Raw genomic sequence first — 57,671 nt, 5'->3', positions numbered from 1 at the left:
GGCAAATAGATGATTTTTGGATTGGTATGATAAATGCCTGCCGCTTCACTTAGTTTAGGAACTGCCATAAAAGCGTAAGGATGCGACGCGGTATAAAAATCTTCAACAGCATCTTCTGCTAACGTATTTTCAAATTTTTGCTCAACCGATTCATCTTTAAATGCGACGGTTTGTAAAAACTGTACGGCACTTTTCTTTAATGCTCGAATATTATAATCTCGACCTTCTCTGTCTTCAACCCGAATAGATCTGGTTTGGTGTCCGCCACCTTCTCTAACTACTTTTAAACCACCATAAAGCGTATCGAGTAAAGCTACTTGCGCTTTTATTTTTTTACCGTATAAACTTCTGTAATGATCGCCCCAAAGACTTTCGTAAACTTCACTTTTATCGGTGGCTTCTTGATCGTAAATAGAAACTTCTACTTCGTTAGACAATTCAAAAGGATTAGGAATAGAATCGAAAGTAGGTTCTTGATCTTCTTTAAAAATTTGAGTTTGAAATAAAAGTTTAGGCTTGTTATTTTCTGAACCATAAAAACGAACCCAAGTCGACTTATCTTTAAAAACATCGTAAACCGCAAAACCTTGACCTGGATAAGCAAAAACACCATCGTTTCTTAAACTGGCAAAAGAACTTTTAGAACCTGAACCTGAAATAATTTGATGCAAGCCTTCGTGTAACACATATTGCATATTATGCTCGTGACCAGAAATATAAGTCACTCTTTTGTATCCTTTTGAAAGGGTTTCTAAACGATCTCTAAAAGATTTATAACGCTCATTTTGTGCATCTTGAATCGAAACTCCGCCCGTAGTTCTAATTAACATCGCTAACGATCCTAAAACCGGCATTGGTATTTTTTTCTGTGAAGGATATAAATGTCTATTAAAATGGTAATTACCACCGTGAACACCATTGGTATACATAGGATGGTGTAAAACCATTAGTACATTTTTATTCTGACTTTTCTTTAATTCGGTTTCAATTTCTAGAAATAAACCTGCTCTGGTTTTAATCTCAGGGCAATTATCATTAATTGTTGGGTTATCATCCCAATCTTCTAAATACCATTGCGAGTCGATAATGATCATCGTAAGATCATCACTTACATCTCTAATCTCTAAACCACAACCCGGGGTTGGCGCCCAAATATCTTCTTGCTTGGTACGTTCTTCAATATAATCTGCCTGTTCTTTTACTCCGCCAATACCTTGGTCGTACCAATCGTGATTACCGGGAATAAAAAGAATTTCACCATCATAATCTTCTAAAGCATCAATTTGAGCATCGATACGATATTCAGATTGTTTACGAAGCGGGTCGTCTTCACTTGGCATTCCTGCAGGATAAATATTGTCACCTAAGAATATGGTGTATGTATTTTTTGTTTCTGAAGAATCTAAAAAAGATTTAAAAGCTTGCAATCCTGCTGAAGAACCTCCCGGTTGCGAGTAACCCGCATCACCAATTAAAAAAAAACGTTTATCCAATTTTTTTTCTGAAGGATAAACGAGTGTATCTTGAGGATAATCTTTATTGATCTTAGGTTCGAAGGTAGCACAAGCTGATAATAGAAATAAACTACAAATTGTTAGAAGTATGTTATTTTTCTTCATATAATCTAAAAGCTGGTTGATTTTTTACTAATTTGGCGATGGTCATTAAACAGAAACTAACCAAAATTTATGGAGAACATTATTGAGAAGGCAGACAATTTTGTAATGAAACTATTTAAGGATAAGTTGCCTAATACATTCATTTACCATAACTATAACCATACACAACGTGTGGTTAAAAGTACTAAAGAATTAATTGAAAATTCTCAAATTAATGTTAAAGAAGAACAGGTATTGCTGCTCTCTGCCTGGCTTCACGATACCGGCTATACGAAAACTATAAAAGGTCACGAGGAAGAAAGCGTAAAAATTTCCAAAAAATTTCTTGAAGAAAATAAGGTAGATCAAGAAACGATCAAGGAGGTTGAAAAGTGTATTCTGGCAACTAAAAAAGAAGTTGTACCAGAAACAAAGCTTGAAGAAATTATTAAAGATGCCGACGCCTCGCACTTGGCAAAAGATTATTTTGAAGATACTACCGAGTTTTTAAGACAAGAACTTAAGTTACATAATATTAAGTATTTTACCCCAAATGAATGGGTTGAAGAAAATATTAGAATGTTCACTGAAGAACACAAATATTACAGTGACTACGCGGTAGAAAACTGGAAACCTAAAAAGGATGAAAATCTTCTAAGTCTTTTAGAAAGTCAGAAAAAACTTAAGAAAAAATACGAAAAAGAAGAAGCCAAGGCAAAACTAAAAGCGAGGTATAAAAACGATAATCCCGAGCGAAGTATTCAAACTTTATACAGAACTACGCTTAGAAACCATATTAAACTTAGTGATATTGCAGATACGAAAGCGAATATTCTGTTATCGGTGAATGCTATTATTATTTCGTTAGCACTTGCCGATATTATCCCGAAACTTGACGCGGCTTCTAATCGACATTTAATGATCCCAACACTTATTATGGTTTGTTTTTGTGTGGCTTCAATCGTGTTATCAATTATGTCTACCAAACCAAATGTAACCTCGGGTGAATTCACTAAAGAACAGGTTAAAAACCGTGAAGTGAATGTATTATTCTTCGGTAATTTTCATCAGATGCAATTTGATCAATACAACTGGGCGATCAATGAAATTCTAAAAGATAAAGATTACGTTTACGAAGCGCTTACCAAAGATTTATATTACTTAGGAATCGTATTGAATCGAAAATATAAGATCTTACGTTGGACGTACACCATTTTTATGACCGGAATTATCATCTCGGTGATAAGCTTCGTAATTGCATTTTGGTTAATGTAAAACTTCCATCAGGTCTTCGTAGGTTAAAGCTTTTTCTTCTGAAGCATCTTCATCTTTATGATAAAGTACTTCAACTCGAATCGCTTTTAAACCAACAACACCCTGAACATCTTCTAATTCTAAAAGTTCTACCTCATCACCGAGGTAGTTCTTTTTTTGTAGGTATTCTACATATTTTAGGTATTCTCGCTCATCTGCTTTTTGAGAATAAATAATCGCTATTTTTCCTTTTTGCGTCACGCGCTCTTCCGTATTTTTCACAAAAGCTTTATCGATACGCTTCTTTATAATTTCGTATCTCGCATTGTACGTACCATCAACATCAAATTTCTTCTCATCCATTCGATATCTAATAGATAAGGTTGAACTAAATACTAAAATAAGTGAAGCGGCATCTAACTTTAAAGGAAGATTTTCTTGAATATGGTAAAATTTATTTTCCATCTCGCAAACAATCTGTAGCTGCCATAACCTAATATTATGAAGGTAAACACGACTAAACTCTTTGTTTTTAGTCATCGATTCTCCAATGTAAATGTTGTGATCTACTCCATCGGTTTTGTATCGTTCAAAATAATGAGGAAATATTCGTTGTGCTTCTACTTGTTTTCTATCGATATAACGTGCTAAAGTACGATTTATACGTTGTACGGTATCGTCGTAATTTTTTCGCTGATCGTAAACTACACCGGCATCTTTATCGATGCAATTATTATAGTGATCGATCATTTGCGAAAGCACATCAGATTTTGATTGAAAATGCTCAATAAGCGGATTGATTTCTTTATGTATAAAATTTACGATCTTCTGTTCACTAGAAGCATTTAAATTCTCTTTTAAATCGTCAACATATTTATTAATTCTAAACTTGGTTTGCTCATAAATAGGCAAAGGCTCTTCTTCTAAAGCTTTATCTACGATCTGAACAATTAAGTTTAAATGTTTTAAAAGATCTTTTTGAATAGCAATATTTCTTTCATCGGAAGATCCTACAATATCAATTTGCCCGTATAACGGAAAAACATCTTTAAACGCAATATCTCTAAACGAAGAAACACCGTCTCTATCGAGATCTCTAATATAACGTCTGGCTTCTTCTTCAAAAACCCAAAGAACACTAGGATGAATCGATGTACATTCACTTTGAATTACCGCTTTTACCCTATTTTCAAAATCTGCTTTATTTCTTTCTAAAGCCGTTACGATATAAGGAACGATATCTTCCAGTTTAATAGCATTTATACTATTCAATTCATTTTTATGAAAAGAAACCAGCTCTAGAATTGCCAACAAATCATTTCCTTTAGCAATAGGCGCAAAAATACAGCTCTTAATTTTTTTATGCTGAAGGTTCTTACTTAGAACACTATCGGGATGTTTTTCTATATAAGCTTCAACATTAGAAATAGCAAAATACTGGTGTTTATCGATGATGGCATTATAGGCTTCATTACAAAAAGCATCGTGACAATTTAACTCTTCGATAGAGTTTAAAATATAACTTTTAATTTGATCGTTTTCCATTTTGGTAAGATCTAAACTCTTACCATCGTAAAGTGTTAAACCTACTTCTAGATCTGGACTACGATAAATAGACCTAAATATTTCTGTAATCCCTTTTAGATTATCTTCTTTAGGCAAGTTATTGTTCAGCAATTGGGTTTTAAGATCAGAAATACCATCATCGACAGTAACGTCGGTTAAATTGGTAATTATAAATCCTTTAAAAATCCAGCTTAACGGCGGAAATTTCTCTCGCCACAAATCTATATCGTCTGTATTCTGAAGAAGAAGATCTACATCGTCTTCAGTAATATCTATAGCCTTCTCTGTTTTTTCAAACTCTACAAAATCGGCATTGGCCGCAATACGGTAATGATGCATAATTCCGTTTTCATCAGGAATATCGTAATAAAACGGACGCGTAAAATCGATATTATAACCGTAATAACCATTCAAAATTAAAATACAGCCAAATACATAATCGGTTTCATCTGTAAAATTTCGAACTTTTAAATCAAAATCTTTTCCGGCGCGTTTTATAATCTCTTGAAAGCGCTTGGTTTTATTAAACAAGAAGTTCTGATGTGGTAGCGAAGCCGCTTTTATCTCATTATTGGTAAGTATATTAGGAAATAGATCGTCTAACAAAATATGAATAGGATCGATGTGTTCTTTAATCTCTGTTTTACTTTCTAAACCGGTCTCCAGTTTAGGAAACTCGTCGATGTAATCGAGAACACTTTTCAGGTAATTTTTTGCAATAGGATTTTTTTCAACCTTCGCTCGTTCACGATAAGTTGAAATCACCTTTCTAAAACTCACTTTTATGTTAAAAGGAAAATCCTTATTCTGACTTTTCATTGCAATAATTTTATAACTAACAAGATAACGTAATACGTCACAACAAAGATAGGAATAATAAATCTTAACAATACTTTAGAAATTTGTGCCTTTAATTTACGTTAGTTACTTTTGTAGCTAAACTAAATTTTAATTAATGAAAAAATTATTTGTAATTGCTCTGGCAGCCTTTGCCGTTGCTTGTCAAGACAACAATAAAGAAAGTAACGAACCTACTTTTAAAGGTTCTATTAGCAACGTAGAAGATAGCACCGCAATTTACTTATCTCAATTAGGTAATACCGGTCAACCTCAAGCTATCGATACGGTAATGGTAAAAGATGGTAAGTTTGAGATCGATTTACCTAAAGTAGATTTTGAAACGCTAAACATCTTAACGCTAGAAGGCGGAAGAGGTAATGTGGTTTTTATTAATGAAAATGAACCGATTACTGCAACCGTTTATAAAGATAGTTTAAGAAGCTCTAAAGTTGAAGGAGGTAAGTCTAACCAATTGTTTAACGATTATGTTTCTGAAATTATGTCTTTAAGAAAAGAAATGCAGAAAATGGTTGAGCAATACCAAGCAAACAACCCGAACCTTAGACAGAATCCTGCGTTAATGCAAGAAATTCAGCAGAAGCAAAAAGAGCTTCAAGAAAATAATACAGGGAAGTTCCAGAAAATGATTTCAGAAAATCCTCAGTCTTTAGTTTCTGCATTGATCTTATCTGATATGATGAACGGGAAGTCGTTAAGCAACAACGAATTTAAAGAGTTATTTGAAAATTTAGATGAAGAAGTTAAAAACTCTGAAATCGGAAAACAGTTAAATGAAACCATTCAAAAAGCTAGTGCAACCGCTGTAGGTAGCAAAGCTCCAGAATTTTCTGCTCCAACTCCAGAAGGTGAGCAACTTGCCTTAAAAGATGCTTTAGGGAAAATAACTATTGTAGATTTTTGGGCATCTTGGTGTAAACCTTGCCGAATCGAAAATCCAAACGTAGTTAAACTTTACAATGAATACCACGATAAAGGTTTAAATATTATCGGTGTTTCTTTAGATAAGAACGGACAAAAAGATAAGTGGTTAAAAGCAATCGAAGACGATGGTTTAACTTGGCAACACGTTTCTAACTTACAATACTGGCAAGGTCCTGTAGCTCAGCTTTACAATGTAAGATCTATTCCTGCTACATTTATTTTAGATGAAAACGGAGTGATTATCGCTAAAGATTTAAGAGGCGAAGCACTTAGAGCTAAAGTATCAGAAATGTTAGACTAAGACATTTCTTCTTATTAATAAAAAATCCCGTTCTAAATAGAACGGGATTTTTTTATGATTCTAAATTGACTACTAGTTAATAATCGAGAAAACCACGTGAATTTGCGATTTTATTTCCATCTCTCCTACTGCCAAAGTTTGTGTATTAGATGATGAAACGCTACTTTGCTTCATCTCCATTGTTCTAAAAACCTGCGGATTAGAATAAGAATTCGAGCTCTCACTAATTAAAGTTGGCGTTCCTACTTTTACCTCTAAAGCTTTAGCATATTCATTTGCTTTAGATTTTGCATCTGCAATGGCTTTTAAACGAGCCTGCGCTTCGTATTTTTCAATTTCTGAAGATTTAAATTGAACGCTATTAATACCGTTAATTCCTAATTCTAATAATCCACGAGTAATTTCATCATACTTAGAAACATCAGTTAATAGAATAGAAATGCTCTGATTAGCATAAAAGTTAACGGCATTAGGAACATTACCGTATTTACTGTTTTGTACGTTCTTCCCCAATCTCACATATTCAGTTTGAATATTTTTCTGCGGAATTTTTTCAGACTTTAAATACTTCAACACCTCATCAATCACCTTATCGGTATTTTCTTTTACTTTCTGTGCACTTGAAGCTTCTTCTTGAATATAAACCTGAATAAGAACTTCATCGGGAACCACAGTAATTGTTCCTTCACCATTTACTGAAATTCCGCTAGGTTGTTCTTGTGCTACCAGACCAATTGTAAAAAGTAAGGCAACAGCTAAAAATAATTTTTTCATAATATATATTGTTAAGTTTTTTATTGCTAAACCAAGAATGAGACCAAAAATTAAAGTTTACCGTTTTTCTGTAAAATAAATAACACTATAAGAGGTATAAATAATAATACGACCATTAATAAATGCTCACTAAACACCCAAGGTTCAAAAATTAAGGTAATAAAATAACCGCCCATTGCTCCGCCAAAATGTGCATCGTGACCAATATTACCAATTCTGTTTTTCATCCCGTAAATGGTATAAAGTAAATAACCAATACCAAACATATAAGCAGGAATAGGTAAAAGAAAAAATAAGCCCAAAGTCATTCCCGGTTCTAATAAAATGGCAGCATACAAAATACCCATTACCGCTCCACTGGCGCCAACGGCAGTATAATGATCTTCGTCTCTATGAAAATAGAGAGAAAATAAATTTCCTAAAATTAAACTCCCTAAATAGATCACAAAGAAATTTATGGTACCGGTATAATTAATGACAACTCCAGAGAAAAAATAGAGCGTAAGCATATTTACAAATAGATGAGTAACATCGACGTGTAAAAATCCAGAAGTAATCACTCGCAATTGCTCTCCCAGCTTTATAGCTCCTACATTAAACTTATATTTATCAAAGAAATATGTATCGTTAAAACCTTTTAGAGACACCACGGCATTCATTCCAATAACAATAAATGTAACTATTTCTAAATCTCCCATAACATGCGTTTGAATACCTTCAAATATACCATATCTTTGTAAAAATTTTCTGTTATTCATGCAAAGATTGGGATTTATCGCGGTCTACCCTATTTTGTGGTTTATATCTATTTTACCTTTTAAAATTTTCTATTTATTTTCAGATTTCGTCTACGTGATTGTGTATTATGTGGTTGGTTATCGTAAAAATGTAGTGAAATCGAATTTAGAATTAGCTTTTCCTGAAAAGTCTAAAAAAGAGATTCATCAAATTCAGAAGAAATTTTACCATCACTTTTGCGATATGTTTTTAGAAATGGTAAAAACCATGTCTATTTCTGGTGCAGCACTAAAAAAACGTTTTGTAGTAAAAAACCCAGAAGAACTTGAACGTTTACAAAGTCTCGATAAAAGTCATATCATTTTACTTGGGCATTACGCCAGTTACGAATGGGTAAATGCTTTACATTTTTACGGACTCACTTATGAAGCGTACGGTGTTTACAAAAAAATAAAAAATCGTTATTTTAATTGTTTAATTAAAAGAATTAGAAGTAAACACCATACCACGATGTTGGCCACCAAAGACGTGCCTAAACAGATTTTACGAAACAAAAAAGATCAACTTTTATCTAGCTACGGAATGATTGCCGATCAAGCTCCCAAAGGTGCTCACGCTAAACATTGGCTGAAGTTTATGGGAAGAGAAGTTCCTGCATTTACCGGAAGCGAGGTTTTAGCGAAACGATTAGATCTAGCGCTTACCTATTTACATATTGAAAAAGTAAAACGCGGTCATTACACTGCAGAATTTATACCATTAGCAGATCATCCTGAAAATTTTAAAGATTTTGAAATTACTGAAAAATATTTTCAACTTTTAGAAGAGCAAATTAAAGATAAACCCGAATATTATTTATGGTCACACAAGCGTTGGAAACACGCAAAAAATTAATAGATAATTTATAAAATTGCTAATTTTACTTTTATTTTTTTATAAAAAATTATATTTGACAGCTTATCATAGATTTTTATGAAAAAAGTTGTCTTCTATTTAGCTTATCCTCTATTATGGTTAGTTTCTAAACTACCATTTCCTATATTCTATTTGGTTTCAGATTTTTGCTATGTGATCGTTTTTTACCTGATCGGATACAGGAAAAAAGTAGTACGTGATAATTTAAAAAAATCTTTTCCTGAGAAGTCTATTTCAGAATTAAAAAAGATCGAAAAAAAGTTCTATAAACATATGTGCGATATGTTTTTAGAAATGATAAAAACACTTTCTATTTCTAACAAACAATTAAAAAAACGCTTCGTTTATGAAAATATTGAAGAATTAGTAAAGTTTGAAAAAGAATGTAACGGAGCCATTGTTATGTGTGGCCATTATGCGAGTTACGAATGGGCAACGGCTATTAATTTTTACGACACGCACAATAAAGCCTACGCGATTTATAAAAAGATAAGAAATAAACACTTCGATAAACTAATTAAAGATATTCGAGCCAATTTAGGAACCACGCTTATTACCAGTAAAGAAGTGATCCCAACAATGATGCGCAACAAGGTTAATAACCAGAAAGCGAGTTATTATATGATCTCAGACCAATCTCCTAAAAACACTAAAAATGCGTGTTGGGTAAATTTTATGGGAACAGAAACTACAGCGTTTACCGGTTCTGAATCGATGGCAAAAAAACTAGGCTTTGGTATTTTGTACCTTCAAATAAGAAAAGTGAAACGCGGGTATTATTCAGCAAAACTAATTCCGTTAACGGCAACTCCTAAGGATTATCAAGATTTTGAAATTACAGAGAAATTCTTTCAGCTTTTAGAAGAGCAAATTCGTGAGCAACCTGAATATTATTTGTGGACGCACAAACGCTGGAAACACACAAAAAAAGCTTGAGCCAACGCTCAAGCTTTTTAATTTCTACTTTATTCAATAGAAAATTAAATACCGGCAATGGCTTTAATTTCCATCATAATTTTATCGGCAAGATCGTCGACTTCTTGTTGCGATTTTGCTTCTGTGTAAATTCTAATAATTGGTTCTGTGTTCGATTTTCTTAAGTGAACCCAATTGTTCGGGAAATCTATTTTCACGCCATCTACGGTTGAAACTTCTTCGTTAGCATATTTCTTTTCCATTTCAACTAAAATCGCATCAACATCTAACTCTGGAGTTAACTGAATTTTATTTTTACTCATAAAGTACGCCGGATACTCTTCTCGTAGTTGAGAAACCGTGATTTTCTTTTCAGCTAAATGGGTTAAAAATAAAGCTGCGCCCACTAAGCTATCTCTTCCGTAGTGAAATTCAGGAAAAATAATTCCGCCATTTCCTTCACCACCAATAATCGCCTGAGTTTCTTTCATCAAGGTAACTACATTTACTTCTCCTACCGCGCTGGCTTGGTAAGTTCCGCCATGTTTTTCAGTTACATCACGTAAAGCGCGAGAAGAGGAAAGGTTGCTTACGGTGTTTCCTTTTTCTTTACCTAAAATATAATCGGCAACCGCCACCAAGGTGTATTCTTCACCAAACATATTTCCTTTCTCGTCGATAAATGCTAAACGATCTACATCGGGATCGACCACAATACCAAAATCGGCATTTTCTTCAACCACCAATTTGCAGATATCGCCTAAATGCTCTTTTAATGGCTCCGGATTGTGCGGAAATTGACCGTTAGGTTCGCAATACAATTTTACAACCTCAACACCCATTGCTTCTAATAAACGAGGAATGGCTATACCTCCGGTTGAATTTACCGCATCGACAACCACTTTAAAATTCGCTGCTTTTACCGCTTCAACATCGACCCATTTAGAATCTAAAATTTCGTCGATATGTAAATCGATATATGCATCGTTTACCGTAATTTCACCTAAATCGTCTACATCGGCAAACTCGATGGTGTTGCTTTCTGCAATTTCCAGAATTTTAGCGCCTTCTTCTCCATTTAAAAACTCACCTTTTTCATTCAGTAATTTTAAGGCATTCCATTGTTTAGGGTTATGGCTTGCGGTTAAGATTATTCCGCCATCGGCGTGTTCCATCGGCACGGCCATTTCTACGGTTGGTGTAGTTGAAAGTCCTAAGTCGATTACATGAATGCCTAAACCAACTAAAGTGTTCATCACTAATTGCTGCATCATTTCACCAGAAATTCGAGCATCACGACCAACGACCACACGGTATTCGTCTTTTTCTACCTGACTTTTAACCCAAAAACCGTAAGCTGAAGCAAATTTAACCGCATCGATCGGCGTTAAATTATCACCAACGTTGCCGCCAATGGTTCCACGAATTCCTGATATAGATTTTATAAGTGTCATAAATTAATTTCATTGATTAGTGTAACAAATATACACGTATTCATTTCTGAAGCAAAAAGCCAAGATTAAGTATTTATCATTTATAATAGGTTTAGATAAAAAGTGTGTAACGATTCCTCAACACAAGTGTAGAAACCTGTTTCTGTTGAATTTTTCAGCGCAGAACTTCAAACCAATAAAACACTGATAAACAAAACATTAAATACTATTCATTAACTATAAACGTGATGGCATAATCATTTCTAATAATTAATCACAACAATTGACTTAGAAACCACGGTTATGAAACTTACACACTTAATATTACTTTCTTTTATCTTTTTAGCAAGAGGTTTTGGTGAAGAAATACCTTTACTAACGTCATTAGATAGCAAAGTAAATGAGTCTTCAGGATTGTTACTTTTAGATGGTCGCCTTATTACCCATAATGATTCTGATGAGCCTAATGAGTTATATGAAATTGACGCTAAAAACGGAAATGTACTTCGAACCGTTGTGGTTACCAATGTAGAAAATAACGACTGGGAAGATCTAGCGGAAGACGAAGAATTTCTGTATATAGGAGATTTTGGTAATAACTTAGGAAGTCGAAAAGATTTAAAAGTTTATAAAATTGAAAAGGAAGCCTATAAAAACGCAGAGAATGATAGCATACAGGCAGAGATCATTAACTTTAGTTATGCCAATCAAGAAGAATATTTACCGGCAAGATATAATAGTAATTTTGATGCGGAAGCACTAATTAGTTATCAAGATAAACTTTATATTTTCACTAAAAACTGGGAAAACAAAAAAACCGATGTTTATGAACTAAGTAAAACCCCGGGAACTTACAAGCTTGAAAAAATTGACACGATCGAAACGGAAGGCTTAATTACCGGCGCTACTTATGATGAACTTAATGATAGAATTTTATTGTGTGGTAATAGTATGCCAACACCATTTATTATTGAATTGAAAGAATTTAGTCGTGGTAAATTTTCTAACGGAGAAATGAAAAAATATAATCTACAACCACAGCTTGGAGCATCTATACAAATTGAAGGAATTACCATGATCAATAAAAATGAATGCTATCTATCTGCAGAAAAGAGTATTACCGGTACTTCTGCACTTTACAAGTATACTTTTGATAAAAATTTAGACCAATAAAATGTATTATAATAGGCTGATTATTAATTTTTTAATACCTTTACGTTTCAGTAAAATTAAGTCCACCCAAAAACCCTATCGTTATGAAAAAAGTAAAAATTATATCACTAATTGCTATTGTTTTCTTAACGATAGGTATTACTTATTTAGACTTTCAAGATTTAGGTTTATACAAAAATTACAAAGCCTATATTCTTATTTTTTTAGGAATAAGTACGCTTATATTTTCTTTCTTTAAACCTATAAGCGTGAACTTAGGACGTAAAAATTAATTTACTCCTTATGCTCTAATTTCACCTTATGCCTTTTAAAAGGTCTAATAATTAATCTTGCCGCACGATCAAAATTAATGTAGCTGTACGTCCAATTAAAGAAAGTGACTACTCTATTTCTAAAACCTACTAAAAACCAAAGGTGAACGAACATCCAAATAAACCAAGCAAAAAAACCACCGAAGGTAGATTTATTTAAATCGACTACCGCTTTGTTACGGCCAATCGTTGCCATTGTCCCTTTATCGTAATAATCAAAAGGTTGAAGTTTTTCATTTTTTAAAATACGCTCTAAGTTCTTTGCTAAATGTTTACCTTGCTGTATTGCCGGTTGCGCCACCATTGGATGGCCTTTTGGATATTCTTCACTTTTCATTAAAGCAATATCTCCTATTGCAAATACATTTTCGTATCCTTCAACCTGATTAAAAACATTTACTTGGTAACGATTAGCCCGATCTACAATCGCTGAAGCATTTAAACCTTTAACGGGAGAACCGGTAACTCCTGCGCTCCAAATAAAAGTTTCGGTTTCAAAACTTTCATCGGTGTTGGTTTTTACAAGCTCGCCGTCATAATCTTCTACCATCGTATTTAAATGAATATAAACCCCAAGATCTTTCAAAAACTTTTCAGCTTTCATCGAAGCTTTTTCAGACATTGGTGGTAAAACGCGATCTAAACCTTCTAATAAATGAATTTTCATTTCAGAAATATCAATATCAGGATAATCTTTCGGGATAATATTATTTCTTACCTCTGCAATGGCTCCACTAAGTTCTACGCCTGTAGGTCCTGCACCGGCGATCACAAAATTTAATAGTCGTTTTCGAGTCTTTTCATCGGTAGTGATCGAAGCTTGCTCTAAATTTTCTAAAATTAAACTTCGAATGTTCAAAGCCTGCGGAATGGTTTTCATCCACATCGCATTTTCTTCAACAGTATCATTTCCGAAGAAATTTGTTTTAGAACCGGTGGCGATCACTAGGTAATCGTACACTAATTCTCCTATATCAGAAAAAATGGTATGATGCTCTGCATCAATCGAAGTTACTTCCGCTAGACGAAAGAAAGCATTTTTCTTTTCTGTAATTAATTTTCTTAAAGGGTATGCGATCGAATCTGCCTCTAAGCTAGAAGTAGATACTTGGTATAATAAAGGCTGAAATGTGTGGTAGTTTCTTTTATCTATAAGAACAACTTGAAATTTTTGCAGTTTAATTAGTTTTTTTGCCAAATTCATTCCGGCAAAGCCACCTCCTACGATGGCCACGGTAGGTAATTTAGAGGCTGGTATATTCATAAGGTCTTAAGTTTCTTCAAAATTAAAACCCGTAAAGCAATATTTATGTTAGCGTTGTTATAATTTCTAAAAAAATTGTAACATTTTAGCGATTAAATTTACTTATAGTAAAAATCCAATCATCTTGACCGAAAAAACTGAACATAATTTTGTGCAATTGCTGGAGCAAAACCAGAATATTGTTCATAAAATTTGTCGGCTTTATACCAACGATCAAGATGCGCATAACGACTTATTTCAAGAAATAACCATTCAATTATGGAAAGCTTACCCCAAATTTAGAGGCGACGCCAAGTTTAGTACCTGGATGTATCGTGTAGCGCTAAATACGGCGATCACCTTATATCGAAAGTCTAAACGAAAAGTAAAAACACAAGAATTTGAAAATGTTGCTTTTAAAATTAAGGCTGAAGAATACGACGACACGACAGAAAAACAACTTTCTGTGATGTATGCCGCCATTAAAGAATTGAATGATATAGATAAAGCTTTAGTGTTTCTATACCTGGAAGATAAAAATTACAGCGAAATTTCTGACACGCTAGGTATAAGTGAAGTAAATGCAAGAGTGAAGATGAACCGAATTAAAAAGAAGCTAAAAAGCATTTTAAATCCGTAAACCCGATGGATGAATTAGATTTATTAAAACAAGACTGGAAGAAACAAGATGCCAATCTTCCTAACATAAAGGCTAAAGAGATTTATCCACTTTTACTCAAGAGGTCATCCTCGATCGTAAAATGGATTTTCTTTATTAGTGTTGCAGAGTTAGCCCTAGGTGTCGTTTTAAACATTTTATTAGCCGATCATGAATTTTGGCAACAAGTAGAGAACATTCACCTAAAAAACACTACCATCGTAATGTATGGTTTAGGCTATGCCATATCGATTTTCTTCATTATACTTTTTTACAAACGCTATAAAGCGATTAATGTAACCGATAGCGCTTCAACTTTAATGAAGAATATTTTAAAAACCAGAAAGGTGGTAAAGTATTACATTATTTATGTATTAGCATCTTCAGGAATTGTAAGTTTTGTGGTTTTTATTTTCTCTTTACTTTATGCGGAAGAATTTTCTGGGATAAGAAGTAATATCGACTGGGCAAAAGCAATCGCTATAGGTTTAGTCACTACAATTGTTTTCTTATTGGTCCTTTGGGGAATTTACACCTTGATCTACGGTTTACTGCTTCGTAAATTAAGAGCGAATTACAAAGAAATTAAACGCCTAGAAATCTAAACTTTATAAGTACTCAAACATTTATTTAAGAGTGTTTTAACAAGGTCTATCGTTAGATTTGTGTTTTAGGATTTTCAATATTTCTATAACCAAATCTAACTTATGAAAATTAAACTTTTACTCTTTTTCACATTTCTTAGTTACACATCGATCTTCGCTCAAGAAGTTTCTAACCAAGAGATTAAAGAAATTATAAAAGAATACCGAAGCCTTCATCGTGGACCTTACCTAAAAATCGAATGGTTTTGCGACGATGGTACCAAAAGAGATTCTAAAGATCCTTGTCCCGATAAAATTGGCGGTATTCAGCACGCGAGCTATAAACCGCTAACCATTAGACTACAAGAAAAAAATCACCTGTTTTTTGGTGATATCTTAGCCTATACCGATAAAGGTGATTTTTGGGATTACCCCAACCAACATTCTAGATTGAAGCAATACCAACTCAACAACTACCTGGAAAGTGTAGATAATGGTTGGATTATGGAAAAAGCCCAATATTATCGTGGTTCTGTACAATCTGAAGACGAACAAGAATGGGGTATCGATTTTTACAACTGGTTGCTCTTAAGCAATACGAGAATTGAAGAAGACTATTATTTAATTCGACAAAGTTTAAAAGATATTCCGCATAGTGGCGACAATCAAGACGCGCAGCAAATAAGAAGTCTTTCTAAAGTGATTGCTGAAGAGAATTCAAAATTTATGGATGCGCGTACCAAAATACACGGGCAACCCGATAAAAGCGATATTCAATTAGTTGAAAATTTTATGGAAGAACACAAAAGTGATCTTTCAGAAAAACAACAAAAAGATCTGGATTCGCTTACAAAAGCCATGAAAAATTTTTATGCGCCTACCGATTTAAGTTATTTTGCTGAAAAAGCAAAGAATTTTCCGCAAGGCAGTTTTTTAAGAGATCAGTTAGCGCATTTAGGAAAACAAGACAAAGACTCGATTACTCAGCAAGCTTTAATTGAAGAAGCTGCAAGTTTAATGTGTGAAATTAGAACCGAGCTTCCCGAGGTGCAAAGCACTTCAGACCAATTAACCGCTTTAGATGTTTCATTAAAACTTGAAGAAATTATCTTTAAAACCGCACCAGAATGGCAACCTAAAACATTACTTGAGCAACTCGATAAAATTTATGCGCTTAGTTTAGCATCTGCCAGCGCCGGAAATGTAGAATGGTGGGAATGGAACCAGATCGATCATTTACTTCAGCCTCAAAATTTAAATGAAATTACGATTGAAGAACTCAATAAAAAATTATCGCTCGCTCGCAGCCAAGTAGAATGGAGTACTTCAATGGTAAAAGCCATTTATGGTGATGTGGTTGAAAAATATCAAGGTTTTGAGCCTAAAGCAACCGGTTTTATCGACGATCGCGTTCGCTCTTCGTTAGCTTTGCGTTTAGGAGAAACGGTAAGCGAATTAGGAAAATTTATTCGAGAGCAATCGAAACTTTCTAATCAAGTATTAGATTTAGATAGCCAAAGTTCTTTTCGTGGTTTAAATCCCGGTTATGCCTTCGGAAAATTAATTGTGGTTGAAAACAACAGTGAAGATCTAGAAGTTTCGCCAGAAAATATTTATGTATTTCAAAAACCACCATCAGATTTAAAACCTGTTGCCGGTATTGCTACGGTTTCTGAAGGTAACTTGGTTTCTCACGTACAATTATTGGCGAGAAATTTAGGGATCCCGAATGCAGTATTGAGTCCGCAAAACTTAGAAGATCTAAAAGCTTACGATGGGCAGAAAATTTTCTACGCTGTTTCCGATCAAGGAACCATCATTATGAAAGAAGAAGATGATATGTCTTCCGAAGAAAAAGAATTATTCAGCAAAGACAAAGAACGGGATCAAGATAAAATTAGCGTTCCGGTAGAAAAAATAAACCTCGACCAAAAAACGGTACTTAACCTAACCGAAGTTGATGCCAAAAGCTCTGGTAAGATCTGCGGACCAAAAGCCGCAAACCTCGGACAATTAAAAAGTATGTTCCCAGAGAATGTAGTAAACGGCGTGGTGGTTCCCTTCGGAATTTTTAGAGCACATATGAATTTACCAATGCCTAAACAACAAGCAACGTATTGGGAATATTTAAAAGAAACTTTTGCACAAGCAGAAGAAATGCGTGAAAGCAACATCCCGGAAAGTGAAGTGCAAAATTGCCAATTAGATCGTCTAAGTTTACTTCGTGAAGCGATCAAGAATATGGAACTAAAACCTGAGTTTGTAAGCAATTTGGAACGTGGTTTTCAAAATAATTTTGGCACCAACATCGGCGGAACTCCGGTTTTCTTAAGAAGTGATACCAATATGGAAGATTTAGGAAGCTTCACCGGCGCCGGACTTAACCTTACGGTTTTTAACGTTCGCGAACGCGAGAAAATTTTAAACGGAATTAAAGATGTTTGGGCTTCTCCTTACACCGAGCGTAGTTTTAAATGGCGCCAGCAGTATTTAAACAATCCTGAAAATGTTTTTCCTTCTATTTTAATTATTCCGTCGGTAGATGTTGAATATAGTGGCGTAATGATCACTAAAGGAATTAACAATAACAATCCAGACGATTTAACTGTCGCATTTAGTCGTGGCGCAGGTGGCGCGGTAGATGGGCAATCTGCCGAAGCCTGGTTGCTCGATCTCGATGGTGAAGACTTATTACTTTCGCCTGCGAGGGAAACTTTTTACAATCGTTTACCGGCAAACGGAGGTTTAGATAAAAAATCGACTGCCTTTAATACTTCAATTTTAAATAAAACTAATAAAGAAAAAATTAAAGCTTTAGCAAAAAACATAAGGAAAACTATTCCTGAAAAAACAGAAGCCTCTAACACCGGACCTTATGATGTAGAACTTGGTTTTCTAAACAATAAATTATGGTTGTTCCAGATTAGACCTTTTGTTGAAAATAAAAACGCGAAAAGTTCAACCTACTTACAATCTATTTCTCCGGAAGTAGACACCAAAAAATCAATTAATTTACAAAGCACGATATAATTTATCTATGAAAATTTTCAGCAAAAAATATACTATTCTTGGGATTACGCTTATTGTTTCATCGTTTGTTTTAATGAGCTTCTACCCTATCGATGGTTACGAATCTACAGGAATCACTCGATTATTAAGGTTACAACGTATTCAGCAAGATTCTACGCAAAAATTAGATTTACCGATCGGCGCTCAGCTTCCGTTAAACTGTATTAATTTACAATTGACTTCCGTAGAAGATTCTATCACGACTATTTTAAAAGAAGATGAAGAGTTTTCAGCAAAAATAAAACAAGTGGTTCCTTCAGGAAATTATTCGGTGACGGTATTAGATATGAGCGACCCGAATAACCTAAAATATGCCGCACACAAAGAGAGTTTAGGTTACCAACCAGGAAGCGTTGGGAAACTTACTGTAATCACCGCTTTATTTATGCAGCTGCATAATATTTGTCCGCAGTCTTGGGAAGCCCGCAAAGCTTTACTAAAAAACAAAAAAGTGAGAGCCGGCGATTGGGCGTTATACGACCATCACACCATTCCCGATTACGATATCGAAAATGATCGTCAAGTAAAAAGAAAAGTAAAAGCAGACGATGTATTTACGCTTTACGAATGGGCAGACCATATGATGTCGGTAAGTAATAACGGTGCGGCAAGTGTAGTTTGGCGAGAAGCTTTATTAATGGCTGCTTTTGGTGATGAATATGAATATATTACCGAAGAAGATGCCGATGAATATTTTAAAAACACGCCTCGAAAAGAATTAACGCTTTTAGCTAATAGTATCGTAAACGATCCTTTACGTAAATTAGGAATTACCAAAGATGAATGGCGTTTAGGAAGCTTTTTTACCTCTGGAGCTAATAAATACGTGGGCGATATTGGCGGAAGTATTGGTACTCCGGTTGGATTAATGAAATATTTAGTTCAGTTAGAACAAGGTAAAGTCGTTGATAGTTCTTCAAGCTTAGAAATTAAACGTTTAATGTATATGACCGACAGACGTATTCGTTATGCTTACGCGCAAGAAATTAGAGATGCAGCGGTTTATTTTAAATCGGGTTCTTTATATTCTTGTGACCGCTCTAACGGAAAGTCTTGTGGTGAATATGCCGGTAACGTGTATAATTATATGAATTCTGTTGCGATTATCGAACACCCTAACGGAAAGAAATATATGGTTTGTTTAATGACCAACGTTCTTAGAAAGAATTCTGCTTGGGATCATATGGTATTGGCTTCTAAAATCGACCAAGTGATTAACCCGAAGAAAAAAGAAACATCTTCTTAAGCAGAAGTTTAGTCTTCTAATAAATTATTAAGCGCGTTTATAGCAAACGTGCTTATTTTTTTGTTCTGATGTCTGGTAAGTGGTTTAACTAACGGAATATAGGTTTTGTTTTCGCCATCTAATTGTGCGATCAAATACAAAACAGCCAATTTTATTTTCTGGTCTTTCCCTTTTAGTAGCATTTCAAAGCACATTTTTTCGGTTGGCGCAACTAAATCGTCTGCTTCTTGGTTTTCATTAAAAACCGTAGAACTTTCAACTAAAGGTAACAGCGTGTGTTTTAAATTAGGCTGAAGTAAATTATCTAAAAACTCAATGGCGTTGGCTCTAACTTCTTGCTTTTCGCTAATAATCCCTTGGTAAGCGATCTCGATATCTTTTTGTTGATATCGAAGTCCTAAAAGGGTAAAAATCTGCTCTAAACCGTGGTCTAATCGTCGTTCTAAAAGATCGATCAAACTATTTCTAGCTGAAAATTCTTCCACATCTTTATCGCTGGTAAGCATCTCTTCATATTTTAAAAAGATCTGTTTTTGTATTTGCATGGCCGATAACGTACGATGGTACAATTTACACTCTTGCAAAATTAATCGCACCACATCACGCTTGCTAAATTTTAAAGAAGGATGTTTCGATTTTAATTTATTTAAAACTCTTGCCGATTCTAAACGCACAATGAGGTCTTTATTCCTCAGCAATTTAAACAAAGCATTAACTGCTTTTTGACCACCAAAAGCGCCGATAATTTCAGGAATAAATTGTTTTGAATTTGGATCGATTTGATCGTAATTCAATTTAAATATCAATTCTTTAATGATTGCGTGACCGTAGTTTTTTAAAGCTGAAATAGCTTCATTCCTAAATTTTTTATGCTGAAGAAAGTCTAATAAATTATCTAAGAACAACGGACTAGAACTTATTCCTGCTGCCTTGATCGCGGCTTTAATAACTTCATCATTTTTGTTGTTGAAATGAGCTGTGATGTAAGAATAAAACCTTGAGTTTTCTGCATATCCGATGGTCTGGATCAACTCGATGGTTTCTTCGATTCGATGCGTATCACTAGGAAGGTTTACGTGTTCAATTTGTTTTGCTATTCTTAAACCTAATTTATAACGCTGTGCCAAACGTTTATTATCTCTAGATTCGATTGCTAAACAAAGTAAGGCTGCAGAAGAAATATATGGATCTTTATGATTTAAGTAAGCGTCGAATAATTCTAATCCATTAATATCGGTATGTATAAGCAAATAACGCATGGCTGCAAGGACCACCTCATCATCACGTTGATAAATTAACTCCTGAACTTTATCGATCGCCGTTCCTTTATCTAATAGATATAAATTAGATATCGCTGCGGCTTTCACTTCATTTGAAGGATGATCTAGGAGTTGAATGATTAAATTTTTCAGGCGCTTATCGCTTACATCATTTACTTTATTCAGCATATATAAAATCTCACTTTCCTCTCCATTTTCTAAAACGTTTATAATCGTTAATTTGGTTGAAACGCTTTTCGATTTTCTTTTTTTTCGTTTCGTCTGCTTTGCGGTAAAGCTGATTAAATTTTCTCGGAAAGATTCAAAATACGTAGTTCTCACTTTAAAGATGAAAAATAACCAAACGCTGAGTAAAATGAGAATTAAGATTGAAACCTGATAGGCTTCAAAATCTAATCCTTTCACCACAAAAATTAAAAGACAACCGGCTATTCCTGTCGCCACGCTATCGACCACCACATCGATAAACGACTTGGTTTTATTTTTCACTTCTGTTGGTACAGGAAGTACTAATAATTCTGAAGCAGCTTTATTGATTGATTGTTTAAAACTCCCATCGATCGCTTTTATTAAGATCACTGCCCAAAGCTCCGGAAAGACAATAAATAGAATCGCTGCCAAACCAATCCCTAACGGAAGTATCAATAAGGTGGAAGCTACGCCCCAAACCCCAACAATTCTTCTTGTTAAAAATAATTGAATTGCTAATGAAGTTAAGTTGAAGGTAGAAAACCAAAATCCAAAAAAAGAGGCTAAATCATCTGAATTCCCGATTGCTTTTGAAGCCATGTCACTAAATTGATAATCGACCAGTTTAGCTACGATCACACCTACTCCAATAATTCCTGCGATATAGGTGAGATGTTTGGATTTTAAAATAAGTTTAAATGAAGGCTCATCGGAAGCATACGTACGTTGTTGTTGCCTAAAAACTCCTAGGTTTTTCACTCGCTTTCGCCAAATAATATGTAATAACGGAATACAGGCAAACATTATAAGTGCAGCAATGATCATTAAATCGTCATTACCAATTACCGGCGCTAAAAGATTAGTTAGATAACCTCCTAAAATACCACCACTAATGGCTCCCGCACCAATAAAACCAAATAATCGTTTGGCTTCTCGAATGTTATACACCAAATTGGCTAACACCCAAAATTGAGAAGTTGCCAAAACTGCATAAATAGCTACCCAAACATAGTAGAAATATAACAGCCAAGTTGAAAAATATTGTAGGCTTAGCAAGAACTTTAACGATATAAAAACCACTCCGGAAACGATTAAAGTCGCCGTAACAATTTTTAGTAATGAAAATCGTTTTAATGCCTTGTTATAAAAAAAAGAACTTCCGACAGCTACCAATGCCACTAAAAGAAAAGCATAAGGTAAACTCTCGGAAGTTAATTTAGATAAAAACAACGCATTAACCGTAGGTTTTACAATTAATAGCGTTGTAATTATTAAGAAGATGTACAGTTGCATTAACAAAGAAACGCCTAGTTCTCCGCTTCTAATGTCGAATGTTTTCTGTATAAATTTTCTTAGCATTTTTTTTGGACAAACTACAACTATTATGTAGTTTCCAAAGAACGTGATTTTTTAATTATATTTTCTAAAGGAACTACTAAATCTCTAATAATTTGTTCTCCATTAGGATCTTCTACTAAAGCTACAAGAATATATTTTCTTCCGTCTTTACCCCAAACTAAAGCAGAATCTGCGTGATAGTTTCTCCAAGACCCAGATTTTCTAAAAACTCTAGCGTTTGGAGCAATACGATCTAAAGTATTTACAAATTTATGGTGAAGATGAGAATCTTCCATAATATCTAACATCTTCTTAGATTTTTCCGGTGAAACTAAACTACCAGTGATCATTTTATAGTAAAATCTACAAACTTGTTGCACGGTAGCTGCGTGACTTAATCCTTTAATAGGATCAGGATTTCTTGGTCCGCCGGCAGCATAACGTTTACCTACCCAAAGGCCACCGCCATTTAATTCATCGTATAATTTATATTCAGGACTTTGTAAAACGGCAGCGATTTTATCGTAACCTAAACGGTCGATCATTCTAGTAGAAGCGTGGTTATCTGATCTGTTAATCATTAAATTAAGATCTCTGGTTACTTCTACAGTTTCTGCTAATTCACAATTCTCAATAGCGTCCATCGAAGCTAAAAGAATAGCGATCTTAGGCAAACTTGCCGCATACATCATTTCGTTACTGTTGATCCCGGCGTAGTGAGCGTTATTTATATTATTTAAGTCTACTACACCTATCGACATTTTTTTGTTATTAACCAATCGCCTCCACGTAGGATTCTTCATTACCTCATCTTCTAGTAAAACTTGAAGAGGATCATTAGCTACTTCGGTAAGAGGTGTGATTTCCGCTAAATCTGCAACAGGTAAGCTTTGCTGAGCACTTACATGAATTGCAGTAAACATAAAAAGACTTAATAAACTGAGACTGATGTGTTTTAACATAAAAAGTTTTAAATTTTAATTTGGGTTGATTCAAAAATAGTGAAAAACTAATCATAAATAACTTAAAATCAGTTTTTAACATTCGCTTATATGAAATACAAGTCTCGTGCCAATTAATATTTATTATGTTAAATCTTACAAACTTTAACAATTAATCTTCAAAATGAGGACCATTCTCTTCTTTATAACTCCATCTTCTCATTTGATTGAGTTCTTCTTGGATCTTCAATTCTTTTTCAGAAATAACTTTTAAGAAAGAAGGATGTTGCTCGATCGCATATTCTATTTTAGAAACGATCTCATCGTAGCTTTCATTTTCATAATCGATTTCTAAAGGTTCTTTAATCACCATCGATTGTAAAATACCGCGTTTTTTTATACGAATACCTTTTTTGTCGAAAGAACGTCGAAAACCATCGATCACGATCGGTACAACGATAGGTTTGTATTGCTTAATAATATGCGCGGTACCTTTTCTAATTGGTTTCCAAGGTTTTGTAGTACCTTGTGGGAAAGTAATTACCCAACCGTCGTCTAGAGCTTTACCAATATTGGTAATATCGCTCATTTTTACTTGTCTGTTTACTTCTTGACCTTTAGAACGCCAAGTTCTTTCAATAGAAATACTTCCGGCATAAGCCAGTATTCTTGCCAATAAACCTGCTTTCATGGTTTCTTTAGCAGCGATATAATAAATATTGAGTTTAGGATTCCACAAGTAACCTACGTTCTTAATGGTATCGACACGACCACTTAAACTGGCATTAAATACGTGAAACATCGCCACAACGTCGGCAAAATAGGTTTGGTGGTTAGAAACAAAAAGAACATTATTATCGGGAAGATCTTTAATAATATCTGATCCTTCAATATTTAAATTATTAAAACCACGGTAACGACGATGCGTCATAGCGCCCATAATTCTAATTAACCACTTTTTTAAAAAAAGTATATGCCCGAATGGATTTTTTTTAAATATCCCCATTTATTTTCTATTAGAACCTCCAAATATACAAAATTAGCTCGGGTTATAACATCTCATTAAGTAAGGCTTTTACCTCATTTAACATCATTCCTGTAGCTCCCCAAACAATTTGTTGATTTAAATAAAAGGCAGGAACGCTAACATTTTTAGCGTAAGAGGTTGAAAGTGTTTCTTCTACTAAATTATCATTATTTAAAAAGTCGCTTAACTTTACTTCTAAAATTTCTTCTACTTCGCTCTCTTGCTTTTTAAAATTTGGAGTTTTTTCTGCAATTCCTAAAAAGGGTTGAACCCAAAAATTTGAAGGTGGAATATAAATTTTAGTCAGTTTTTTTAATACTTCGATCTCTTTTGGATGCACTCCAACTTCTTCGTACGTTTCTCGTAAGGCGGTTTCCCGTAAGTCTTTATCTTGTTTTTCTTTTCTTCCTCCGGGAAAACCGATTTGAGCAGAATGCACGCCTTTATAGGTTTTTCTCAAAATTAAAGTTAGACAAGTTTCCTCTTCAGAATTAGGATAAAACAAGGCCATCACTCCTGCTTCTTTAGGTTTTTTAGCTTCAATATTTACTTGTTCTAGTTCGGTTTTTCTAAAATTCGGAGCCATTTGCAGGTGTGCTTCTTCTCCTAAAACTTCAAAATTTTCTATTTTTGAAATCGATTTTTTAAATTCTGAAAATGTCATACTTTCAAAAATTAGTAAGCTTTACATTTGTAATTACAATTCTTTTTGCGAGTTGTGAAGATACTAAAACCAATAGTAGTTCTAAACAAACTCAAAAAGAACTTCAGCAAAAAAAACAAAAAGTTAAGCAAGATAGTATTATAAATTCGATCAACATTCCTGATGGTGGTAGCAAAACAGATATCGACCTAAGATCTATTACAACGGTAGAGCAAGAACAGCTTATTCCTTTTCTAACAAAATATGGCAAAGAAAATCCTGAAGATCAAGTAACGATATACACTAATTTTGGTGAGATCGATGTTAAACTCTATAAAGATACTCCGCTACATCGTGCAAATTTTATTCGATTGGCTAAAATAGGATATTTTGAAACTACATTTTTTCATCGTGTGCTCGATAACTTTGTGGTACAAGGTGGTAATAGTGATAATCTTTCAACTCAAAAAGTGAGAGCTGCTGTTGGCGATTACCTTATACCGAGTGAATTTTCTTCGAAACATCAACATTATCGCGGAGCTTTTTCTGCTGCGAAATATGCTGAACAAAATGTAAGTAAAGCTTCTTCTCCTTTTGAATTTTTTATCGTTCAAGGTAAACGTGGCGCGCATCACCTAGACAACGATCATACTGTTTTTGGTGAAGTGACTCGCGGAATGGACGTGGTCGATAAAATTGCTAAAGTAAAAACCGATGCCAGCGAATGGCCTATTCGTAATATATTAATTGATAGCGTAGTGGTTAACTAAATTTATTTTTCTTCAGAATGAAAATATACCGAAGGTAAGCGTAAATCAAAATACACTGCTAAGGATCTTACGATAATTACAACCGCACCAGAAAGGGTAAATACTACTTCTGAACTAAGTTGAAGTTTTAATAAGATAAAGTAAGTGATACCTCCCAAAATACAGGCTGTGGCGTAAATTTCTTTGGTTCTAAATAATAGCGGGATTTCATTACAAAGAATATCTCTAATTACCCCACCAAAACAAGCCGTCATCGTACCGATAGCGATACAAATTATGGGAGGGAAATCTGCCGCAAGCCCCTTCTCTACTCCAATTATGGTGTACAATCCAATCCCCACCGTATCGAAAAGAAACAACGATCGTCTAAAAAAAATTAGCTTTTTTCGGAAGATAATCGCAAAAACGGTGGTTGCTAAAATTACGTGAACATAGGTAAGGTTACGCATCCAAGCCACAGGAAATCCAATTAAGATATCTCGTAAAGTCCCGCCACCAACAGAGGTAACAAAAGCGATAATTAGTATCCCAAACGGATCCATTTTCTTTTTCATCGAAGACAGCACTCCAGAAATAGAAAAGGCGATCACCCCAAGAATATCGATAATTAAATAATAATCCATTTATTGTTGTGTGTAGTAATTATAGTCTGCAATTACTTTTTCGATAAACTTTATCGGTTTCTCGTTAGGCGTAATTTGCATCATTTCACTGGTTTTATTAGATAAAGAAACAATAATCGCGTGATTGCTTTCTCGCTTTGCTTTTTGAAAGAGATTTTTAATCGTTTGTATTTCGTTATCGTTAAAAATAGTTACCTGTGGATATTGTGGCTGATAATCTTCTTCAACATCAACATTTAACGTATGATGTAAAAAAACACGCTGCTTTTCTGAAATTACAGCGGTTTTTGCAGCAATGTCTCCCAAACGTTGACCTTTACCATTAAACAAATAGACCACCAAAGCTAAAGATCCAGAAGTCATTCCTAATTCGATCATCCCTAGCAACCAACGTATCGCAAAATTAGAAAATCCGGCACGAGAACCGTCTAATTTTACAACTCTAATTCGTAATAATGCTTTACCAACAGTTTGACCATTCCAGAAAGTTTCAGAAAGCATCGGGTATAAAAATGGCGGTAAACCTACAATTAGCATATAGACCCATTGTTCTCGCATTCCTAAAGAAAGAAAGCCCAAAAGCACAGAGGTTAAGATCATGTAAGCGATCATCACTAACACATCGACAATATAAGCTAATACTCGATCGCCTAAATTGGCAATATTTTGATTGATGGAAACATTTTGAGCTGTTTCTATTTGAAAATTATCCATTTAATACGTTTCTTTGAAATCCAATCTTCAGAAATTATGCGTGAAGCTGCATTTGTAAAGCAAAATAAGGATAAATGGAATAAATTTGAAAGGGTTATTCAAAATAATATGAATATTCCTCCGGAAGAATTATCGGCACTTTACCTTGAAGTGACTGACCATTTAAGTTATGCGCAGACGTTTTACCCAAATAGCAATACGCTACAATACTTAAATAGCTTATCGTCGCGAGCACATCAAAAAATTTATAAAAGCAAGCGCGAATCTAGAAACCGATTCATTACTTTTTTCACGAAAGAGTTTCCGTTAGAGTTTTATCATTACCAAAAGCAGTTATTAATCGCCTTTTTATGTTTTATGCTTTTTGCCGTCGTAGGCTGGTATTCTGCCGGAAGCGATCAAAGTTTTGTTCGTGCGATTATGGGAGATGCTTATGTGAATATGACTTTGGAGAATATCGAAAATAATGACCCGATGGCGGTTTATAAAGAGATGAGCGAGATGAATATGTTTTTAGGGATTACCGTCAATAATATAAAAGTAGGTTTATTTGCCTTTGTTTTAGGCTTGTTTTTTGGGATTGGCACTATTTACATTATTATGCAAAACGCAATTATGCTGGGTAGTTTTCAATATTTCTTTTACGAAAAAGGTTTACTTTGGGAATCGGTGAGAACCATTTGGATTCACGGTACTATCGAGATCTCTGTAATTATTGTTGCTGCTTGTGCCGGTTTAATTGTTGGGAAAGGTATTTTATTTCCCGGTACCTTTAGCCGAATGGCATCTTTTATAAATGGTGTGAAAGTCGGCCTAAAAGTGGTATTAAGTACCGTCCCCTTTTTTGTGATTGCCGGTTTTCTAGAAAGTTTTGTAACCAGACATACAGAAATGCCCGATTGGTTAGCTATTTTAATTATAAGCTTATCTTTGGCACTCATTTTATTTTATTACGTTTATTACCCAATACATTTAAATAAATTACAATCGAAAGATGCAGAAATACATTCAGTTTAAAAGAGAACGAGATCTTGGTGAGATTTTAAGCGATACCTTTAAGTTTATAAGAGAAAATTATAAACCGCTTTTAAAAGCTTTACTAAAATATACCGGTCCGGTATTTTTATTACAACTTTTTGCGTTGGGTTATTACAGTTATGTAAGCGTTGGCCAAGGAAACAATCTTTTTACCTCCGGAGTTATTGGTCAAGGTTGGGGTTTTAATATGGTCACCGGCTTTTTCTTTTTGTCTTTAGCATCGATGGCTTACCAAGCTTTTATGAATGGGACCATTATGCAAAGCATTAAATCTTACATAAAAAATAATGGTGAAATTAATGTAGATGAAGTTGGCGAAGGCATGAGCCAAAATTGGTCTTCATATCTTGGTTTAGGTATTGCGGTGAGTATTATGATTTTTGCCGGAACTATCTTTTGTGTCCTTCCGGGTATTTACCTAGCGGTACCACTTTGCTTGGTTTATGCCATAAGAACGTTTGACCGCTTAGGTTTTTCTGAAACTATTTCTTACGCTTTCAGCTTAATTAAAGAAAATTGGTGGATTAGCTTTTTCACGCTTTTACTGATGGGGATTATCGTTTATGTAATTGCGCTTATTTTTCAACTTCCTGCAATTATTTATACACTTACAAAAACCATTACTTACGTTAATGAAGGTACGTTTTCAGACCCGTCGTCTATGTTCGATTGGGTTTATTTAACGCTAAACATTGTGGGAAGCGCACTTTCGTACATTATTTACGGTATGCTTTCAGTATGTATAGGTTTTATTTACTTCAACTTAAATGAACAAAAAAATCATACCGGAGCTTATGAAAGTATCGAAAACCTAGGGAAAGACGAGTAAATGAGCTATTTTCAATACGCTATTTTTTCTATTTTACTTTTTACCGCTAATCTAAGTATAGCGCAAGAAGACACGTTAGTATCACAAAATTTTGAGTACGATAAAACTCAAAACCTTACTCCCTTATCTTTTGATGAAGTACAATTAGAAGACTATAAAAATGATAGCGATTTTGATTATACCGAAGTTAGTGCAGAAAAATCTTGGTGGTACCAATTTAAAAGATGGATAGCCAATATTTGGAGTGACTTTTGGCATTGGCTATTGGGCGATTATAAAGCCGATGGTTTAGTGGCTTTTCTTATTGAGAGTTTACCTTATATTATTCTTTTTCTTATCATCTGTTTTGCCGTTTATCTTTTTATAAAACTCAATCCTGTCGGTGAATATCTTGGTGATAAAGAAACCGGAGAGGTATTTTTATCTGAAGAAGAAAAAATTATTTATACCGAAGATATTAATCAGCTTATTACAGATGCTTTAGAAAACCAACAATACCGTCTGGCGATTCGCTATTCTTATTTACTGGTATTGCGTGAATTAAAAAATAAAGAAATTATCGATTATCAATTTCAAAAAACCAATCACGATTATTTAGCTGAAATTGAATCAGAACAACTCAAACTTCAGTTTAAAAAAATCACCAAATGGTACGATTTTGTTTGGTACGGTGATTTTACAATTTCTGAAGAAGAATATCAACACGCTTCAAAAGACTTTGCAGCCATTAAAACGCAATTACAATAATGGGCAGAAGTTATAAAATCATATTAGGCGCTTTACTTGCTTTACTGGCAATGCTTATCTTTTTAGAAGCCAATCAAAAAGATCCGGTAAACTGGTATCCCAGCTATTCGATCACCGATAAAATTCCGCAGGGTACTTTTGTATTTTATGAAAGTTTAGAAAAAGTCGCTAAAGTGGAACAAGTTAATATTCCGCCATTCGAATTTTTAGAAGATACCTCCACTACCGGTACTTATTTCTTTTTAAACGCTTCTGTAGGGATCGATGCTGCTGAATTAAACAAACTTTTAAAATGGGTAGAAAAAGGAAATACCGCAGTAATTTCTGCCAGTTACATTAGCTATCCGTTACTCGATACGCTAAAAATCACTAACGATCAAAAAATTAGAAAAAACGGACTTGAAAACATACCGCAATACAATTTTGCCAATAAAGATTTAAGAAGCGAAAAATATTACGAATTCAACAGAGATCATACGCTAGAATATTTTGATTCACTAAACGGTAAGCAACAAAAAGTTTTAGGCATTGCTAAAGTAAAAGACGATAATTCTCTACAAAATGATAGTCTAGCCAATTTTGTTGAAAGCAAATTTGGTGAAGGCCGATTTTTGCTGCATAGCTCTCCGCAAGCCTTTACTAATTATTTTTTATTGGACGGAGAAAACTTTGAATATGCAGAAAAATTCTTAGCCTATTTAGACTTACAAGAAACGATCTATTGGGATAATCATTATAAAAACGGCAAGATTATTCATACCTCGCCGCTTTACATTCTACTAAGTAATCGCTATTTTAAATGGGCCTATTATTTTGTAATTATCGCGACAATTTTGTTTATCTTTTTTGAAGGAAAAAGAAAGCAGAAAAGCATACCGGTGGTCGATCCGTTAAGAAACCAAACTTACGATTATACGCGAACCATCGCCGGGATGTATTTAGACCAAAAAGATTATCGCACAATAGCTCAAAAAATTAGAGATCATTTTTTTATCTTCCTTCAAAAAGAATTTAAAATAAACGTAAAAGAACAGAAAAATTACCGTCAATTAATCGAGCAACAAACCAAAATTTCTTCAGAAGAAATCGATCTATTATTTGACCAAATAAAAGCGCTAGAGGTAAAACCTAGCGTAACTAAAAAAGATATCGAAGCACTTAACCGCTTAATTATTCAATTTAAAAAGAATATGTAATGGAAAATGAACAGGAAAAAGAGTTCTCACAAGAACCAATGCAACCCATAGAAAATACTTCTTCAACAGAAGAAAATCAAGATATAAGTTTTAATAGTCGCATTCCTTTAGATGAATTAAAAGCTGCCGTAACCCAACTAAAAGACAATCTATCGAAAGTAATTGTTGGGCAAAAAGATTTTGTTGAATTGCTTATCGTTGGACTTTTAGCCGATGGTCACGTTCTTATTGAAGGAGTTCCCGGGATTGCCAAAACGGTTACTGCCAAATTATTCGCTAAGTCGATTAAAACTGAATTTAGCCGAATTCAATTTACACCAGATCTTATGCCGAGCGACGTGTTAGGAACTTCGATCTTAAACGCAAATTCTTCTGAGTTTGAATTTAAACCCGGACCTATTTTCTCAAACATTGTTTTGATCGATGAGATTAACCGAGCGCCGGCAAAAACGCAAGCCGCACTTTTTGAAGTGATGGAAGAACGCCAAGTTACCATCGACGGTAAAGAACATAAAATGCAACCGCCATTTATGGTCTTGGCCACGCAAAACCCGGTAGAACAAGAAGGAACTTATGCTTTACCAGAAGCACAATTAGACCGTTTTATTTTCAAAATAAAAGTAGATTATCCTTCGATTGAAGAAGAAGTGATGATCTTACAATCGCATCACGAGCGCAAACAGAAAAATCCGACCGATTTAATTGAAGCCGTGATCACGCCGGCATTGCTGAACAAATACAGAACGCAAATTCACGAGATCGTAATTGAAGAAAAGATCATTAATTACATCGCGCAAATCGTTACCAAAACAAGAAATCATCCGCATTTATTTTTAGGAGGTTCACCAAGAGCATCGATCGCCATTATGAATGCTGCAAAGGCTTTTGCGGCAATTAACGGTAGAGATTTTGTAACTCCGGAAGATGTTCAAAAATCATTAAATCCGGTACTTGGGCATCGTATCATTTTAACACCAGACAAAGAAATGGAAGGAATGAGTACCGAAAATGTGATTGAAATGATTGTAAAATCTATCGAAATCCCAAGGTAATTTGATCAAGCTCATTAAATCACTATACTTTAGCGAGCGCTTTTTTTATGCGCTTTTTGGCTTCGCAGCCCTATTTTTGCTTTCCTATTGGGCAAAACCCATTTATCCGTACATCTGGTTATTGGTGATTGCTTTTGTGGTAATTGTATTTGCAGAAATTGTTGCCCTTTTTAAAACCAATGGTTTATCGGGCGATCGCGTGCTGGCTGAAAAATTTTCGAATAGTGATGAAAATGAAGTGATCATTAATTTAGCGAGCAAATATAGCTTCAACACCGAGATTGAAGTGATCGATGAGATTCCTATTCAGTTTCAAAAAAGAGATTTTTTAAAGAAAATTTCAATTTCAGCAAAAGAAGAAACTTTATTTACCTATTTATTGCGACCGGTAGAACGTGGTGTTTATACCTTCGGAAGTTTAAATTGCTATGTAAAATTTGGGTTGAAGCTAACAAAGAGAAGATTCAAATTCAACAAAGATCAATCGGTAAAAGTGTATCCTTCTTTTATTCAGATGAAGAAATACGACTTTCTAGCAATGGATCGTCGCGTAACAATGACCGGCTTAAAAAAAGTGAGACGTATTGGTCATACGATGGAGTTTGAACAAATTAAAGAATATGTTTTAGGCGACGATATTAGAACCATTAACTGGAAGGCGACGGCAAAACATCGCGATTTAATGGTAAACCAATACCAAGATGAAAAATCGCAACCTATTTACTCGATTATCGACACCAGCCGAGTAATGAAGATGCCTTTTGAAGGTCTAAAACTATTAGATTATGCAATTAATAGTAGTCTGGCATTTTCTAATATTGCGCTGAAAAAAAATGACAAAGTCGGGTTGCTTACTTTCTCTAATACAATTCAGAAATTTTTAGCTTCCTCTAGTAAAAAAACGCATTTACAAACCATTTTAGAGTCGCTATACAGTATCGATACGAAGTTTTTAGACAGTGATTTTGGTACGTTATATGCATATACCAAAAGAAAAATTACGCATAGAAGTATGTTAATGCTTTACACCAATTTTGAGCATATTTCGTCATTAAGAAGACAGCTTCCTTATTTAAAAGCTTTAAATCGTAAACATTTATTGGTGGTCGTATTCTTTAAAAACACCGAATTAGAAGATTTGATCGAAAAAGAAACAGAAAATGTTTTTGAGATTACCGAACAAACGGTGGCGCGACAGTTTAAGAACGATAAGCAAATTATGGTAAATGAGCTTCAGCGACACGGTATTCAAACGGTTCTTACCACTCCTAAAAATCTTACGATCAATACGATCAACAAGTATTTAGAAGTAAAATCGAGAGGTTTACTTTAAAAATTACAATTCAGCAGTATTAAATTACAGTTGAGAAACTCTTATTCTTTATTTAAATGAAGTTGAAGTTTCTTTACATCGTTATTAACCACTAAATATTTTAAACGATGAAAACTGTTCTAATTTGTGTGATGCTTGCCTTAGGTAAATTTGTTTTAGCACAAGAAACTACTACCATTACCATTGAAGTAGAAAATATTGCTAACGATGAAGGTCAGCTAATTTTAGGAATGTACACCGAAGATGATTTCTTAAAAACAAAACCCTATTACTCGCAACAAGTAAAAATTAACGACGGCAAGGCAACGGTTGTTTTTAAAGATGTTCCTGTTGGCGAATATGGTATTTCTTGCTTTCACGATGCTAACGGAAATCAAAAAATGGATTTTGAACCTAGCGGAATGCCTGCTGAAGATTACGGCGTTTCTAACAACCCAATGCTTTACGGACCGCCAAGATGGGACGACGCAAAGTTTCAGCTTACCGAAGAAAACAATACCATCTCGATACGATTTTAAACTGAATTTCAAACAATTATATAAGTCAGGATCTAAAAATTCTGACTTTTATATTTCACAAATTTTTAATAGATTTATTTGATAGTTATAGTATATTTGCATTTAAAAAACAAATAGTTATGACTATAACTCAGTTACATTACGTATTAGCCGTCGCTGAGCATCAAAACTTTACGAAAGCTGCGCAAAAAGTATTTGTTACTCAACCTACGTTAAGTATGCAAATACAAAAGCTGGAAGAAGAATTAGAAGTACAAATTTTCGATCGTAGCAAAAAACCTATTGAACTTACTGAAGTTGGGAAGAAAATTGTATTTCAGGCAAGAAATATTGTTAATGAAAGTGATCGTATTCAAGATATTGTAGATCAACAAAAAGGTTTTATTGGTGGTGAATTTAGGTTAGGGATTATCCCGACCATTATGCCAACATTATTACCAATGTTCTTGACCAATTTCATTAAAAAATATCCGAAAGTAAAGCTTAAAATTGAAGAATTACATACCGAAGCGATCATTGAAAAATTGCAAGACGGTCATTTAGATGCTGCCATTGCCGCTACGCCTTTAGAACACGAAACCATTAAAGAACGTGTTTTATATTACGAACCTTTTGTAGCTTACACTCCACCGGGACATCGTTTGTCGAAAGAGCAAAAAATTAAGCCCGAAGAATTAGATGTAGATGATATTTTATTATTAGAAGACGGTCATTGTTTTAAAGAAGGAATTCTAAACATCTGTAAAACCAATAAAGATACCGACAATGCAAGTTTTCAGTTAGAAAGTGGAAGTTTTGAAACACTCATCAAGTTGGCTAATGAAGGTTTAGGAATGACGCTTCTGCCCTATTTACATACCTTAGAATTACCTGAAAAAGAAAGTAACAACCTTAGAATGTTTGAAGAACCTTCTCCTGCTCGAGAAGTAAGCTTGATCTATAACAAAAGTGAATTAAAAATGCAGATTATAGAAGCGCTACAACAAATTATTTCTGGCGTAGTACGCGGAGCGGTAGCTTTTAATAATGTAAAAATTGTTAGCCCGCTGCAGCAGAAAAACTAATTGAATATCATTATAAAAAACAAAAGCCGCTTTGAGAAAAGCGGCTTTTTTAAGTTATTTTAAATAAGTTAGACTTGCGATAAGGTGAGGGTTTTGCTTCGATAAAAATACAATAAAGAGTTTTAATTCCTCAAGTTCATAAGGTAGTAAGCGATTGATGGCCTTTTGTACTTCTTTACAGAATAAAGAAACATCGAAACTTACTTTGGTTAAAATTTCTTTAGTGTATTCAAACATCGCTCTTGCCATAAATTTGAATAGTTTAAAGTTAGTTTAAGTAGAGTTGGTTATAGGCGCTATTTTTTAATTCCTGCCTAATTTACAAATTATTTGAATATTCAGCAATAAAATAAGTTAAATTTATCAAGTTCACATTTTATTAAACTAATCGTTACTTAATATTAAAATATCTTCAAATTTAAGACTTCAATTTTACAGTCCACATAAAATTAAACTCAGAGACTACTACTCCATCTTCATTTTTCCCTATCGATTTCATCCAACAGGTTTGTCCTTCTTTAGTTTGAATAGATTTTTTTATCGCTTCAGCAATTAAGTTCCCATCAAGACATTCAAAAGTAATTTTTCCTTTGGCTTTTTTAGAAAAACTGGCATTGTTTTCTGCTACGAGCATCGATATTTTATGATCTGTTTCTTGTATAGCTTGCATCACTAACGCACCGGTCGATAATTCTGCTGCCATCGCTTGTACGGCAAAATACATCGAGTTAAATGGGTTTTGATTGATCCACCGATGTTTTACATTTACCGTCGCTTTTTCAGCAGAAATACTTTTTAATCGAACTCCACAAAACCATGCTGATGGCAACTTCATCATGGTAAACAGGTTTATCTTTTTTGGTGTTAATTCCATTTATCAAAAAAATTTTACGCATTTCTAAAGTTAGTAAATTAATTAAGATCATCACGTAATTGCCTATAAATACTGTATTTAATTTACTAGCTAATTGAAAATCATGAATAATTCAGCATTACGCAAATGTTAAATTTTAGTACTTTGTATTGCATAATACCTTTTTTTAGATATATATTTGCATAAGAAATTAGTTTACTATGCAATCTATCAATCAAAAAACAATCAGTTCAGTTGCTCACTTAGGAGCATTTAGTAAGTATTTTATTCCGCTAGGTAATTTTCTTGTACCAATTTTTATATGGGTTTTACACAAAGAGAAGCCATTTGTGAGTGCACACGCCAAAAGAAGTTTAAACTTTCAGATTAGTTTATTTCTTTATGCCAGCGTTCTAGCGAGTATTGCCATTTTTGGCTTATTAACTTTAGGAGTTAATTTAGGTAACCTTGATCAATTTTATTTTTCTGCCGGTAACGATTTGGTGATAAGTAATCACTCTCCGCTTTTTACTATGCCTTTTATGATTTTTGCAGGCGTGGTAATTATTTTAACCATCGGTTTATTTTTCTTAGAAATTCTATGTGTGATCAATGCTGCAGTAAGAGCATGTGAAGGAAAAGCTTATCGTTACCCACTAACCATCAATTTTATTCAGCTTACTTCAGAAGAACAGCAAGATCTTCAAGAAGAAAACTTTCAAACCAGTCTTTAAACCATCAATCTTATGAATATTTTACTTTCATTCTTAGCCGCACTTGTTTTGTCGCACACGCTACCAAAAGTGAAAAAAACAAAACTACCATCGAACCACACAAAATTAATAGAATCGCCTCATCAGCAACTAGATTCTATTACCACAAAAACTTCTATTTGCCAACTTCATCAACTGGAAAATAGTTGTATCAATTAATATTTCATTCATCAAAAATTCAATCAAAAAATGAACAGTTTAACGCATATAAAACAAATGCCTTATGAAAATTGAAAACACCAAAGCGCAAATGCGTAAAGGCGTTTTAGAGTATTGCATTCTATCTATTTTAGATGAAAACGATGCCTACGTAGCAGAAATCTTAGATACGCTAAAAGACGCAAAACTATTGGTCGTAGAAGGTACAATTTACCCACTACTTACCCGACTAAAAAATGCAGGATTACTAAGTTACCGTTGGGAAGAATCTACCAGCGGACCGCCACGAAAATATTACGGACTTACCGATACCGGCAAACATTTTCTAGCAGAACTTACCGATACCTGGAATAATTTACAAAATGCAGTTTCTATTGTAACCAAGACAAAAACTAATCAAGATGAACAAGACAGTTAATATAAATCTAGCAGGCATATTTTTTCATATCGATGAAGATGCTTTTTTAAAGCTGAAAAACTATCTCGATGCCATCAAACATTCGTTTACCGATTCTCAAGGTCGTGAAGAAATTATACAAGATATAGAAGCGCGTATTGCTGAACTTTTTGCTGAAAAACGCGAAACAGATAAGCAAGTGATCGGGATGAGAGAAGTTGATGCCGTGATCGAAATTATGGGGCAACCCGAAGACTACAAAGTCGATGACGATATTTTTGAAGATGAAGAAACATCACATTCTTCTTACTCTAATACTAAACATACCGAAGCAAAAACCGAGAAGCGAAATAAAAAATTATACCGCGATCCCGATAATTCTTATATCTCTGGGGTAAGTTCTGGTTTAGGGCATTACTTTAGTATCGATCCAGTTTGGGTGAGAATAATTTTTATTATCACCACTATTATCACCAGCGGAACGTTCTTACTCGTTTACCTAATTTTCTGGATCGTTATGCCAGAAGCGTTAACCACTGCAGAAAAATTAGAAATGCGTGGCGAGCCCATTAATATTAGTAACATCGAACGTAAAGTAAAAGAAGGTTTTGATTCTGTTGCCGATAAAATGAAAGATGTAGACTACCAAAAATATGGTAAAAAAGTAAATAGCGGCGCTACCAATTTCTTCAAAAGTTTAGGAAATGCTGTTGTTACTTTACTAAAAGTCTTTGTAAAGTTTATTGGTATTTTAATCATACTTTTTGCAGGATCTGGCTTGATCGGACTTTTATTTACCTTATTAAGCGTAGGAACTTTCGGACTTTTTGATGCGCCGTGGATCGATTATGTTGAAATGGCCAACATCGGGATTCCTATCTGGCTGGGAAGTTTACTTATTTTCTTTGCTGCCGGTATTCCTATCTTTTTCTTATTCATCTTAGGCTTAAAAATCTTGGTGACCAATTTAAGATCTATTGGTACGCCGGTAAAACTAGGACTTTTAGGTTTATGGCTAATTTCGATATTTGTAATTGCTTTTCTTGGCGTAAGACAAGCTACCGAACGTGCTTTTGAAGGTGAAGTGATCGAAACCAAAACTTTACCAATTTCTGCCAACGATACTTTGTTTTTAGCAATGCAAGGAGACAATTTCTACGGAAATACTTTAAGAAGAGACAGCGATATGGAAATTAAATTCGATAAAAATTCAGAAAAAATTCTGTATTCAAGAGATATTAGACTTATCGTAAAATCTACCAGAGATACCGTCGCTAAGCTAGAAATTACCAAAGGTGCAGAAGGTAAAAGTTATCAAGTAGCTAAAGAACGTGCTGCAGCCATCAACTATTCAACTAACTTTAGTAACAACACCCTTACGTTAGATGGTTTTTTTACTACACCTGCAGAAACTATGTTTAGCGATCAAGAAATAATGATTGTACTTTATTTACCAGAAGGCACCACACTTTTAGCGGAAGAAAATACAGCTTCGTATCATTTAAATTATAGTTATAATGGCGATATTCTTTTACAAGGTCAAGAAGGTCACTTTTTAACCATTGGTCATAAAGAAACGATTTGTAAAACTTGTCCGGTAGAAGATAAAGATGACGATGATCATTTCTTTGAAGAGAAATCTGGCGATCATTATAAAGATGATGAAGAGCCTACTTCTTATGAAACCGATGATGAATGGTACCAAGAAGAAGAGAATACTGGTACCAATCAGCAAGAAATAAATCAACCGGAAGTCGATTCAACAACTACAAATTAATTCCAACTAAAACTGAAAAAAAAAATGAAAACTAAAATCACCAAATTATTACTACTAACGATGGTCACCACGTTAGTAGTAGCTTGTAAATTCGATATTTCTGGTATTAGAGGTAAAGGCGAAGTAATTACCAAAGAAATTACATTAGACGAGAACTTTTCTGAAATTAAAACAGAAAGTGGTTGGAAGGTAAACCTTATTAAAAGTGATAAAAATAAAATTGTTGTTCGTGCAAACGAAAATTTAATCGAACAATTAGATTATTACATCAATAACGAGCGTCTTACCTTAGGTAGTAAAAATAATATTCAATCGGGTACGCGAGAATTAACGCTTTATTACACAGAGAATTTAACCACTATAAAATCTAGTAGTGGTTCTTCTATAGATTCTGACGATATTTTTGAACAAGAAGAAATTACGATCGATGCTAGTAGTGGCTCTTCAATCGAGTTAGAATTAAAAGTGAAGAAAACAATTGTCGATGTTTCCAGCGGAGCCAGAGTAGAATTAGAAGGAACTTCAATTTATTTTGATGGAGAATCTAGCAGCGGTTCTAGAATCGATGGCAAAGATTTAAAAACAAAAGAATGTGTTGTAGCAGCAAGTTCTGGCGGTAATATTGATATTTACAATGAAGGTTCTTTAAAAGCAAGTGCATCATCTGGCGGAAATATTGACTACTATGGGAATCCTGAAAAAATTTCTACCAACGAAAGTATTTCGGGCGGTAATATTGATCACGAAGAAGATTAGCAAATCTTTAAGATATAATTGATTACTTTTATTGTCTTAACCAAAATAGATTTTAAAATGAAAAAATTTAAATTTATAATGCTTGCTTTTACATTTAGCTTAGCATTAGTTTCTTGTCGTGATACAAAAGAAAAAGAAACCAAAGAGGTTGAAGGTGTTGAAGTTGAACAAAATGCTAAAATTGAAACAAGCAGCGACGGACAAAAAATCGAGATCGAAGACAGCGAAAAAGAAGTAAAAATCAAAAAAGACGAAAACGGAAATATCGAGAAGAAAAAAATCGAATATAAAGACGAGTAATTTTTCTCCACAAACTTAAAACAAAAATCCCCTGCAAATGCAGGGGATTTTCTTTTAAACACAAATTGAAAACTAGTCTTCTTTCACAAAAAAACTTTCTTCTAGATCTTTGATCATTATTTTAAACTCACCGGCTTCAAGAATACTTTTACCATTTTGATCGGCATATTTTAGATCGTCTGTTGAAATTGTAAAGTCAAGCGTTTTAGAAGCACCAGGCGCTAATTCAATCTTCGTAAATCTTCTAAGTCGCTTAACATCCGGAGTTATTTTACTCGCATACAAATCTGAAGTATACAATTCAACAACTTCTTTTCCTTTTCTATCTCCTGTATTCGTCACTTTTACTGAAACTTGTAGCTTCTCTCCTGCTCCAATCTCAGTTGTATTAATTTTTAAATCTGAATATTTAAAAGTGGTATAACTTAAACCATCACCAAATCTGTATTGCGGATTATAATCGGCTTCATAATTATAAACGCCTTCCGCTTTCTTTTGCTCTTCAGAAGGTTTATGAATGTAACCGATCGTCGCATTTGGATATCTTGGATATGTGTAAGGTAACTTCCCAGAAGGATTTACTTCTCCAAATAAGATATCTGCCAAGGCATCACCTCCAAAATTTCCTGGTAAGTAAGTCTGTACAACCGCTTTCATTTTTGGTTCGATCTTACTAATAATTCTTGGTCGACCTTCATTTAAAACTAAAATTACCGGAGTTCCCGTGGCAGCAACTTTTTGAGCTAATTCAACCTGATGTCCATTTAAATACAAATCGTTTAAATCTCCCGGTTTTTCGGTATAGGTATTTTCGCCTAAACATAAAATCACCACATCTGCTTTTTTAGCTTCTAAAACTGCTTTCTCTAGCTGATCCGGAGCTTGCTCATAATATTTCCCATCCATTTTATAGCTCACTCCGGGAACGTAAGTCACGTTCTTTTTCTTTCCTTTTTGCTGAAGTGCTTCCAGAATCGTGTTATAATCTTGTGCGTATTCTGGAGTTTTTTCACCTTGCCAAGAATACGTCCACGCCCCATTTAAAGTTCGCATATTATTAGCGTTAGGACCGGTCACTAAAATCTTCGCATTCTTTTTAAGCGGAAGTATATTTTCTTCATTTTTTAGTAAAGTAATCGATTCTGCTGCGGTGTTGTAAGCTGCATTTTCAAAATCTTTACTTCCAAAATCAGGATAATCTTTTGGATTGGTCGTAGGATGTTCAAATAAATTCAACGCAAATTTCACCCGTAAAATTCGTCTTACGGCATCATCGATTCGTTCTTCTTTTACCTTTCCTTCTTTTACCAATTCAACCAAACTATTGTAAAAAACTTCGTATTTATAAGGAACCATCGACATATCTATACCGGCATTAATGGCCATCATCACTGCTTCTTTATTATCTTTAGCAATACGATCACGGCGATGAAGATTTTCAATATCTGCCCAATCGGTCACGACTAAACCTTTAAAGTTTAATTCTTCTTTAAGTAAACCCGTCAATAAATTTTTATTGGCGTGAACAGGAATTCCATTAATGATTCCGCTATTGATCATAATCGTATGCGCTCCGGCTTCGACAGCAGCTTTAAAAGACGGCAAATGATATTCGCGTAATGCTGAAGTAGGAATGTAAGAAGGTGTTCTATCTTTCCCTGAAGTAGCCGCGTGATAACCTAAAAAGTGCTTTAAAGAACTCGCTACGTGTTCCGGATTCGAAAGGTCATTGTTTTCACCTTCATAACCATCGATCATTTCTACGCCTAATTCTGAAATTAAATAAGGATCTTCACCAAAAGATTCCCAAATTCTAGGAAATCGAGGATCCATTCCTAAGTCTAATACCGGAGAAAAATTCCAAGAAATACTGCTCGCTCTGGTTTCGTAAGCTGTGATTTCTGCTCCTTTTTTTACTAAGTCACGATTTCTGGTTGCCGCCTGACCAATTTGCTGCGGAAACATTGTAGCTCCCACCGTATAAGTCGCTCCGTGAATCATATCTACTCCATAAATTACAGGAATCTCTAATCGATCTTTTAATGCAGTTTCTTGAATTTGACTAATTAAAGAATACCATTTTTGTGGCGTTAATGCACGGTTATTCGCCGTATTCAACACCGAACCAATATGATGATCTATCAAAGCTTTGTTTAACGAATCTTGATCTAACTCAAAAGGTTCGTAACTAGAATAAATATCGTCTCCTTTTGTGATCACATCGAGCGTGATCTGCGTCATTTGCCCGACTTTTTCTTCAATCGTCATTTTATTGATTAACGACTCGATCTCTTGATCGTGGGCTGTACTGTTTAATTGCGCCTGAGCAAAATTTCCGAAGAGCAAAAACACTCCTAGAAATAGTGAATATAATTTCATAAAGTTTATAGTTTTTGGGGATTTTTTAAATAACGAACGTACCAACCGATTCTGCAGGTAATTTCACTTTAAGCGTTTCATTTTCTAATTGAAGTTGAAATGATTGCGCTTTTTTATTTTTATTCTGAACGATCACTACAATTTTACCTTCAGGAGTTTTAAAAGCAACATTAGGTAATTCTTCCAGTAAATTAGATTCGATTCTAACAGAACCAGGCGTTACAAATTTTGAAGCTTGCGCAATAATATAATACGCAGGTTCACGGGTAACCTCATCTCCTTTAATGGTTATTGCGCCCAAGCAACGATCACAACCACCACGATCGGTATGCGGTTGTTGATTTTCGTCTGCAGCAACATTCCACTCTAAAACAGTTTTACACCAATTTCTAGTCGCACCGATTATTAGATTTTCAGTATGCCAATTCATTTCTTTAGCAAAATCGCCAGGAGCTCCTACCCATTGTTCTGTAAAATATAGGTTTTTATCGGGATGCGCTTCGTGTACTTTCGAAATCGCATCAACCTCACCACCGTATAAATGAAATGCAGAACCATCTATATATTTTGCCGCTACAGAATCGTTTAAGATCGTGATGGGATAATCGGGACGATCGGCATTGTGATCATAAACAATGATCTTGGTTTCTATATTATTTTCTTCGAAAATTGGCCCTAAATGATTTTTTACAAATTCCTTTTGCTGTTCAGCTTCCATCAATAAACTTGGATTGTTGCCGGGATGCAAAGGTTCATTTTGTACAGTAATAGCATCGATCGTAATTCCTTCAGCCTTCATCTCTTCAATATATTTTACGAAATAATTGGCATAACTATCGTAAAATTCTTCTTTTAAACTTCCGCCGCGAGTATCGTTATTGGTTTTCATCCATTTTGGCGGTGACCAAGGAGAACCTAAAATTTTAATTTCAGGTTGAATTTTAATGATTTCTTTTAGTACCGGAATTAAATGTAGTGTATCATTAGCTAAAGAAAAATGCTCCAGATTTTTATCGGTTTCGCCTTCCGGTAGATCGTTATAAGAAAATGGTGCTGCATCTAGATCTGAAGCGCCAATACTTATTCTTAAATAACTTACGCCAATGCTATTGGTATCTCGTGCAAAGAGTTCTTGTAATAAATCTTGACGAACTTTATCTGACATTTGGTGAATATGCATCGCGCTACCACCGGTTAAAGTATAACCAAAACCATCCATCGTTTGGTAGGTTTTGTCAGCATCAATTTTAATAACCGATAATTGTTCAGCATTCTGAGTTTCAGAATTTGTGATCTCACTTTCAGCTAAAAGTTTTTCTTGATCGAAGGTTGTAATATAAACATTGCCTAAGCTTTTATTTTTTTCTTCGGAAGAATTTGCTTTAGAATCGCCGATGCAAGAACTAAACGTTGATAACATTGCAATACCTAAAGAAACTCCGATGCATTTATGAAGTATTTTTTTCATATTTATTTAAAATATCTAGGCAGATGATTGGCTAAGATCATCTGCTTAGAAAGGTTTAGCGAAATTTATTTTTATTCAGCAGTAATTTCGAAAGTTGCGTTAGAATAAGTTGAATCAAAATTTAAAGTGGCTTGATAACTTCCGGATTGTGTGATTGGATTTAAATCTCCGCCTCCGTTTACTAAGTTTCCGCTCATCACAGAATTATCACCGCCTTCCGGTGTGCCAAACTGTACATCCCAAGGTGAATTGAATTTTAGGTTATAACCAGCTTCTAAATTTTGAGTTGTGGTGAATTGCATCGGGTGAACGTAGGTCATCGCAAATTCGTTACGCCCATCCCAATCATTAGGATCCCAATGGAATAATTTAATATTGTAATATTGCCAACTTCCACTACCACTAGCAAAATTAAAGCTAAGCTTATAAGCTTGATCATGATCTACATTAAACTCTCCTTCACCTTCTACAAAAGAAATTCCGGCAGCTACACTGTCGCCATCAGGACTATCGGTAGCGCCAATAATATTTGAGGTAAAATAAGAAGTACCAGAACCATCTTGAGCACTATTTAAACTGTAACTTACTCCAGCTTGTAATGGTAAATATTCTGAAGTGAATGTATCTTGATCTAAAGAAAATTCAGCAATAGAAGTTCCGTTTTCTAACAAGAATAAACTTGAAGGCGTTTCTGAAGGAGCGCTTAAATTACTCTCTAAATTATACGTATAAGTATCTCCCGATAAATCTAAAGTTACGGTAAATTCACCTGAATTGTTTAATGGGATATCTTCAATATTAATACCAGCATCACCGGCTTGTGACTCCATATAAACTTCGTTCGAAGTACCTTGAATTCTTTTTAGCAAATAACCCCAATCTTGGTTAGCTCTAAATACAAAACCGCCAGCTGTTTCTCCGTTAGGAACTGTTAAAAACATAGTGGTTTCCCAAACTCCACCACCAATATATTCTAAAGGTTCATCTCCGTCCCAAGCATTTGGAATAACACTTCCTACAATACTCCAATGTTCAATTTTCCAGAGTGAATAAGTATGATCGTTTAAATTTACGGTAATACGATACTGACCGCTTTCTTCAACTGTAATGGGAGTTCCATTTTTTTCGATAGTTCCTTCGCCGCCACCATATTGATGAGCCGGTAATTCTTGGTTGCTATATAAATTGAAAGAGCCTCCGGCTTCTAACGATGTATAAGCTTCAAAAATATATGTAGATTCGCCTGAAGAATTTTCTAAATGGCGCATAGGGATTGCTGCTGAAATATTAGATCCTACTTCGGTAGCACTTCCTGCTATAAACAATTGATTGGGAACATATTCATTCTCAAATCGAGTTACATTAATTGATCTTGTCGCGTAAGTTTTTGTATCCTGACAAATTGCGACTACCGTCCATTCTACTTCTGAAGTTGTATTGGCAGAATAACCAGCATAGGACAAAGCCAAATCTAAAGCTGAAGCTTGGATACTTGCTGAAGTTGATTTTCCGTTATTATCTGAGGTAATACTTAAAATAGGAGATTCGTGATCGGTACTTCCCAAAGTATCTATTTGAAGCTCATAACGAACTTGGAAGCCTGCCGTTGAAACCGCTTCTTCCCATTGAAAATAAAAAGTTTCGTTAGCTCGATCTTCCTGAAGTAAAAGTTCTTCTGCATCTTCCGGCGAAATTAACTCGGGAGTAGATAACTCCCAATTTCCTACCGGATCTAAGTTGTCGTCGTTTTCACAGCTCATGAAACCAAACATCGACAAACAAACGACTAGGTATATATAATATTTTTTCATCTTTCTAAATTTTTAAATTTTATTCCCAAATAATTGTGGCCACACTTTCTGAAGCAAGTGCATAATCAAATCTATTTTCTCCCATAATTGCAGAAAACGTTTTGGAAGTTGGGGTTTCATTAAGTACAATTAATACTTTACTGCCATCTGGGTTTTGAAAAGCAACTCCTGTTAAGCCTGAATTATTCTCAAAGTCTGAAGAACCAATTCGATGTGCACCCGGTCTCACAAATTTTGAAAAGTGTGCAATGGCATAGTATTCTTCGTTCATTTCTATTTCTCCTGAAGAATTTATCGTAACCACTCCTCTACAATCTTGACAACCGTTATTGGTTGGTCCGTGATTTTCATTAAGAGCTAAATTCCAAAACAAAGCGTTCTTAGACCAATTTTTAGTAGACCCCATTAATATATTCTGAATATACCATCTTAAATTACTAGAGAAATCTGTGCTCCACTCTCCTCCTGAAATTTCTGTAAAATAGAGACCTTTATCTGGGTAAGCATTATGTACTTGCGACATTGCACTTACCTCACCGGCATAAGCGTGAAATGCACTACCAGATACATAAGAGTTAGCATCTGCATCATCTAACACTGTCATAGGATAATTTGCTTCATCGAAATTGTGATCGTACGCAATGATCTTTGTTGAAATATTTTCTTCAGCAAAAGCAGGTCCTAAAGCATTTTTAATGAAGTTTGCTTGTTCATTCGCCTCCATACGCATTGTTGGGTAACCTGCAGTATGTAAAGGTTCATTTTGTGGAGTTATAGCATCTATTGAAATTCCGTGATTTTCAAAAGCCTGAATATATTTTACAAAATAGTTAGCGTAAGTAGCATACCATTGTTCTTCTAATTTTCCTCCATATAAGCTTTCATTATCTTTCATCCAAGCCGGAGCACTCCAAGGGCTTCCCATAAACTTGACTTCTGGGTTAATTGCTAAAATATCACTAGCTACGGGAATAATATGAACTTCATCTGGAGCAATAGAAAAATTATCTAAATTAGGATCTTCTTGCCCTTGTGGCATATCGTTGTAAGTGAAATCTTCCAGTGAAAAATCTGAAGCGCCAATGGTTAATCTTAAGTAACTCATTCCCGCTCCATTTTCAGGATCAAACAAATTAGATAATAAACTGTTTTTCTGAGAAGTACTTAAATTGTTAATCAAATAAGCTGAAGAACCTGTTAAAGCTGCTCCAAAACCTTCGATTTCTTGCATTTGCTCATCTTCATTGATTGTAATTGAAGGATAAGAAGTTTCATTATTATCAATAATACTTAGGTTATCTTGAGCAGAAAGTAATCTACTTTCGTCACCACTCGTCACCCAAATTTGTGCTGTACCAACTTCACTACCGCTTCCTCCTGTTGAAGGAGGCGGATAACGTTTAATATCTTCATCTGAACAAGCAACTATGGTTGTTGCTATTGCTATAAGTATAAAAAATTTCTTCATCATTTTAGTATCCTGGGTTTTGTTCTAAATTGGGGTTTCTATCTATTTCATCTTGTGGAATAGGTAAAAGCAAATCTTTTTCAGTTACATTGTAATTCACAGATTGACCTGTACTTAAATCTACATCATCAACATTATTCATTACTTCAATAGCTCTGTCATATCGAATTAAATCGTCCCAACGTTTTGCTTCTTGAGCTAACTCTAATCGACGTTCTTTTAAGATCGCATCTCTCATTGCACTTTGAGAAGAAGTTTGCTCTTGAGTTAAAGGATCTAATTCTGCTCGGTCTCTAATCGTATTTACAATTTGCTCGGCTTGCGCTGTTTGTCCTAACACATTTAAGGCTTCCGCTTTCAATAGCATTATATCTGCTAAACGAAGTAAGTATTCGTTATCTGCACTTGCCCAAGCACTTGCATTTTTCCATTTGTAAGCAAAAGGCACGCTGCTATTAGGTGAATTTCCCCAGTATTCATCTATCCAGGTAACATTTTCAAAAAGGATAGTAGCATTTTTTCTAATTTGATCACCTTCAGCATCAAAAGCATCTACTAGATCTACCGATGGAGTTACAAATTTTCTCCAACTATCTCCGCTTATCGATGGTGGTAAATGCATTTGCGGCGCCCAGTTACCTTCATCTCCTCCTAAAAATTGAATTTCTAAAATAGATTCTGAATTATTGTAATTATTTCCGCTAAACAATTCAGCATAATTAGAAAGTAAGCTATAACCTGCAGAACTATTGATTACTGCATCTGCATGAGCAACTACTTCTGCGTAATCTGGAGTTGGCATTTGCGCATAAACTTTTGCTAAAAGAGCATTAGCAGCACCTTTGGTGGCTCTTGCTTTATTTTCACTTGCATCGTCACCGTAATCGTCTGGTAATCTAATGACAGCTTCTTCTAAATCTGCTAAAATTTGAGCATATACTTCATCTTGGCTTGCTCTAGGTAATCTGGTTACACTCGGGTCTGGAGAATTAATAAATTCAAGATATAAAGGCACTCCACCAAAATTTTTAACCAACGTAAAATAATGGTAAGCTCTTAAAAAATAAGCTTGACCCATGATGTGCTCACGTTCTTCTTCAGTTATTCTTTCTTCCACTAAAGGGGCGTTTTCTAAAACTACATTCGCTTTAGATATTGCGTTGTAAACGTTTCCCCACATTCCATAAACTCTAGAGTTTGTAGGAGTAACTTCTACACGATCAAACTGAAATATTTCAGGGTTATCACCACCAGCGTAATAATTATCTGAGCGAACATCTTGATAAATCACCCGATCCCAGATATAATAATCTGAAGATTGAAAAGATTCGTAAACTCCGGTTAATGCAGCTTGTATTTGCGGACCGGTAGCATAAGCTGAAGCGGCTGTTTCTTCTGAAATTGGTTTTAAATCTAACTCATCATCACAAGAAGCTAGCGAACCAATTAGCATTGAATAAACTATATATTTTTTTAAATTTTTCATTATATCATTCTTTTTAAAATCTAACATTCATTCCAAAAATTACATTTCTAGTTTGCGGATAGGTACCAAAATCTACTCCTTGTACTGCATTATCACCACCAAAAGCATTCACCTGAGGATCGAAACCAGAATAATCTGTAAGAGTGATTAAATTTTCACCGGTCACATAAAATTTTAATGCGTTTAAGTGTAGTTTATCTAAAGCATTTTGTTTGAAATTATAACTAAAGGTTACAGCTTTAAATCTTAAGTAAGAACCATCTTCTACATAGCGGTTTGATAATCTTGAGTTATCTGTGCTTCCTTCTGTATTTACTCGTGGTATATCGGTAATATCGCCAGGTTGTCTCCATCTATTAAGTACAGAAGCTAGTTGGTTTTTAGAATCTATCATCGATTCCATTTGGAGTTTTGTAGCATTAAAAATATCATTTCCTTGAGAACCTTGTAAGAAAATATCTAAGCCAAATTCTTTATAAGTAAATGTATTTCCTAAGCTGTAAATAAAATCTGGATTAGGATCTCCTATAATTTTACGATCATCGGCAGTTGGAGTAAATGTACTTTCTCCTTCTTGATTAATATAGTAAACATTACCTGTTGCAGGATCTACACCTCCCCAAACATAACCGTAAAATGTACCTAAAGGTTCACCTTCTCTAATTAAACTCACATTACCTCTACTTGCTACACCTCCTCGAGTAATTACTTGACCAACGATATCTTTAGCTTCATTTCTATTAAAAGATAAATTAGCTGATGTTCTCCAAGTAAAGTTTTCGTTACTGTAATTAATGGTATTTAATTGAAATTCAAGACCTCTGTTTTCAATTTCACCAACGTTTTGAATTGCTGAACTAAATCCTGTTCCAGTAGGCATAGGCACATTGAGCAATAAATCGTAATTTTTCTTAATGTAAGCATCTGCAGAAAATGTGATTTTACCATCGTATAAGCCTAAGTCTACTCCTAAGTTAGTTTGCTCAGACTCTTCCCATTTTAAATCGTCATTGGCAATGGTAGCAGGATAAGTTCCCGGCATAGTTTGCCCTCCAATAGGATAATTACCGCCGCTACCTACACGAGCTAAATACGCATAAGAACCAAGATTATCGTTACCTACAATACCATAACCTGCTCTAAGTTTTAGTTCAGATAATTCATCAATATTTTCTAAAAAAGATTCTCTTGAGATTCTCCAACCTACAGAAAATGAAGGAAAGTATCCCCAACGGTTATTTGGACCAAAATTGCTTGAGCCATCTGCTCTAAAGTTAGCAGTTAATAAATAACGATTTTTGTAATCGTAATTTATTCTAGAAATAAAAGAGGCATTCGCTTTTTCACTCTTTCCGGCACTTGCACCAACAATTTCTGAACCTGCTCCCGGTGTAGTGATCTCTGCAATTGCAAAGTTTCTTCTTTCAATATTACTGTATTCCCCTCTATTTTTTTGATAGACGCTTCCTACTAATCCTTCAATTTTATGATCTCCAAACTTATTTTTATAGCTTAAAGTATTATCCCAAATAAAGTAATTATTTATGTTGGTGTTATATTGACTAGAACCGTTTAGAGCTCTACCATAACTTGTTCTAAAAGGATCTAAAAAATAATCATAACGGTCTGCATTAAAATCTATCCCGAAATTAGTTTTGAAGGTAAAATTTTTAAGAAAATCTACTTCAGTATAAATATTACCAAGTAAACGTTGATTTTTATAACCTCTGTCTGCACCATCTGTGCTTGAAATCGGGTTTTCCCAGTCTTGGAATGGATTACTGGTAAACGTACCATCTTCATTATAAACTCCTATATTTGGAGGAGTTGCTAAAACACCTAGTAAAACTCCACCTTGATTAACGGCAGCATTGTCGGTAACATCTACATCTGAATAATGTGTATAATTTACATTGGTACCAATTTTCAACCAATCGTTAACTTCTTTAGATAGATTAGTTTTAAAGCTGAATCGCTCCATTTCTGCACTTCTTACAGCGCCTTCTTGATTTAAATATCCTCCAGAAATATAATATTGAGTTCCATTATTCTTACCAGATACAGAAAGTTGATAGTTATGGGATAGTGCATCTCTAAATACTTTATTTTGCCAATCTGTATTTTCGTTGTACTGATCCCACTGCGTATTATAGCCTAACTCAGTCATTAAATCTCGGTATTGTTCTGCGTTTAAAACTTCTAAAGTTTTCCAAACTTGTGCTACCCCAACATAAGAATCAAATTGAAATTGAGCTTTCTCAGATTTTCCTTGCTTGGTAGTGATTAAAACTACACCGTTTGCACCTTGAGCTCCATAAATAGCTGCCGAAGAAGCATCTTTTAAAATAGAAATACTTTCTATATCTGATGGATTTAAAGAACGAGTATCTGTAGTAGGAACTCCATCGATAACATACAAAGGATCACTTCCTGCACTTATCGAGCTTGTACCTCTAACTCGAATATTAAATCCTGCAGAAGGTTTCCCAGAACTTTTAAGTACTTGAACTCCGGCTGCTTGACCTTGAATAAGAGAACCTAAATCATTGTTAGGTCTTTCTTTAAAAGTTTCTTCAGCATCTATTACTCCAACTGCACCGGTAATATCTTCTCTTTTTTGAGAACCATAACCTACCACAACAACTTCTGATAATGCTTCTGTATTTTCTTCTAAAGAAACATTCATAGTCACTTTATTACCAACAAGAATTTCTTTGTTCTGAAAACCTACATAAGAAAAGACTAGTGTGTCTTGTGAAGTAGCCATAATTGAATAATTACCGTCAAAATCGGTTACTACTCCATTATTTGTTCCTTTAATAATTACATTCACCCCAGGAATTGGCATATCTGTAACTGCTTCTAGAACTTGACCATTTCTTTCTGTTTGTGACCAAGCCATAAAACCTATAAAGGAAAAACAATAAATCAAATAGTTTTTTAATCCCATATTTTAAAATTTAAATAATCATTTCAATCGTTATCGTAACTTTACAAAATTTAGAATTCTAATTACAAAGCTTTGTATTTTGCAAGTAGTCTACAACGATTTCGTTTAGTGTTAAAAATTTTTAGAAAATTAGAAATTGAAAAGATGAGATATCGTTTTTTTAATACACTTCGATTACTTCACCATAAATTAACAGTACGTCATTACTACTTCAATACTTATAAATAATTATTTTTTAAGTGATTATAAATTTAAAAATTATAGATTTGAAGGAGTTTTTAGTGCTAAAAACAAATGAAGACACTATAAAAGCATAAATTATTCTCATAATTAACAGATGACATCAAGCATTAATTATTTTTTTAAGCAAAAAAATGTGATTCTATTAATGAATTGGATGATAATTTTCATCATTTTCCTATTTCATTTTTCAATAAAAGCACAAAATTTTGACTTATTTCAAGATTTATCTCTACAGTCTAAAAACCCAAGTATCGTTCATTTTACACAGCAAGATTTTGATGCAGATGCTCAATTTTGGAGTGTTACTGAAGATGATAAAGGTGTAATGTATTTTGGAAATAATGACGGTATCTTAATTTACAATGGTAGCAGTTGGAATAAAATTAAACTACCAAATTCTTCATCTGTTAGAAGCTTAGCAAAAGATAGCAACGGTGTTATTTATGCTGGCGGATATAATGAATTGGGAACGATTAGCAAAAACCAATTTGGCGAATACACTTTTAAGTCGCTTAAAGATACACTTCAATTAAATAATGTTTCGTTTGAGAATATTTGGCAGATTAGTGCTATTAATGATAATATTATTTTTAGAAGTTTTAAAAAATTATTCCTATTAAAAAATGGTACTGTTACCCAAATACCTTCTAGAAATTCTTTTATAGAGAGCTTTCAAGTGAACGACCGATATTTTGTACAAGATGCAAATGAAGGTATTTATGAGGTTGACCTTGCTACCAATCAAATCAAAAAATTTTTAGATGCTTCTACTATAAATTATGAAACGGTTGTCTACATCACTAAAAATTTAGAATTGATTACAAATACCGGAAATGTATTTCGTAAACAAAAAGAAAGTATTCAGCAAATTCAGTCATTATTTAAAGATGCTAACGATCAAGTTATCTCTGCAATAGCTTACAAAAATCAAATACTATTAGGAACATTAAGCCAAGGCATTATTGTTCTTCAAAAAAATGAAAATAAATTTCAAGTAAATAATTTAGAGAATCTAAATGGTCAAACGGTTTTAAATTTATTTCAAACCCAAAAAGAAAATGTCTGGGCATTACTTGATAACGGTCTAGAGTTTTTAAATTATAATAGCCCGAGAACTAATCTATTTAATCTAGCTTCTGTTTATGATGCACAAGTTTTTGAGAATAATTTGTTTTTGGCTACCAATAAAGGTGTTTATTATTCATCACTAAACAATAACACTATAAATTCTAATAGTTTTAAAAAAATAAACAGCCTTCAAGGTCAAGCGTGGAGTTTTTCTATCATTAAAGATGAATTATTTATCAATCACGATAAAGGACTTTATAAAATTTCTAAAAATTTAAAAGTTGATAAAATTGGAAATATTAATGGAATTTGGAAAACTATTCCTTTTAATAAAAGTGAAAATGCCTATTTAGTTTGTTCATATAATGGTATATATATTCTCCAACTAATTAATAACAATTGGAAAATTAGAAATAAAGTTGAAGGTTTCGACGAATCTTCTAGAGATATTTTAGCCAGTAAAGAACCTTACACGTATTGGGTTTGTCACGGTTATAAAGGTGTTTACAAAATTACATTTAGCGAAAACTTAGATAGAACGATAGCCATAGATCATTATACCGATAAAAATGGGTTGCCCTCTCCTTTTAATGTAAATGTTTTTAATTGGGAAGATGAAATAGTTTTTTCAACCAATAAAGGTGCTTTTTACTTTAATGAAAAAAATAAAAAATTTGAACCTTTTGAAAAATTAAACAAGATCATAGACACTAAGAGGAATCCGCGAAAAATTCTACAAAGTCTAAATAAAACTTGGGTTGTTCAAGATGATGAATTAGGCTATTTTGAAACGAATTCAAATAATCCTTTCATCGAAAAAGATATTTTTTTGCAAACTAAAGGCACTTTTAATCGAGGTATGGAAACTATTATTCCTATATCAGAGAATGGCGTGTTAATTGGAACTCATACAGGATTATATCTCTATAATCTCAATAAGAAAAGAAAACCGGAAAACATTTCAACAGAAATTACTAAAGTTAGCTTTTCTACAGAACAAGAAACTTCATTTCTACCAATTGTAAATGACTCACTAATCAATCTGCCTAATAATTTAACTACACTTCGATTTTCTTTTGCTGCACCAAATATGCCGAACAGCTTAAATAATAGTTATAGTTACCAACTTATAGGTATTGATAATGATTGGTCTAATTGGCAACAACTTTCATTTAAAGAATATAATTTACTCACTCCCGGAGAATATACTTTTAAAGTTAAAAGTAAAAATGTTTTAGGCAATGAAGCTTCACCGGCAATTTTTAGATTTTATATTCAGCCTAAATGGTATCAAACAAAACTGGCATACTTCATCTATTTCTTACTATTTATAGGTTTAATTTATATAATACAACGCTTAGTAAAACGGAAGATTAATTATGAAAATAAAAAATCGATTCTTAAAGAACAGCGAGCTAATAAAATGCTTCAATTAGAAATTGATCAACTTAAACTACAAAAAGATAAAGCTAAGATCGAAAAAGATAAAGAACATTTAGAAAAGGATATATTACAAAAAAGTAAAGAATTAGCCAATTACACAATGTTATTGGTAAATAAGAAAAATTTCTTTTCTACTCTTCAAGAAGATCTAAAAGAATTAAAAACTATTGTAAAGAGTAAACAGTCTAATCAAAAAATTCTTGAAATCTTTAAAAAAATGCATCAAAATAAAATTGATGAAGAATATTTAGCTGTCTTTGATAGTAACTTTGAAAATGTTCATCACGACTTCTTTAAGAATTTAAGAAAGGTTGTACCCAATCTCACTAAAAAGGAATTACGTCTATCAGCCTTTATCAAAATGGGCTTATCGAATAAAGATATAGCTCCACTTTTGGGTATTTCTGTAAGAGGTGTAGAAACTGCAAGATATCGATTCAGGAAAAAACTAAATCTTGATCACGATGATAAATTAATTGAATTTTTTGAAAGTCTTACAAACTAAAAAATCCCCTGCAATTGCAGGGGATTTTTTATTATATATTAAAGTTGAATTTAAAGTTCTTTATAATTTTTCACCTTCTGGTTAGTGATGGCATGTTTTAAAACATCACTCATATCACTAACATAATGAAAAGTAAGCCCTTTTAAATAAGTTTCGTTTATTTCTTCAATATCTTTTTTATTCTCTTCACAAAGAATAATCTCTTTAATCTTAGCACGCTTAGCTGCAAGAATTTTTTCTTTAATTCCGCCTACCGGTAAAACTTTACCTCGTAAAGTAATCTCTCCAGTCATCGCTAAATTCTTTTTCACTTTTTTCTGAGTGAATAAAGAGACCAAAGAAGTAAGCATAGTAATTCCCGCGCTTGGTCCATCTTTTGGGGTCGCTCCTTCCGGTACGTGAATATGCACGTTATATTTCTCTAAGATTTCAGGATTGATACCAAATTCTTCTGCATTTGCTTTAATGTATTCCATCGCGATGGTTGCAGATTCTTTCATCACTTTCCCTAAGTTTCCAGTAATACTAAGATTCCCTTTTCCTTTAGATAAAATAGATTCAATAAACAGAATATCGCCTCCAACGCTTGTCCACGCTAATCCGGTAACTACTCCGGCTACATCGTTATTTTCATATTTATTAGCTTCTCTCGCAGGACCAAGAATTTTAAAAATATCTTCTGTTGAAATTTTTACGTTATACTCCTCTTCCATCGCAATATTTTTAGCGACATAACGAACTACTTTCGCCAATTGCTTTTCTAAACCACGAACTCCAGATTCTCTCGTATAACCTTCAATTATTTTTTCAAATTGAGGCTTACCTAATTTGATATCTTTTGCTTTGATACCGTGCTCTTTTATTTGCTTCGGAAGTAAATGGCGTTTAGCGATTTCAACTTTTTCTTCAATCGTATAACCCGTCATATTGATGATCTCCATACGATCTCTTAAAGCAGGCTGAATTGTATTTAAACTGTTTGAAGTAGCGATGAACATAACTTTAGAAAGGTCAAATCCTAATTCTAAAAAGTTATCGTGAAATTCGCTATTCTGCTCAGGATCTAAAACTTCTAATAAAGCTGAAGAAGGATCTCCCTGATGACTATTTCCTAACTTATCGATTTCATCTAAAACAAAAACAGGATTACTGGTTCCGGCTTTCTTCAAACTCTGAATAATTCTACCCGGCATCGCTCCAATATAAGTTTTACGGTGACCTCTAATTTCTGCTTCATCACGTAAACCACCTAAAGAAATTCTTACATATTCTCTACCTAGAGATTCTGCAATAGATTTACCTAAAGAAGTTTTACCAACTCCCGGAGGTCCGTATAAACATAAAATTGGAGACTTCATATCGTTACGAAGCTTAAGCACGGCTAGATACTCAATAATTCTACGCTTAACTTCTTCTAGACCATAATGATCGCGATCTAATATTTTTTGAGCTCTTTTTAAATCAAATTTATCTTTGCTGAATTCATTCCAAGGTAAATCTAAAAATAGATCTAAATAATTACGCTGAATAGAATACTCGGCAACTTGCGGATTCATACGTTGCATTCTGAATAATTCTTTATCAAAATGCTTTGCTACCTTTTTATCCCATTTTTTCTTTTTAGCACGTTTGCGCATTTCTTCAATCTCTCCTTCATCAGAAACACCTCCAAGTTCTTCTTGAATTGTTTTTAATTGTTGATGAAGAAAATATTCACGCTGTTGCTGACTCATGTCGCTTTGCACCTTCGACTGAATATTATTTCGAAGCTCTAACTTCTGAAACTCCATATTCATAAACTTCAAAGTCGCCAAAGCACGTTCTTTCAAATCATTAGTTTCTAATAAACTCTGCTTTTCTTCTACTGTTAAATTCATATTAGAAGAAATAAAATTGATCAAGAAAGAATGACTCTCAATATTTTTTATAGCAAAAGAAGCTTCTGAAGGAATCGTAGGACTATCCTTTATAATCTGCAACGATAAATCTTTAATAGATTCAATAATTGCTGAAAACTCTTCACTTTCTGTCGCGGGTTTTACCTCTGGAACAGATTGTACTGTCGCTTTAAAAAATGGTTCGTTAGCAACAACTTCATTAATTTTAAAACGCTTTTTACCTTGAATGATCACCGTAGTATTTCCGTCAGGCATCTTTAAAACTCTCAAAATTCGAGCAACCACTCCTAATTGATGAAGATCTTTAGCTTCAGGATTTTCAACATTACTATCTTTCTGCGCAACAACACCAATAGTTTTATCTCCATTATTAGCTTCATTAATTAATTTAATTGAAGCATCTCTTCCAGCAGTAATAGGGATAACAACTCCAGGAAAAAGAACCGTATTTTTTAAGGGTAAAATCGGTAAAACATCTGGCAATTCTTCTCGATTAATTTCTTCTTCATCTTCAGGTGTCATTAATGGGATTAATTCTGCATCCTCATTAATTCCTTGCAATGACAAATTGTCTATATTAAAAAAATTAGATTTACTCATAAATATATTTTGGTCATCTTGACAGTAATAACCGTCAATTTCGGTAGATTATAATTGATTCTACTTTGGTTTACTAAACTTATAAATTCTTTATTATAAAGTTCAATTCTTATGCCAAATAGAAAAATAGTTTGAAGCTTATAAATTATACTAATATCCTCTATTAGAATAAATATGAAGATTAAAAACTATAAGATAATTTGTTTTATGGCTTTTCCTTCGGCTCGTGCTATCGCTACTCGCTTTTCACTTTTTATTTTGATTAAAAATAAAAGAGCTTAAACAATTAGCTTGTTTTGAGCGTAGTCGAAAAGCTCTATCCCTAACGTTGGTGTGGTTTCTTGATTTTTGGTTTTGGTCATAAAAAAAGCCCTTTATCATATGATAAAGGGCTTTTATAAAGAAGGCGGCGACATACTCTCCCACAGTTAGCAGTACCATCTGCGCTAACGAGCTTAACTTCTCTGTTCGGAAT

46 protein-coding genes and 1 rRNA gene (1 of these 47 running past the window's edge) are annotated in these 57,671 nt (G+C 34.0%); 25 read left to right on the top strand and 22 right to left on the bottom strand.

What is annotated here, in order from left to right; genetic code table 11:
* On the bottom strand, positions 1-1,619 hold the beginning of the coding sequence (locus G551_RS0100235) for a metallophosphoesterase (protein ID WP_027883670.1). 2,113 nt of this gene lie to the left of the window's left edge; the window shows 1,619 of its 3,732 coding nt (coding positions 1-1,619); the start codon lies at positions 1,617-1,619; its stop codon lies off the left edge, out of view.
* Positions 1,620-1,688: 69 nt separating this feature from the next.
* On the opposite strand from G551_RS0100235, the gene G551_RS0100230 reads away from it, so the two are divergent.
* The gene (locus G551_RS0100230; RefSeq protein ID WP_027883669.1) at positions 1,689-2,873 is read left to right on the top strand and encodes a Pycsar system effector family protein; all 1,185 of its coding nucleotides are present in this window, start codon (positions 1,689-1,691) and stop codon (positions 2,871-2,873) included.
* Here G551_RS0100230 and G551_RS0100225 read toward each other — a convergent pair.
* Positions 2,865-5,237, bottom strand: coding sequence for a hypothetical protein (locus tag G551_RS0100225; protein ID WP_027883668.1), 2,373 nt, complete (start codon positions 5,235-5,237; stop codon positions 2,865-2,867). The genes G551_RS0100230 and G551_RS0100225 overlap by 9 nt on opposite strands.
* A 136-nt stretch (positions 5,238-5,373) precedes the next feature.
* Here G551_RS0100225 and G551_RS0100220 point away from each other — a divergent pair, with 136 nt between their 5' ends.
* On the top strand, positions 5,374-6,501 hold the full coding sequence (locus G551_RS0100220) for a redoxin domain-containing protein (protein WP_027883667.1): 1,128 nt from the start codon (positions 5,374-5,376) through the stop codon (positions 6,499-6,501).
* Between the two features lie 72 nt (positions 6,502-6,573).
* On the opposite strand, the gene G551_RS0100215 is transcribed toward G551_RS0100220, so the two are convergent.
* Positions 6,574-7,275, bottom strand: a complete 702-nt coding sequence (locus G551_RS0100215) for an SIMPL domain-containing protein (protein WP_027883666.1) — start codon at positions 7,273-7,275, stop codon at positions 6,574-6,576.
* Positions 7,276-7,325: 50 nt separating this feature from the next.
* Positions 7,326-7,973: a rhomboid family intramembrane serine protease gene (locus tag G551_RS0100210; RefSeq protein WP_027883665.1), complete on the bottom strand. Its 648-nt coding sequence runs from the start codon at positions 7,971-7,973 to the stop codon at positions 7,326-7,328.
* Positions 7,974-8,031: 58 nt separating this feature from the next.
* Between G551_RS0100210 and G551_RS0100205 the strand changes: the two genes are divergently transcribed.
* Together G551_RS0100205 and G551_RS0100200 are read left to right on the top strand one after the other, a co-directional pair.
* On the top strand, positions 8,032-8,907 hold the full coding sequence (locus G551_RS0100205; RefSeq protein WP_027883664.1) for a lysophospholipid acyltransferase family protein: 876 nt from the start codon (positions 8,032-8,034) through the stop codon (positions 8,905-8,907).
* 78 nt (positions 8,908-8,985) lie between these two features.
* Positions 8,986-9,864: a lysophospholipid acyltransferase family protein gene (locus tag G551_RS0100200; RefSeq protein ID WP_027883663.1), complete on the top strand. Its 879-nt coding sequence runs from the start codon at positions 8,986-8,988 to the stop codon at positions 9,862-9,864.
* 44 nt (positions 9,865-9,908) lie between these two features.
* Here the strand turns inward: G551_RS0100200 and glmM are convergent, their stop codons facing one another.
* A complete protein-coding gene (gene glmM / locus G551_RS0100195) occupies positions 9,909-11,297 on the bottom strand; it encodes a phosphoglucosamine mutase (protein ID WP_027883662.1) in 1,389 nt (462 codons plus the stop codon).
* A gap of 282 nt (positions 11,298-11,579) precedes the next feature.
* Here glmM and G551_RS0100190 point away from each other — a divergent pair, with 282 nt between their 5' ends.
* Entirely contained in the window at positions 11,580-12,449 is an 870-nt protein-coding gene (locus G551_RS0100190) for a hypothetical protein (RefSeq protein ID WP_027883661.1), read from the top strand.
* Positions 12,450-12,532: 83 nt separating this feature from the next.
* Positions 12,533-12,721: a hypothetical protein gene (locus tag G551_RS0100185; protein ID WP_027883660.1), complete on the top strand. Its 189-nt coding sequence runs from the start codon at positions 12,533-12,535 to the stop codon at positions 12,719-12,721.
* Position 12,722: 1 nt separating this feature from the next.
* Here the strand turns inward: G551_RS0100185 and G551_RS0100180 are convergent, their stop codons facing one another.
* Positions 12,723-14,024, bottom strand: coding sequence for an NAD(P)/FAD-dependent oxidoreductase (locus G551_RS0100180; protein WP_027883659.1), 1,302 nt, complete (start codon positions 14,022-14,024; stop codon positions 12,723-12,725).
* Positions 14,025-14,148: 124 nt separating this feature from the next.
* On the opposite strand from G551_RS0100180, the gene G551_RS0100175 reads away from it, so the two are divergent.
* From G551_RS0100175 to G551_RS0100160, 4 genes are all read left to right on the top strand, one after another.
* Positions 14,149-14,643 carry an RNA polymerase sigma factor gene (locus tag G551_RS0100175; RefSeq protein WP_027883658.1) on the top strand — a complete coding sequence of 165 codons (495 nt, stop codon included), beginning with the start codon at positions 14,149-14,151 and terminating at the stop codon, positions 14,641-14,643.
* A 5-nt stretch (positions 14,644-14,648) separates the two neighbouring features.
* A complete protein-coding gene (locus G551_RS0100170; protein WP_027883657.1) occupies positions 14,649-15,266 on the top strand; it encodes a hypothetical protein in 618 nt (205 codons plus the stop codon).
* A 102-nt stretch (positions 15,267-15,368) separates the two neighbouring features.
* Positions 15,369-18,275, top strand: coding sequence for a PEP/pyruvate-binding domain-containing protein (locus G551_RS0100165; RefSeq protein ID WP_027883656.1), 2,907 nt, complete (start codon positions 15,369-15,371; stop codon positions 18,273-18,275).
* A 7-nt stretch (positions 18,276-18,282) separates the two neighbouring features.
* Positions 18,283-19,560, top strand: coding sequence for a serine hydrolase (locus G551_RS0100160; protein WP_027883655.1), 1,278 nt, complete (start codon positions 18,283-18,285; stop codon positions 19,558-19,560).
* A gap of 8 nt (positions 19,561-19,568) precedes the next feature.
* Here G551_RS0100160 and G551_RS0100155 read toward each other — a convergent pair whose 3' ends face one another.
* The 4 genes from G551_RS0100155 to G551_RS0100140 form a co-directional block, all read right to left on the bottom strand.
* Entirely contained in the window at positions 19,569-22,388 is a 2,820-nt protein-coding gene (locus G551_RS0100155) for an Npt1/Npt2 family nucleotide transporter (protein WP_027883654.1), read from the bottom strand.
* 23 nt (positions 22,389-22,411) lie between these two features.
* The gene (locus tag G551_RS0100150) at positions 22,412-23,329 is read right to left on the bottom strand and encodes a serine hydrolase (RefSeq protein WP_027883653.1); all 918 of its coding nucleotides are present in this window, start codon (positions 23,327-23,329) and stop codon (positions 22,412-22,414) included.
* A 151-nt stretch (positions 23,330-23,480) separates the two neighbouring features.
* On the bottom strand, positions 23,481-24,314 hold the full coding sequence (locus tag G551_RS0100145; protein WP_027883652.1) for a lysophospholipid acyltransferase family protein: 834 nt from the start codon (positions 24,312-24,314) through the stop codon (positions 23,481-23,483).
* Between the two features lie 43 nt (positions 24,315-24,357).
* Complete coding sequence (locus G551_RS0100140) at positions 24,358-24,999, bottom strand: NUDIX hydrolase (RefSeq protein ID WP_027883651.1); 642 nt, start codon at positions 24,997-24,999, stop codon at positions 24,358-24,360.
* Here G551_RS0100140 and G551_RS0100135 point away from each other — a divergent pair.
* Positions 24,993-25,748 carry a peptidylprolyl isomerase gene (locus G551_RS0100135; protein WP_027883650.1) on the top strand — a complete coding sequence of 252 codons (756 nt, stop codon included), beginning with the start codon at positions 24,993-24,995 and terminating at the stop codon, positions 25,746-25,748. The two genes, G551_RS0100140 and G551_RS0100135, sit on opposite strands and share 7 nt — an antisense overlap.
* A 2-nt stretch (positions 25,749-25,750) precedes the next feature.
* Here the strand turns inward: G551_RS0100135 and G551_RS0100130 are convergent, their stop codons facing one another.
* Positions 25,751-26,371, bottom strand: a complete 621-nt coding sequence (locus tag G551_RS0100130; protein WP_027883649.1) for a trimeric intracellular cation channel family protein — start codon at positions 26,369-26,371, stop codon at positions 25,751-25,753.
* Positions 26,372-27,085, bottom strand: a complete 714-nt coding sequence (locus G551_RS0100125; protein WP_027883648.1) for an RDD family protein — start codon at positions 27,083-27,085, stop codon at positions 26,372-26,374.
* Between the two features lie 36 nt (positions 27,086-27,121).
* Here G551_RS0100125 and G551_RS0100120 point away from each other — a divergent pair, with 36 nt between their 5' ends.
* From G551_RS0100120 to G551_RS0100085, 8 genes are all read left to right on the top strand, one after another.
* Positions 27,122-28,102: a stage II sporulation protein M gene (locus G551_RS0100120; RefSeq protein WP_027883647.1), complete on the top strand. Its 981-nt coding sequence runs from the start codon at positions 27,122-27,124 to the stop codon at positions 28,100-28,102.
* Entirely contained in the window at positions 28,080-28,952 is an 873-nt protein-coding gene (locus G551_RS0100115; protein ID WP_036243005.1) for a hypothetical protein, read from the top strand. Before G551_RS0100120 ends, G551_RS0100115 begins: the two co-directional genes overlap by 23 nt.
* On the top strand, positions 28,953-29,699 hold the full coding sequence (locus G551_RS15145) for a DUF4129 domain-containing protein (RefSeq protein ID WP_036243002.1): 747 nt from the start codon (positions 28,953-28,955) through the stop codon (positions 29,697-29,699).
* Positions 29,699-30,895, top strand: a complete 1,197-nt coding sequence (locus G551_RS0100105; protein WP_027883645.1) for a DUF4350 domain-containing protein — start codon at positions 29,699-29,701, stop codon at positions 30,893-30,895. Before G551_RS15145 ends, G551_RS0100105 begins: the two co-directional genes overlap by 1 nt.
* 38 nt (positions 30,896-30,933) lie before the next feature.
* Positions 30,934-31,947: an AAA family ATPase gene (locus tag G551_RS0100100; RefSeq protein WP_036243122.1), complete on the top strand. Its 1,014-nt coding sequence runs from the start codon at positions 30,934-30,936 to the stop codon at positions 31,945-31,947.
* A gap of 1 nt (position 31,948) precedes the next feature.
* Positions 31,949-33,280 carry a DUF58 domain-containing protein gene (locus tag G551_RS0100095; protein ID WP_027883643.1) on the top strand — a complete coding sequence of 444 codons (1,332 nt, stop codon included), beginning with the start codon at positions 31,949-31,951 and terminating at the stop codon, positions 33,278-33,280.
* A 107-nt stretch (positions 33,281-33,387) separates the two neighbouring features.
* The gene (locus G551_RS0100090; RefSeq protein ID WP_027883642.1) at positions 33,388-33,798 is read left to right on the top strand and encodes a DUF2141 domain-containing protein; all 411 of its coding nucleotides are present in this window, start codon (positions 33,388-33,390) and stop codon (positions 33,796-33,798) included.
* A 119-nt stretch (positions 33,799-33,917) separates the two neighbouring features.
* On the top strand, positions 33,918-34,862 hold the full coding sequence (locus G551_RS0100085) for a hydrogen peroxide-inducible genes activator (RefSeq protein WP_027883641.1): 945 nt from the start codon (positions 33,918-33,920) through the stop codon (positions 34,860-34,862).
* A 54-nt stretch (positions 34,863-34,916) separates the two neighbouring features.
* Here G551_RS0100085 and G551_RS0100080 read toward each other — a convergent pair whose 3' ends face one another.
* Positions 34,917-35,111: a hypothetical protein gene (locus tag G551_RS0100080; protein WP_027883640.1), complete on the bottom strand. Its 195-nt coding sequence runs from the start codon at positions 35,109-35,111 to the stop codon at positions 34,917-34,919.
* 169 nt (positions 35,112-35,280) lie between these two features.
* Positions 35,281-35,736 (bottom strand): DUF4442 domain-containing protein, encoded by a 456-nt coding sequence (locus tag G551_RS0100075; RefSeq protein ID WP_027883639.1) that lies wholly within the window; start codon positions 35,734-35,736, stop codon positions 35,281-35,283.
* 200 nt (positions 35,737-35,936) lie between these two features.
* On the opposite strand from G551_RS0100075, the gene G551_RS15140 reads away from it, so the two are divergent.
* The 5 genes from G551_RS15140 to G551_RS0100050 all read left to right on the top strand — a co-directional run bounded on the left by G551_RS15140 (position 35,937) and on the right by G551_RS0100050 (position 39,877).
* Positions 35,937-36,449 carry a DUF4870 domain-containing protein gene (locus G551_RS15140; RefSeq protein ID WP_051191142.1) on the top strand — a complete coding sequence of 171 codons (513 nt, stop codon included), beginning with the start codon at positions 35,937-35,939 and terminating at the stop codon, positions 36,447-36,449.
* A gap of 262 nt (positions 36,450-36,711) precedes the next feature.
* Positions 36,712-37,065: a PadR family transcriptional regulator gene (locus G551_RS0100065; protein WP_027883638.1), complete on the top strand. Its 354-nt coding sequence runs from the start codon at positions 36,712-36,714 to the stop codon at positions 37,063-37,065.
* Positions 37,049-38,821, top strand: a complete 1,773-nt coding sequence (locus tag G551_RS0100060; protein WP_027883637.1) for a PspC domain-containing protein — start codon at positions 37,049-37,051, stop codon at positions 38,819-38,821. Before G551_RS0100065 ends, G551_RS0100060 begins: the two co-directional genes overlap by 17 nt.
* Before the next feature lie 24 nt (positions 38,822-38,845).
* Positions 38,846-39,577 (top strand): head GIN domain-containing protein, encoded by a 732-nt coding sequence (locus G551_RS0100055; RefSeq protein ID WP_027883636.1) that lies wholly within the window; start codon positions 38,846-38,848, stop codon positions 39,575-39,577.
* 57 nt (positions 39,578-39,634) lie between these two features.
* Positions 39,635-39,877 (top strand): hypothetical protein, encoded by a 243-nt coding sequence (locus tag G551_RS0100050; protein ID WP_156876725.1) that lies wholly within the window; start codon positions 39,635-39,637, stop codon positions 39,875-39,877.
* Positions 39,878-39,949: 72 nt separating this feature from the next.
* On the opposite strand, the gene G551_RS0100045 is transcribed toward G551_RS0100050, so the two are convergent.
* From G551_RS0100045 to G551_RS0100020, 6 genes are all read right to left on the bottom strand, one after another.
* A complete protein-coding gene (locus G551_RS0100045; RefSeq protein ID WP_027883634.1) occupies positions 39,950-42,256 on the bottom strand; it encodes a glycoside hydrolase family 3 N-terminal domain-containing protein in 2,307 nt (768 codons plus the stop codon).
* A 25-nt stretch (positions 42,257-42,281) separates the two neighbouring features.
* Positions 42,282-43,724, bottom strand: a complete 1,443-nt coding sequence (locus G551_RS0100040; RefSeq protein WP_027883633.1) for a glycoside hydrolase family 30 protein — start codon at positions 43,722-43,724, stop codon at positions 42,282-42,284.
* Positions 43,725-43,795: 71 nt separating this feature from the next.
* Entirely contained in the window at positions 43,796-45,535 is a 1,740-nt protein-coding gene (locus G551_RS0100035; RefSeq protein WP_084626350.1) for a SusE domain-containing protein, read from the bottom strand.
* Between the two features lie 19 nt (positions 45,536-45,554).
* Positions 45,555-47,006 carry a glycoside hydrolase family 30 protein gene (locus G551_RS0100030; protein WP_229797295.1) on the bottom strand — a complete coding sequence of 484 codons (1,452 nt, stop codon included), beginning with the start codon at positions 47,004-47,006 and terminating at the stop codon, positions 45,555-45,557.
* A 1-nt stretch (position 47,007) separates the two neighbouring features.
* Entirely contained in the window at positions 47,008-48,489 is a 1,482-nt protein-coding gene (locus tag G551_RS0100025) for a RagB/SusD family nutrient uptake outer membrane protein (protein WP_027883630.1), read from the bottom strand.
* A gap of 13 nt (positions 48,490-48,502) precedes the next feature.
* On the bottom strand, positions 48,503-51,439 hold the full coding sequence (locus G551_RS0100020; protein ID WP_051191140.1) for a SusC/RagA family TonB-linked outer membrane protein: 2,937 nt from the start codon (positions 51,437-51,439) through the stop codon (positions 48,503-48,505).
* 388 nt (positions 51,440-51,827) lie between these two features.
* On the opposite strand from G551_RS0100020, the gene G551_RS0100015 reads away from it, so the two are divergent.
* Positions 51,828-54,698 carry a triple tyrosine motif-containing protein gene (locus G551_RS0100015; RefSeq protein ID WP_027883628.1) on the top strand — a complete coding sequence of 957 codons (2,871 nt, stop codon included), beginning with the start codon at positions 51,828-51,830 and terminating at the stop codon, positions 54,696-54,698.
* Between the two features lie 50 nt (positions 54,699-54,748).
* Here G551_RS0100015 and lon read toward each other — a convergent pair whose 3' ends face one another.
* The gene (gene lon / locus G551_RS0100010) at positions 54,749-57,196 is read right to left on the bottom strand and encodes an endopeptidase La (RefSeq protein WP_027883627.1); all 2,448 of its coding nucleotides are present in this window, start codon (positions 57,194-57,196) and stop codon (positions 54,749-54,751) included.
* Positions 57,197-57,597: 401 nt separating this feature from the next.
* Positions 57,598-57,671 (bottom strand): 5S ribosomal RNA (rrf, locus tag G551_RS17010); the annotation flags it as partial.

The sequence above is a fragment of the Mesonia mobilis DSM 19841 genome (genome assembly GCF_000423405.1).
Classification (GTDB): Bacteria; Bacteroidota; Bacteroidia; order Flavobacteriales; family Flavobacteriaceae; genus Mesonia; species Mesonia mobilis.
The sequence above is the reverse complement of the archived record's forward strand: the minus strand, read 5'-3'. Positions and strand labels throughout refer to the sequence as shown.

Coding starts and splice junctions, on each gene's coding strand:
- G551_RS0100230 (WP_027883669.1), top strand. CDS start 1,689: ATGGAGAACATTATTGAGAAGGCAGACAATTTTGTAATGAAACTATTT.
- G551_RS0100225 (WP_027883668.1), bottom strand. CDS start 5,237: ATGAAAAGTCAGAATAAGGATTTTCCTTTTAACATAAAAGTGAGTTTT.
- G551_RS0100220 (WP_027883667.1), top strand. CDS start 5,374: ATGAAAAAATTATTTGTAATTGCTCTGGCAGCCTTTGCCGTTGCTTGT.
- G551_RS0100215 (WP_027883666.1), bottom strand. CDS start 7,275: ATGAAAAAATTATTTTTAGCTGTTGCCTTACTTTTTACAATTGGTCTG.
- G551_RS0100210 (WP_027883665.1), bottom strand. CDS start 7,973: ATGGGAGATTTAGAAATAGTTACATTTATTGTTATTGGAATGAATGCC.
- G551_RS0100205 (WP_027883664.1), top strand. CDS start 8,032: ATGCAAAGATTGGGATTTATCGCGGTCTACCCTATTTTGTGGTTTATA.
- G551_RS0100200 (WP_027883663.1), top strand. CDS start 8,986: ATGAAAAAAGTTGTCTTCTATTTAGCTTATCCTCTATTATGGTTAGTT.
- glmM (WP_027883662.1), bottom strand. CDS start 11,297: ATGACACTTATAAAATCTATATCAGGAATTCGTGGAACCATTGGCGGC.
- G551_RS0100190 (WP_027883661.1), top strand. CDS start 11,580: ATGAAACTTACACACTTAATATTACTTTCTTTTATCTTTTTAGCAAGA.
- G551_RS0100185 (WP_027883660.1), top strand. CDS start 12,533: ATGAAAAAAGTAAAAATTATATCACTAATTGCTATTGTTTTCTTAACG.
- G551_RS0100180 (WP_027883659.1), bottom strand. CDS start 14,024: ATGAATATACCAGCCTCTAAATTACCTACCGTGGCCATCGTAGGAGGT.
- G551_RS0100170 (WP_027883657.1), top strand. CDS start 14,649: ATGGATGAATTAGATTTATTAAAACAAGACTGGAAGAAACAAGATGCC.
- G551_RS0100165 (WP_027883656.1), top strand. CDS start 15,369: ATGAAAATTAAACTTTTACTCTTTTTCACATTTCTTAGTTACACATCG.
- G551_RS0100160 (WP_027883655.1), top strand. CDS start 18,283: ATGAAAATTTTCAGCAAAAAATATACTATTCTTGGGATTACGCTTATT.
- G551_RS0100155 (WP_027883654.1), bottom strand. CDS start 22,388: ATGCTAAGAAAATTTATACAGAAAACATTCGACATTAGAAGCGGAGAA.
- G551_RS0100150 (WP_027883653.1), bottom strand. CDS start 23,329: ATGTTAAAACACATCAGTCTCAGTTTATTAAGTCTTTTTATGTTTACT.
- G551_RS0100145 (WP_027883652.1), bottom strand. CDS start 24,314: ATGGGGATATTTAAAAAAAATCCATTCGGGCATATACTTTTTTTAAAA.
- G551_RS0100135 (WP_027883650.1), top strand. CDS start 24,993: ATGTCATACTTTCAAAAATTAGTAAGCTTTACATTTGTAATTACAATT.
- G551_RS0100140 (WP_027883651.1), bottom strand. CDS start 24,999: ATGACATTTTCAGAATTTAAAAAATCGATTTCAAAAATAGAAAATTTT.
- G551_RS0100130 (WP_027883649.1), bottom strand. CDS start 26,371: ATGGATTATTATTTAATTATCGATATTCTTGGGGTGATCGCCTTTTCT.
- G551_RS0100125 (WP_027883648.1), bottom strand. CDS start 27,085: ATGGATAATTTTCAAATAGAAACAGCTCAAAATGTTTCCATCAATCAA.
- G551_RS0100120 (WP_027883647.1), top strand. CDS start 27,122: ATGCGTGAAGCTGCATTTGTAAAGCAAAATAAGGATAAATGGAATAAA.
- G551_RS0100115 (WP_036243005.1), top strand. CDS start 28,080: ATGCAGAAATACATTCAGTTTAAAAGAGAACGAGATCTTGGTGAGATT.
- G551_RS15145 (WP_036243002.1), top strand. CDS start 28,953: ATGAGCTATTTTCAATACGCTATTTTTTCTATTTTACTTTTTACCGCT.
- G551_RS0100105 (WP_027883645.1), top strand. CDS start 29,699: ATGGGCAGAAGTTATAAAATCATATTAGGCGCTTTACTTGCTTTACTG.
- G551_RS0100100 (WP_036243122.1), top strand. CDS start 30,934: ATGCAACCCATAGAAAATACTTCTTCAACAGAAGAAAATCAAGATATA.
- G551_RS0100090 (WP_027883642.1), top strand. CDS start 33,388: ATGAAAACTGTTCTAATTTGTGTGATGCTTGCCTTAGGTAAATTTGTT.
- G551_RS0100085 (WP_027883641.1), top strand. CDS start 33,918: ATGACTATAACTCAGTTACATTACGTATTAGCCGTCGCTGAGCATCAA.
- G551_RS0100080 (WP_027883640.1), bottom strand. CDS start 35,111: ATGGCAAGAGCGATGTTTGAATACACTAAAGAAATTTTAACCAAAGTA.
- G551_RS0100075 (WP_027883639.1), bottom strand. CDS start 35,736: ATGGAATTAACACCAAAAAAGATAAACCTGTTTACCATGATGAAGTTG.
- G551_RS15140 (WP_051191142.1), top strand. CDS start 35,937: ATGCAATCTATCAATCAAAAAACAATCAGTTCAGTTGCTCACTTAGGA.
- G551_RS0100065 (WP_027883638.1), top strand. CDS start 36,712: ATGAAAATTGAAAACACCAAAGCGCAAATGCGTAAAGGCGTTTTAGAG.
- G551_RS0100060 (WP_027883637.1), top strand. CDS start 37,049: ATGAACAAGACAGTTAATATAAATCTAGCAGGCATATTTTTTCATATC.
- G551_RS0100055 (WP_027883636.1), top strand. CDS start 38,846: ATGAAAACTAAAATCACCAAATTATTACTACTAACGATGGTCACCACG.
- G551_RS0100050 (WP_156876725.1), top strand. CDS start 39,635: ATGAAAAAATTTAAATTTATAATGCTTGCTTTTACATTTAGCTTAGCA.
- G551_RS0100045 (WP_027883634.1), bottom strand. CDS start 42,256: ATGAAATTATATTCACTATTTCTAGGAGTGTTTTTGCTCTTCGGAAAT.
- G551_RS0100040 (WP_027883633.1), bottom strand. CDS start 43,724: ATGAAAAAAATACTTCATAAATGCATCGGAGTTTCTTTAGGTATTGCA.
- G551_RS0100035 (WP_084626350.1), bottom strand. CDS start 45,535: ATGAAAAAATATTATATATACCTAGTCGTTTGTTTGTCGATGTTTGGT.
- G551_RS0100030 (WP_229797295.1), bottom strand. CDS start 47,006: ATGATGAAGAAATTTTTTATACTTATAGCAATAGCAACAACCATAGTT.
- G551_RS0100025 (WP_027883630.1), bottom strand. CDS start 48,489: ATGAAAAATTTAAAAAAATATATAGTTTATTCAATGCTAATTGGTTCG.
- G551_RS0100020 (WP_051191140.1), bottom strand. CDS start 51,439: ATGGGATTAAAAAACTATTTGATTTATTGTTTTTCCTTTATAGGTTTT.
- G551_RS0100015 (WP_027883628.1), top strand. CDS start 51,828: ATGAATTGGATGATAATTTTCATCATTTTCCTATTTCATTTTTCAATA.
- lon (WP_027883627.1), bottom strand. CDS start 57,196: ATGAGTAAATCTAATTTTTTTAATATAGACAATTTGTCATTGCAAGGA.